This is a genomic window from Streptomyces sp. NPDC001890, assembly GCF_042891445.1.
Classification (GTDB): Bacteria; Actinomycetota; Actinomycetes; order Streptomycetales; family Streptomycetaceae; genus Streptomyces.
The window spans coordinates 1,122,170-1,179,090 of sequence record NZ_JBIATE010000001.1 but is presented as its reverse complement, the minus strand read 5'-3'; the positions used below and the strand labels follow the sequence as shown (position 1 = coordinate 1,179,090).

Below are 56,921 nucleotides of genomic sequence, written 5' to 3'. Positions count from 1 at the left end.
TGAACCGAACAGACCCCGGCGCGGCGCCGCCTGCCAGCCGAGCCCCATCCGCACCGCGGTCAGGGTCCCCCCGTCGCTCTTCTGCAGGCTGATGGCCTGACCCTTGGTCATATTGACCGTCACGCGCTGTCCCCTCTCCGCTTTCCCCGCAACCATCCGTGCGCGGTTTCCCAGCACCCTACGCAGTTGCGCCGGTGGCGCGACCGCTCAGGGCCGTTTTGTGTCGGTCCTGCAACACACCAGGTACTGCGGGCTCAGGCGAGGCCCGCTTCCCGCATCTGGCGCAGCTCCTTCTTCAGCTCCCCGACCTCGTCACGCAGTCGCGCGGCCACTTCGAACTGGAGGTCGGCGGCAGCCGCCCGCATCCGTTCGGTCATCTCCTCGATGATCCCGGCGAGTTCGGTGGCGGGCCGGTCGGTGACCGTTTCACCGCCGCCCTTGGCCTTCTTGGAGCCGGTCGTCTTGACGCCCAGCGCGGGCACGGGGGCCTTGGCGCCCTTCGCCTGGCGATAGCCGGTGCCGAGCAGCTGCTCGGTGTCGACCTCCTCGCGGGCGATCGTCGCGACGATGTCGTTGATCTTCTTCCGCAGCGGCTGCGGGTCGAGACCGCGCTCGGTGTTGTAGGCGATCTGCTTCTCGCGGCGGCGGTTGGTCTCGTCGATGGCCTGCGCCATCGCCGGGGTGATCTTGTCCGCGTACATATGGACCTGTCCCGAGACGTTTCGGGCGGCGCGCCCGATGGTCTGGATCAGGGACGTCCCCGAGCGGAGGAAGCCCTGCTTGTCCGCGTCGAGGATGGCGACGAGCGACACCTCGGGCAGGTCGAGGCCCTCACGCAGGAGGTTGATGCCGACCAGTACGTCGTACTCGCCGGAGCGCAGCTCGCGCAGCAGCTCGATGCGGCGCAGCGTGTCGACGTCGCTGTGCAGATAGCGGACCTGGATGCCGAGCTCAAGGAAGTAGTCGGTGAGGTCCTCGGCCATCTTCTTGGTGAGGGTGGTGACCAGGACCCGCTCGTCCTTCTCGGCGCGCGTGCGGATCTCGTGCACCAGGTCGTCGATCTGGCCCTCGGTGGGCTTGACGACCACTTCCGGGTCGACGAGGCCGGTGGGGCGGATGATCTGCTCCACGAAGCCCTTGCCCCGGGACAGCTCGTACTTCCCGGGGGTGGCGGAGAGATAGACGGTCTGGTCGATCCGGCTCAGGAACTCCTCCCACTTCAGCGGGCGGTTGTCGAGCGCGGAGGGGAGCCGGAAGCCGTGGTCGACGAGGGTGCGCTTGCGGGAGGCGTCGCCCTCGTACATCGCGCCGATCTGCGGCACGGTGACATGCGACTCGTCGAGGACGAGGAGGAAGTCCTCGGGGAAGTAGTCGAGGAGGGTGTTGGGGGCGGTACCGGGCGAGCGGCCGTCGAAGTGCATCGAGTAGTTCTCGACGCCGGAGCAGGTGCCGATCTGCCGGAGCATCTCGATGTCGTACGTGGTGCGCATCCGCAGCCGCTGGGCCTCCAGCATCTTGCCCTGCTTCTCCAGCTCGGCGAGGCGCTGCTCCAGCTCCTGCTCGATGCCGTTGACCGCCTTCTCCATGCGCTCGGGGCCCGCGACGTAGTGGCTGGCGGGGAAGACGTGGAGGGACTGGTCCTCGCTGATCACCTCGCCGGTGAGCGGGTGGAGGGTGGAGAGCGCCTCGATCTCGTCGCCGAACATCTCGATGCGGACGGCGAGCTCCTCGTAGACCGGGAAGATCTCGATGGTGTCGCCGCGGACCCGGAAGGTGCCCCGGGTGAAGGCGAGGTCGTTGCGGGTGTACTGGATCTCGACGAAGCGGCGCAGCAGCTGGTCCCGGTCGATCTCGTCACCGACCTTGAGCTGGACCATCCGGTCCACGTACTCCTGGGGCGTACCGAGGCCGTAGATGCAGGACACGGAGGCGACCACGACGACATCGCGCCGGGTGAGCAGCGAATTCGTCGCGGAGTGGCGCAGCCGCTCGACCTCCTCGTTGATCGAGGAGTCCTTCTCGATGTAGGTGTCCGACTGCGGTACGTACGCCTCGGGCTGGTAGTAGTCGTAGTACGAGACGAAGTACTCGACGGCGTTGTTGGGCAGCAGCTCGCGGAATTCGTTCGCCAGCTGTGCGGCAAGCGTCTTGTTCGGTGCCATCACGAGTGTGGGGCGCTGCAGCTTCTCGATCATCCACGCGGTGGTCGCCGATTTGCCGGTGCCGGTCGCGCCGAGCAGGACGACGTCCTTCTCGTCCGCGCGGATGCGCCGCTCCAGCTCGGCGATGGCCGCGGGCTGGTCGCCGCTGGGCTGGTAGGGACTGACGACCTCGAAAGGCGCCACCGAACGTTCGATCTTCGAAACGGGCCGCATGGAACCACCGTACGACCCGCCACTGACAACCGGGCCGGGTCAGCCGGTACGCGGGGCCGGTCTCACCATTCTCCCGGTGGCGCGGGGTCGCGCGGCCGGGAGTGGAAGGACGCCGGGTCGGCGTGCGTACCGAACCGCGGCACCTGCCGCTGGGCCGGGATGCCGGGCTTCCGGGCGGCCCCGCCCGGCCCTCCGGGGTCGTTCCAGTCCGGGGTGCCCATCACCACCAGCGGATCGAACATCACGACCACGGCGGCCAGGATCAGGAAGCAGGCGGGTCCGATCAGCAGCGGCACGAGCGGTGCGCTCGACCCGTTGCCCGCGACGGCGTCGGGGTGCAGATGGACGCTGAGCGCGGCCATGCCCGTGTAGTGCATGCCGCTCACCGCGACGCCCATGACGACGCTGGCGCCGAGGCTGGGCAGGAATCCGTGGACGGAGACGGCCGCCCAGAGCGCGGTCGTCGCGGCCACCACGGCGATGACGACGGAGAGGGCCACCGTGACCGTGTCGTACTCGAACTGTCCGTCGAGACGCATTCCGGCCATGCCCAGGTAGTGCATGGTGGCCACGCCCAGTCCGGTGATCGTGCCGCCCGTCACCAGGGCCATTCCGGTGGCGCCCCGGTAGCCGACGATGAAGATGCCGACGCCGACCATGCCGACGGCGACCGCGAGGCTGGCGAAGGTGATCGGCATGTCGTAGCCGATGGCCACCCCTTCCACGGAGAAGCCCATCATCGCGATGAAGTGCATCGTCCAGATGCCGGAGCCTATGGAGGTCGCGCCGAGGGCCAGCCAGCCGGCCTTGAAGGAGCGCTCGGTACGCAGCGAGCGGTTCGTGCAGCGCAGACCGAGGGCCGCACCGAGGCAGGCCATGAGGAAGGCCGCGACGGGCGTCACCGCTCCGTAGCTGAAACCGTCGATCGTGCCCTGCATGCTCGTACGCCCTTCGCGGAAGCCCGGGTTCGGGGTGACCCTAAGGCGCGAGTCCCGGCAGACAAACAGAAGAGCTGCATTTTATCGAGGGGGAATCCGGCCCGTTACCCGGCATCGTCGGCCGCGTTCACGTTGTGGCCATCCTTCGCCTGTCCCCCGTTGGGGCGCGGCTGTCACTCTCGGCCCGTCCGCAACTTCTGACGCAAGGAGTACACGTGTACGCACGCACCGCAACCGCCGCCCTCGCCGCCACCGCCCTGATGGGCGCCGGCGCGTACCTGATGTCGACCGCCGACCCGCAGACCACCGCCAGGACCACCGCGGCCGGGCACACGACCGCGATCGCCGGCGTCACCGAAGTCAGCACCGTGAGCGCCCGGACCGGGGGCGCGAAGGGGGTCGGTGATGCGGAGCGGACCGGGGACGCGAAGCGGACCGCGCCCGTCGTCCTCGCCCACCGGGGCGCCTCGGCCTACGCGCCGGAGAACACCCTGGCCGCCGTCGACAAGGCCGACGCCCTCGGCTTCGACTGGGTGGAGAACGACGTCCAGTTCACCAAGGACGGCGTGCTGGTGGTCGTGCACGACACCGACCTCAGGCGGACCACCGACGTCGAGGAGGTCTTCCCGGGCCGGACCTCGTGGGCGGTCAAGGACTTCACGGCGGCGGAGATCGCGCGGCTGGACGCGGGCAGCTGGTTCGGCCCGCAGTTCGCCGGAACCCGGGTGCCCACGCTCAAGCAGTACCTGGACCGGGTCGAGCGCAACCGGCAGAAGCTGCTCCTGGAGATCAAGAGCCCCGAGATCTACCCGGGCATCGAGAAGGAGACCCTGGAGGTGCTGCGCCAGAAGGGGTGGCTCGACCGTTCGCACGTGAAGAGCAGGCTCGTCATCCAGAGCTTCGGCGCGGACAGCGTGAAGAAGGTGCACCAGCTGCGCCCGGACGTCACGACGGGCTTCCTCGGCACTCCCGCCGTGGCCGACCTGCCCTCGTACGCGGCCTTCACCGACCAGATCAACCCCTCCCACACATCGGTTTCGGCCGACTACGTGGACGCGGTGCACGCGCTGAAGGGCGCGCACGGCAAGAAGCTCCGGGTCAACACCTGGACGGTCAACGACGCGGCGACCGCCGCGAAGGTGGCGGGCCTCGGCGTGGACGGGATCATCACCAACAACCCCGATGTGGTGCGCGAAGCCACGAGCTGACCCGGCGGACGGGTCCGCCGTCCGCCCGGCCGTACGGGCCTGTTGTCAGTGGCCGGCCGTACGGTGGTTCACATGAACAGCAACGGGGTTGTCGAGTGGGCCGTCGTCGGGAGCGACATCGGCCCGCTGCTGCTCGCCGCGACCGGCACGGGGCTGGTGAACGTGGTCTTCCACGCCCGTCCCGGGGTGCGGGAGAAGGCGGTCGGGCAGCTGCGGACGCGACTGGGCGCGGAGCCGGTGGAAAGTCCCGGCTCCGCCCGGCTCGCCGAGCCGATACGTCAGCTCGCGGCGTATTTCGCGGGCTCGTCGCGGGAGTTCTCGCTGGACCTCGACTGGTCGCTGACCTCCGGCTTCAACCGCCAGGTGCTCCGCGAGCTGGCCACGGGGGTGCCGTACGGGGCGGTCGTCGGGTACGGGGATCTCGCCGGACGGGTGGGGCAGCCGGGCGCCGCGCAGGCGGTCGGGGCGGCCATGGGGTCCAATCCGCTGCCGGTGGTGGTGCCGTGCCATCGGGTGGTGGAGAGCGACGGTGGACTCGGCGGGTTCGGCGGCGGCCTCGAAACCAAGCGGCAACTGCTGGCTCTGGAGGGCGTGCTGCCCCAGCCGCTGTTCTGAGCCGGACGCCGGACACCGGACACCGGACGCCGGACACCGGGGCCTTGAGCCCTCGCCCGGCCCTGTGCCCTCGCACCACGGCCCGCTGCCCGTACCCCCGCACCGGGGACTGCGCCCGTGCCTTCGCACCCGGGCCCGCTGTCCGTGCCCGGCCCGAACCCCTGTTCCGTACCCATGCACGGGCTGGCACACTGCGTCAGTGACCAACACCCTCGATGCACCTGACACCCCCGCCGGACCCGGCGGGTCCGGCGCCCCGGTCTCGGCTGCCGAGCTGCCCGGGCTGCGGCGCCGAACGTCCGCGGTGCTCATAGTCAGCCAGATACTCGGCGGCCTCGGCGTGCCCATCGGTATCGCCCTGGCCCCCGTGCTGGCCACGGAGGTGAGCGGCTCCGAGGCACTGTCCGGTCTGGCCCCGACCGCCTCGGTGGCCGGAACCGCTCTGCTCTCGCTGCCGCTGGCCGCACTGATGACCTCGCGCGGCCGGCGCCCCGGTCTGGTAGCGGCGTATCTGATCGGTGTACTCGGTGCGGGGCTCGTGGTCCTGTCCACCCTCGTGGACAGCTTCCCCCTGCTCCTGCTCGGCATGGCCGGGTTCGGTGCGGGTTCCTCGGCCAATCTGCAGGCCCGGTTCGCCGCCGCGGACCTGGCCGAGCCCGACCGGCGCGGCCGGGCGATCTCCACCGTCATCTGGGCCACCACGATCGGTTCCGTGCTCGGGCCGAACATCGCCGCCCCGGTGGGCCGCCTCTTCCGGGGCTCCGCGATATCCGAGCACGCGGGCCCGTTCGTCTTCGCGGGCGGGATCTTCCTGCTGGCCGCCGTGGTGGTCGGGGCACTGCTGCGGCCGGACCCGCTGCTCACGGCGCGGGCGCTGGCGCCGCAGGGCGACGGGTCTCCGGCCGGCCGTTCGCTGCGCGCCGGGATCGCGGCGGTCCGGGCCTCGCCGATGGCACGGCTGGCGCTGGTGACGGTGGCCGTCTCGCACACGGCGATGGTCTCGATCATGGTGATGACCCCGGTCGACCTGGGCCACCACGGCGCCGGGCTCCAGCTGATCGGCCTGGTCATCAGCGGCCACATCGCGGGGATGTACGCGTTCTCCCCGGTGATGGGCTGGCTCTCGGACCGTTTCGGCCGGCTCGCCGTGATCGGTCTGGCGGTCGGGCTGCTCTCCTGCGCCGCGCTGCTGGCCGGAACCGCGGGCCCCAATCACGGGCAGACCGCGGCCGGTCTCTTCACACTCGGTCTCGGCTGGTCGGCGGGGCTGGTCGCCGGTTCGGCGCTGCTCACCGACTCCGTGCCGCAGCCCGCCCGCGCCGCCGTGCAGGGGCTGTCGGATCTGACCATGAACACGGCGGCGGGCATCGGCGGAGCGGTCGCCGGGGTCATCGTCGCCCGGGCGAGCTACGGCTGGCTGAACGTGATCGGAGCATGTCTGCTGCTGCCGATGGCCGCGCTGGCGCTGCGCCGGGCACTCGCCGCCCGGCCCGGCGCTTCCGGCACGGCTTCCTGAGGGAAGCTCCGCAGGGGCTTCAGAGGCTGATGTGGTACGCCTTGCGCAGTGTCTCGTGCACCGTCCACGTCGTACGGTCGCCCTCACGCAGCACACAGGCGTCCCCCGGCCCGATCTCCAGCGTCGCACCGCCCTCGACCACCACGGTCGCGCGCCCGCTGACGACCACGAAGAGTTCGTTGGCCTCGGTGTCGGTGACCACGCCGGGCGTGATCTGCCAGATGCCGCGCACCTGCTTCCCGTCGGGCGACTCCCAGAGCACCTTGCCGGTCACCACGGGCTCGCCCGAGACGATCTGCGTGGGATCCAGCGGTTCCGGTTCGAGTTCGGCGTCCGGAATGTGCACGGTGAACGAGGCAGGGGCTTGATCAAATGTGGTCATGGCCGGTCACCTTAGCGACCCCCGGGAGGCGACTCGGCAGCAGGATGCGCCAGAACGGCAGGAGGGACAACAGGCGGCACGGCAGGAGGGACAACAGCCGGCACGGCAGGTGGAACGGCAGACGGAAACCGGCCGGTCCGGGCCGTCCGCACAGGCCCGCCGCCCCGGCCGCACGTTTGAGGCGACCGCGCCCGCGACAGGGATGTGAACATGTCATCCAACGCCTCGCACCGCGCACACCCCTGCGCCCCCGCCCTCTCCGACGAGGTACGCGCGGCCCTCGCCGCGCACCACCCCGTCGTGGCCCTGGAGTCGACGATCATCGCCCACGGCCTGCCGCGCCCCCGCAATCTGCGGGTCGCCGAGGAGCTCGAAGGGCTCGTACGGTCCGCCGGCGCGGTACCCGCGACGATCGCCGTACTCGACGGAAGGGCCCGCATCGGCCTGGACAAAGCCCAGTTGGAGCGGGTGGCCACGGACCCCGCGCTGCGGAAGCTGGGGCACCGGGACCTCGCACCGGCCCTGGCGACGGGCGCGAGCGGGGCGACGACCGTGTCCGCGACCGCGTTCCTGGCCGCCCGCGCCGGCCTGCGCGTCTTCGCGACCGGCGGCCTCGGCGGCGTACACCGGGAATGGACGCGGACCCAGGACGAGTCCGCCGACCTCCGGCTCCTGGCGCGGACCGGCATCACCGTGGTGTGCGCGGGGGTGAAGTCGATCCTGGACGTCCCGGCGACGCTGCAGCGCCTGGAGACGCTGGGTGTCACGGTGCTCGGTTACGGCACCGACCGCTTCCCCGGCTTCTATCTGACCAGCTCGGGCGAGCCGGTCGACTGGACGGTGCGCACGCCCGAGGAGGTCGCGGAGGTGATGCGGGCACAGGACGTGCTCGGCGGCCCCGGGGCCGCGCTCGTGGTCGCCAACCCCGTGTCCGAGGCGGACCAGTTGGATCCCGCGCTCCACGACCGTGTGCTGGCCGAGGCCCTGGCGGAGTGCCGGGAGCGGGGCATCACCGGCCAGGCCGTCACACCGTTCCTGCTGGACCGGCTGATGCGGGGAACCGGCGGCGCCTCGCTGGAGGCCAATCTCGCGGCCGTACGCGCGAACGTGTCGCTCGCCGCGCGGATCTCCGGCGCCTGGGCCGCCACGCCCCAGGTTTCGGAGGCCGGACGATGACGGACGGCCGGGCAGCGTCCGGCGGCGGCCTGCTCGTCATCGGGGACGTGGTCACGGATGTGGTGGCCCGGCACGGAACAGCGCTGGTGCACGGCACGGACACCCCGGCCCGTATCCGCACCCTCCCCGGCGGCGCGGGAGCCAACGTCGCCTGCTGGGCGGCCCGTTCGGGGTGTACCGAGGTGCGGCTGCTGGCCAGGGTCGGCGCGGACAGCGCGGGCTGGCACCGGGAGGCACTGCGGCGGGCGGGGGTGCGCTGCCTGCTGGCCGTGGACGAGGACGCCCCGACCGCCACCGTCGTCGCGCTCGTCGATTCCGCCACCGAGCGCACCTTCCTCACCGACAGCGGCGCCGTGCTCCGCCTCTCCCCCGACGACTGGTCGCCGTCGATGCTGGACGGCATCGCCCATCTCCATCTCTCCGGCTATCTCCTCTTCGCCGCGACGAGCCGTGCGACGGCCCTGCTCGCCCTGCGGGAAGCCCGGCGGCGGCGGATCCCGGTGAGCGTGGATCCGGCCTCGTCCGGCTTCCTCGCCGAGCTGGGCGCCGACCGGTTCCTGACCGCCGTGGAGGGCACCGATCTGCTGCTGCCCAACGCGGACGAGGCCCGGCTGCTCACCGGCCTGCCCGAACCGGCCGATGCCGCGGCCAAGTTGAGCCTCCAGGTGGGCCGGGTGGTCGTCACGCTCGGAGAGCGCGGAGCACTGCTCGCCGCCGGCGGTACGGTGACCGGGCGCGTCCCGGCGGTCCGGGTGCGTGGTGCGGTGGACTCGACGGGGGCGGGCGACGCGTTCACCGGTGGCTTCCTCGCGGCGTACCTGGCGGGGGCGGACGACGCCTCGGCCGTGGCGGCGGGATGCCGGGCGGGCGCGGAGGCCGTCACCACCGTGGGTGGCCGTCCGGGGCCGTGAACACGGCCGGAGGCGGCCGTCCGGGGCCGTGAACGAGGCCCGGGGCCACCGCCCCGGGCCGTGGCATCACGCCGTCGCCCCGCGCCATCCGGTCCAGGCCGGGTGGAGCGGGTCGTCGGCGCGCACGACCGCGTCCGCGTGGTCGCCCGGCGTCGCCTCGTCCTCGTACCGCGCGAAAGCGGGCAGCGTCCAGCGCTCGGCCTCCCCGGTACGCCGCCGGAGCGCACCCGGCGACAGCCGCAGATGGACACTCAGGTCGAACGGGAACCAGTGCCCCAGCAGCAACGGCCCGTGGACCACCAGCACCCCGCCCTCGGGCAGCGGCCGGTACGGGCTCCGCGTGGCACGGTCGGTCGCCGGATCCCAGAGATCGGGCAGCACCCGCCCGCTCCCGCCGGCCTCCAGCGGCCCGAAGACCTCACGCCACAGCGCGCCCGTGTCGAACCAGCTGTCGTAGTACGAGTCGGGATCCTCCTTGCCGTACTCGTACCGCAGGCTCGCCGGCCGCAGGAACCCCTCGGTGGACACGACCAGCACCGCCCGGCCCCGGACCCGCAGAGCCTGTGCCACGCGCTCGGCCAGCTCCCCGGTACGGGCCGCCGGAGCGCCGTCGACGGCGACCTTCGGCCAGGGGCCGCCGTCGGCGGGCTCCAGGGTGTCGGCGCGTACGGCGAAGGCTTCGGCCAGCCGCTCCCAGGTGATCGCTTCGAATCGCACCCGCCCATCATCGCCCCGGGGCCGGTGATCGGTGCCGGACGTCCCACCAGCGAGGGGCGTCCTCGTCGGGTTCGTCGGGGCTCGCGAAGCGGAACGGGATGCCGAGCCGCGCCGCCAGTTCCCGGCCCGTCCGCGCCGCCTCGCCGGTCCCCGCCGCGCCGATCCGGAAGCCGGCCAGGGCAACGCTCTCCCACGGCTCGGCCAGGACGGCGGTCAGCACCACGATCCAGCCCCGGGTGTCGCCGTCCCAGACCGCCTCGACGGCCACGGGATCGCGGGACAGGGCGCCGACGGCCCCGGCCAGGGTGCCCACGTCCCGCGGGGCCGGGGGCGGCAGGCGGTCGGCGAGCTCGCGTTGGCGCCCGTCGAGCACCTCTGCGCATTCGTGCAGCTCGGGACGGGGGTCGATGCCGCTCTCCCGCATCGCCTGGACGGCCTGGATGTTCCGACCCGCCAGGACCAGTTCGTCGACCCGCTCGCGTACGGCCGCGGGAAGCGTCCGCCACAGGAGTTGTGCCCGGTGGCTGTCGGTGAGGCGCAGCACGCGGTCGGCGAGCGGGCGCAGGCCCGGTTCGCGGCGGGCCGCGGTTTCGGCGAGCCTGCGGATGTCGGCGAACCACCGTCCGGATACGCCGTCCGGCGCGTCGATGCGCCGGAAGCCGCGCTCCAGCAGCCCCTGGGCGTTCTGCGGCTGCCCGCGCAGTACGGCCTTCGTCGCGGCGACCGCGTTGGCCAGCGCGCTCGCCGGGCCCGACCAGTCGTCACCGCACGAGGCGGGACGGCTCTCGCCCGGTGCGGGCGGTGACGACACGACCTCCAGGTCCACGCGCCAGAAGAGCGGAAGCCCGCGGAAGGCGGCGAAGAGCAGCCGCCGCTCGCGGGAGTTGCGCGCATCGGGGTCCGTGCGCAGGGATTCCAGGGGCGCGACCGATTCGAGTACGTCGCGGACAGCGGCGAGGCAGGGGGCGAACCGGCCGCCGGGCACGGTCCAGACGATGTCGATGTCGCTGTACGCGTCCGCTGTTCCGCGGGCGAGCGAGCCCCGCAGCTTTGCCCGCGAGCCGGGGCAGTGCGCGGTGAGCGCCCGCAGCAGATCCTGTGCGAACGCGGCGCGCCGCGCCGGGTCGAGTCCGCCCTCGCCCGCCCCGTCCCGCGGATTCTCCCCGCTGATGGCCGCACTCTCCCCGTTCATGATTGCCGTTCTCTCTGCTTCGTGGCCGCCTACGATCTTCCCCATGGACCTCGAATTCGCCCGCACGTTCGCCGCCGAGTGGCTGGACGGCTGGAACTCCCATGATCTGGACCGCATTCTGACGCACTATCACGAGGACGTGACGTTCAGTTCGCCGGTCATCGCGCAGATGACCGGCGACGCCTCGGGCACGGTGCACGGCAAGGAGGCCCTGCGCGCCTACTGGGCGACGGGCCTGGAGCGCATCCCCGAGCTGAAGTTCGAGCTGGTGGACGTCCGGGTGAGCGTCCACGCCCTGGTGATCGACTACCGCAACCAGATCGGCGGCCGGGTCAGCGAGGTGCTGACCTTCCGCGACGGCCTGGTGATCTCCGGTTTCGGAGCGTACGGCGAGACGCTCGCCAACTGACGACCGACCGCGGCGACCGACAGCGGCGACCGACAGCGGCGGCAGGCCCGGAACCCGCCGGCGGCCGCCGCTTCCGGTGGACGAGCGGCGCGCGCTACTTCCTCGCGCCGCAGTCCACCGCCTCGGCGTCGTCGGAGAGTTCGCTGCCCTCGGGCAGCAGATAGGTCACCCAGAGCACGACGGGTTCGGTCCCCGTATTGCGTCCGATGTGCCGGTGGTCGGTCCCGGACTGCTCGATGAGCGTCGAGCCCGCGGGCGTCACCTCGACCGAGCAGTCGTCCAGGACACGCGTCAGCGTCCCGGACTTGACGACGGCGATCAGCTGACCGGGGTGGGTGTGCCAGCCGGTGGAGCCGCCCGGCTCGATCGTGATGGTCCGGAAGGTCACATCGGTGCGGCCGTTGGGCGTCCGCACGTTCAGCTTTCCCGTCGATGTGCCCTTCGCGAGCACGGTGCCGCTCACCCCGCTGCCCGGTGTGGCCACGGCCGCCGACGGCACGAGGCCGAGCGCGGCCACGCAGCCGGCCAGGACCAGGGCCTTGCCGGACCGTCCCCGGCCCGCCCACCGCTTCTTCTCGTCCCTTCGCCGTGCATCACCGTTGCGCACACCCGACTCCTCTGCGTCTGCGTCTGCGTCCGGTGATCGCCTGATCACCCCGGACCGGCCGACACCCATGATCCATGCGGGAGTCGGGACAGGGAACCACCGCCCCGTCAGTCGCCGCGCAGCGCAGCGGCGAGCGGTCCGTCGCCCGACACCTCGACGCGTCCGTCCTCGACGGCCTCGGCGAGGGTCAGCCCGCCCTGCGCCAGCTCCAGGCAGACCTCGACGTCGAGTGCGATGCGGGCGTCGGCACGGTCGGCGGGGCCGTCCCCGTACACCGCCGCTCCGTCCTCCGTACCACCGGCGCGCACATGGAACTCGCCCTCGTCCAGGTGCACTTCGACGACTCCCTCGTAGGCCGGCCCGTCCAGCGCACGCAGCAGCGGAAGCGCGAACCAGTGGGCCCGCACCGCATCGGTCGGCCGCCGTTCGGCGAGCGCGGGCGCGCCCCACTCGGCGAGCGCGGCGAGCACCGGCATCAGTCCGTGGCCGCGCTCGGTCAGCTCGTAGACCGAGGCGGCGGCGGGCGGCGGGAGCCGGCGGCGGGTGGCGAGGCCGTTCTGCTCCATGTCCCTGAGCCGGGAGGCGAGCACGTCCGTGCTGACGCCGGGAAGGTCGGCGTGGAGATCGGTGTAGCGGCGGGGGCCCGCCAGCAGTTCACGGACGATCAGCAGCGTCCACCGGTCGCCCACGGCATCGAGGGCGCGTGCGGTGGCGCAGAACTGGTCGTAACTCCGGCGGCGGACCGGGCGCGTTGCGGGCTGTGGCTGACGTGGCATGCGACGCAGTCTAGACATGTTGTTGGACTTTCCAAGCCCGAGCTTGGTAAAACCAAGTATCGCAATCGGGTCGGGGAGGCACCGCATGGAATTCCGGCAGTCCAGCAAGCTCAACGAGGTCTGTTACGAGATCCGGGGCCCGGTCATCGAGCACGCCAACGCCCTGGAGGAGGCGGGCCACAGCGTGCTCCGGCTCAACACGGGCAACCCCGCGCTCTTCGGTTTCGAGGCGCCGGAGGAGGTCGTCCAGGACATGATCCGGATGCTTCCGCAGGCCCATGGCTACACGGATTCGCGCGGCATCCTGTCCGCCCGCCGGGCGGTGGCGCAGCGCTACCAGGCGATGGGGCTGGCGGACGTCGGGGTCGACGACATCTTCCTCGGCAACGGCGTCTCCGAGCTGATCTCGATGGCCGTCCAGGCGCTGCTGGAGGACGGCGACGAGGTGCTCGTACCGTCCCCCGACTACCCGCTGTGGACCGCGGTGGTGACCCTCGCGGGCGGCAAGCCCGTGCACTACATCTGTGACGAGGCGTCGGACTGGAACCCCGACCTCGCCGACATGGCCTCGAAGATCACCGACCGCACCAAGGCCGTCGTGATCATCAACCCGAACAATCCGACCGGTGCCGTCTACCCGCGCGAGATCCTCGAAGGCATCCTCGATCTGGCGCGCAGGCACGGCCTGATGGTGTTCGCCGACGAGATCTACGACCAGATCCTGTACGACGACGCCGAGCACCACGGCGTGGCGGCCCTCGCCCCCGACCTGGTCTGCCTCACCTTCAGCGGCCTGTCGAAGACGTACCGCGTGGCGGGATTCCGCTCCGGCTGGATGGTGGTCTCCGGCCCGCAGCAGCACGCCCGCAGCTATCTGGAGGGGCTGACCACGCTCGCCTCCATGCGCCTGTGTCCCAACGCGCCCGCGCAGTACGCCATTCAGGCCGCGCTCGGTGGCCGGCAGTCGATCCGGGAGCTGGTCGCGCCGGGCGGCAGGCTGTACGAGCAGCGCAACCGGGCCTGGGAGAAGCTGAACGAGATCCCGGGGGTGTCGTGCGTGAAGCCGAAAGGCGCGCTGTACGCGTTCCCGCGCCTCGACCCGAAGGTGCACCGCATCGTCGACGACGAGAAGTTCGTGCTGGATCTGCTGCTGCGGGAGAAGATCCAGGTCGTGCAGGGAACCGGCTTCAACTGGCCGCGACCCGACCATTTCCGGATCCTCACGCTCCCGTACGCTGACGATCTCGACGCGGCGATCAGCCGCATCGGCCGCTTCCTGACCGGATACCGCCAGTGATCGGACGCCCTCGGTGACCTGTTCCACCTGCAGCTTTCCCGTCCACACCCAGTTCGCCTCGTTCGGGCTGGTCGGCCCGATCGTGGAGGACGGGCTCGATCCGGCCACCGACCCGGCCTGGGCGGATTCGGGCGCGGCGTCACCGGCCGAGTACGCGCGCTGGTCAGGCCATCTGTGCGGTATGACCTGCCTGCGCATGGCCCTCGGCGCCGGGGCCCCGTCCCTGTTCGCGCTGCGCGACGGGGCGCTCGGATACGGCGCGTACACCGAGGACGCGCAGGGGGAGATCCGCGGGCTGATCTACGCCCCCTTCGCCGAGTACGCACGCGAGGTACACGGCGTGGACGCCACGGTGCACCGCCATCTCTCGCCCGAGGAGATCCTCGGCCTGCTGGACGGCGGCCGTACGGTCATGGCCTCGGTGCACTACGGCATCCGGTACCCGGAGCGGCCCGCTCCGGGGCGGGGCGGGCATCTGGTGCTGCTGACGTCCCGTACCGCCGACGGCGGGGGCGTCCACTTCCACAACCCGTCGGGGACGACGGCGAAGACCCGGACCGCGGAGCTCGCGCTGCCCGACTTCGAGCGCTTCTTCGCCGGGCGCGGGGTGTCGCTGCCCGCGAGCGCGTGAGCGGAGCGCCGTCCGGAGACAGGAGCGGGCCCGGGGGTGTAGCCGACCCCCGAGCCCTGGTGTGCCACCCGTTCGGCACGCCGACACTTTTAAGGACCCGTGTCAGGTTTATGTCGCCGCGTCCTGCCTTTAGACGACCGCAGATCGAAGCTCCGCGGGCCGGAGTCGAACCGGCATCTCGACGCACATGGGCACGGGCCCGTTTGATTCGGCGTTGGGTGGCGAATGCTGAGTCTGGAGCAAGAGTCTGAGATTGATCGCGGTCTGCCTCTACCATTTGGGCCACCCCGGCCCGTTGGTGCGCCGGGGCGCACGGAGTGCCGGGGGGAGGACTCGAACCTCCACTGGAACCGCGTCGTCACGACAAGCTTCAGTTTCAGCTTGCGCTCCTGGCGCACCCCGGCCGAAATGAGTCGGCCGGGGAATCAATGGTCGGTCACCCGAAGAGGTAACCGAATACCGCATCACCCACCCGCTGGTCGGTGACGTCCGCGCCGTTGGCTTCCTCGCGGGCGTACTTCACGGCCTGCTGGAGCTTCTCCACCCGGTCCAGCAGCTCGTTGACGCGCCGCGCGGGAAGGGCGCCGGAGAACTTCACCGTCGTCCAGTACCCGATCGGGACGTCCTCGTAGTACACCTCGACCTGCGCCGGGTGCTTGTCGGTGGCCTCCGCCTTCACGTGGTTGCGGGGCACCTTCTTGGTGCGGAGGGTCCGTACCGGCTCGGTCTTCCAGGAGTCCGTCGACGGGTCCTGGGTCCAGGCCTCCGCGGCGTCGAGGACCGGCAGCTTGCGGACAAAGGTGTTGAGGTCCGTCAACTGCTTCTCCAGGAAGAGCAGATACGAGACCGGCACGTCGCTCACGAGCACCCGCCCGTCGACCTTCACGTCCGCGCGGGCCGTGCAGTTGGCCCAGTCCTTCGTGGCGGTCACATCGAAGAGCCGGGTCAGGGTCGCCGCGGTCTCCCGCAGCACGTCCTCGGCCTTGATCTGCACCAGCGTCGACTCGGGCGGCAGCTGCTCGCCCTCCTCGTCCTTCGGCTGGTACGTCCGGGAGATACCGGCCAGCAGGCCGGTCTTCTGGAGGCCGTGATGGGCCGCCGTCAGGTCCTGGTGAGCCTTGGACTTGACGCCCTTCTCCACTGCGATGATCTGATTGAGTTTCGCCACATCGGGGACGCTAGCAGCGCCGACTCGGCCGGACCAAACGCTTTTCATACGGCCCGATCTGCGGACCGGTTCAGGCGGGAAGCGCCACGGTGAGGTCGCCCTCGCCCCGGACCGACCCGTACGAGTGGTTTCCGCCGGGCGCCCATGTCCTTGCCGCTGTCCGGCGGGGGCCGCTTGTCACAGTGAGGCCCGCGTGTCCGCGCCGCCCGGCTCGCGGGCTCTCCGCCGGCATCCCCATACGGACACCACCCGTGTGCGGACACCAGCCGTGCGGACAGCAGCCACGTGCGGACAACAGGCACGTACGGACACCAGCCGTGTGCGGACGCCACCCGTGTATGGACACCACCCGCGTATGGACACCACCCGTCACCGCCTCCACCAGGCGCCGAACGAAGGGCCCCGCCTTGTCCCGTATCCCCCGCTTCCCCGTCGCCAAGGGCCGCACCGGCCCGAAGCGGCGCCCCGCGCTGACCACGACGGCCGTCACGCTGGCCGTACTGGCCGTGGGCACACCCGTCGCGTCCGCCACGCTCGGCGACGAAGCCCCCGCGGCCTCGCGGTCCAAGGCGTCGGCCCTTGCCGCGCGCGGAAGTGCGTACATCGAGACCCGGCTCCTCTTCGGCACCGAACGCCCCGATGGAGGACCTGCTGTGACGGATCGCCAGTTCCTGGCATTCATCGACGACGAGGTGACGCCGCGCTTCCCGGACGGGCTGACCATCCAGGACGGCCGGGGGCAGTGGCGGGACTCCAACGGTGTCATCGAACGGGAGCGCAGCTACGAACTGACCCTGCTCTACCCCGCGTCCGAGGCCCGCGTGCGCGATGCCCGGATCGAGCGGATCCGTGACGCCTACGAGAAGGCCTACGCCCAGGACTCGGTGGCCCGGCTCGAAGAGCGCACGACCGCCGACTTCTGAATCCGGGCGCTCGCCCGGTCGGGGTAGTGTGCCCCGGCCGGGTACGGGACCGTACTCACGCGCCGAACGGGGGACGATCCACATGGGCACGCCAGTACGCCACTTCACGGCCACGACACCGGACGGTCAGGTGTTCACGGTCAATATCGAGCGGGACTTCCGGTACGACCCGTACCGCGACTTCCTCGTCTGCACCCACTGCGACTGGTCGCCGTCGCTGCTGACCATGAAGAAGATCGTCGACATGGCCGGGGAGCATCTGGCATCGGTGCACGGTGCCGACCAGGGCCTGTCCCAGCAGGACAACGAGGGGTTCCGCAAGGCGCGGCTGATCATGCTGCCGATCGTCGCCGTGCTGCTGATCGCTCTCTTCGTCTATCTGCAGAACTCCTGAGAGCGGGGCGGTACCGGTGCCGGCCGGATTCAGGCCCCGCCGAGCTCCATGAGCGCGCTCACCGGATCGGTGTCCGGAGTGGCACGGGGCCACCAGTCGTCCTCGCCCGGCTCGGATTCGTAGCCGTACCAGCGGCCGTCGTGTCCGAAGCGGAGCTGAAGTGTGCCACCGGGGTGGGTGAGGTGGTTGCGCCAGGGCTGGAAGCGGGGGAAACCGGCGGCCGCGAGCGCGGGACGGGCCCGGTCGAAGGGACCGGCCGGGGGGTCCCAGGGGGTTTCCAGGACGGCCAGTCCTCCGGCACCGCCCTGGCGCCAGGCCGCGACGGCACGGGCCAGGTCGGTGGTGGTGCGGCCGGTGGCGTAGGCCAGCTCGCGGTAGAGGGCGCGGGTGGTGGCGGTGAGCCCGGCGGTGGGACGGGACGCTGCCAGCCGTACCGCGTCCTGCCAGGGGGTGAGGCCGGCGAGCGGGTCGAGGCCGGTGGTGAGGAGCGCGTGCGCGCGGGCCGCCGCGTCCGTGGCGAGGTGGTCCAGGGCCAGCGGGTCCCGTGCGCCGGGCAGGCTCGGGTACGAGGGCGGCTGCGCGGGGTGCGGCAGCACCGGAAGCGGGGCGGGGAGCGGTGGGAAATAGCGGTCGGCGAGGGCCTCGCGGGCCGGCACGGAGGGGGTGGCGGGGGCCGCGGGGCGTTCCCGCGCAGAGTGGGCGGCGTTGCGGCGGCCCAGCTCTTCGAGGAGTTCCCGTTCGCCCCGGCCGCGCAGCAGCAGGAGGACGAACGGGTCGCTGTCCAGGAGTCGCGCCATCTGGTAACAGAGCGCGGCCACGTGCTTGCAGGGCCAGCCGTGGTCGGGGCAGGAGCAGCCGGGGTCGAGGTCCCCCGCTGCGGGCAGCAGTGCTATGCCGGCCTCGGCCGCCGTGTCGGCCAGCGAGTGCGGCATCTCCTTGGTGAGCAGCGCGGCAAGGTGGCCGGGCCGGGCCGCGACCGCGTCGAGGAAGGTGTCCCAGTCCGGATCGGCGAGGGTCCGCAGCCGCAGTTCGCAGCGGTAGGGGCGGGGCCGGCTGCCGTGGACGTAGGCGACGACCCGGCCGGGGGTGACGGTGATCGCGGCGACCTTGCCGCTGTCGGCGTACGTGCGGCCTCGGGAGAGCCGGGCCTCGTCCATCGAGAGGGATTCCAGGGCGGCCACCCAGGCACGGCCCCACCAGCTGTCCGCGAAGGGTTCGTCGCCGTCCCCCGTGCGGGGCGGTACGGCCTCGAAGGTGCGCCGCAGATCGTCGGGGCCGGGGCGCGGGCGGGCGACGGGACGGGGATCGTGGCCGGTGTGCGGGCGGGGGCTCATGCCGGCCTCCGGAGCGAGACGAGATCGGCCAGGTCGCGGTCGCTGAGCTCGGTCAGCGCGGCCTCGCCGGTCCCGAGGACGGTGTCGGCCAGGGCCCGCTTGGCCTCCAGCAGCTCGCCGATCCGGTCCTCGACGGTGCCTTCCGCGATCAGCCGGTGCACCTGAACGGGCTGTGTCTGGCCGATGCGGTACGCCCGGTCCGTGGCCTGTTCCTCGACGGCCGGGTTCCACCAGCGGTCGTAGTGGATGACGTGGGCGGCCCTGGTGAGATTGAGCCCGGTGCCCGCCGCCTTGAGGGAGAGCAGGAAGACCGGGACCTCGCCGGACTGGAAGCGGTCCACCATCCGTTCCCGCTCGGCGACCGGTGTGCCGCCGTGCAGGAGCTGGGAGGGGACGCCGCGCGAGGCGAGGTGGGCGGCGAGCAGCCTGGCCATGGTCACGTACTGGGTGAAAATCAAGACGGAGCCGTCCTCGGCGAGGATCGTGTCGAGGAGTTCGTCGAGCAGGGCGAGCTTGCCGGAACGGCCGACGAGGCGGGTCGGCTCCTCCTTCAGATACTGCGCGGGGTGGTTGCAGATCTGCTTGAGCGAGGCCAGCAGCTTCATGATCAGGCCGCGGCGGGCGATGCCTTCCGATGCCTCGATGAACGCCATCGTCTCGCGGACCGCCGCCTCGTAGAGCGTGACCTGCTCGCGGGTGAGGAAGACGGGGTGGTCGGTCTCCGTCTTGGGTGGCAGCTCGGGGGCGATGCCCGGGTCGGACTTCTTGCGGCGCAGGAGGAAGGGCCGGACCAGGCGGGAGAGCCGTTCGACCGCTTCGTCGTTGGCGAGCCCGGCGGCCGTGCCGGTGTTCTCGACGATGCGGGCGTGCCGGGCCCGGAACGCCTTGAGGGGGCCGAGCAGCCCGGGGGTGGTCCAGTCGAGCAGGGCCCACAGCTCGGAGAGGTTGTTCTCCACCGGGGTGCCGGTGAGAGCGACCCGGGCCGGGGCCGGGATGGTGCGCAGGGCCTTCGCCGTGGAGGACTGGGGGTTCTTCACGTGCTGGGCCTCGTCGGCGACGATCAGGCCCCAGCCGTGGCCCGCCAGTTGCGCGGCACTGGAACGCATCGTGCCGTACGTGGTGAGGACGAAGCCGCCGGCGGTCCCGGCCAGGGTGCGGTCGGTGCCGTGGAAGCGGCGCACGGGGACACCGGGAGCGAAGCGGCTGATCTCCCGGTGCCAGTTGCCCAGCAGGGAGGCGGGGCAGATCACGAGGGTGGGCTCGGGGCGGGCGCGGTGCAGATGGAGGGCGATCAGCGTGATCGTCTTGCCCAGGCCCATGTCGTCGGCGAGGCAGCCGCCGAGGCCGAGCGAGGTCATCCGGTCCAGCCAGGCCAGGCCGCGCAGCTGGTAGTCGCGGAGGGTGGCGTCCAGGCCGGGCGGCGGGGCGATGGTGGTGTGGTCGGCGGTGATGCGCTCGCGGAGCGCGGCCAGCGCTCCCACGGGCACCGCTTCGACCTGTTCGCCGTCCACCTCGGCGGTGCCGGTCAGGGCGACGGCGAGGGCGTCGACCGGATCGAGCAGGCCGAGCTCCCGCTTGCGTGCCTTGCGTACGAGCGCGGGGTCGACGACGACCCACTGGTCGCGCAGGCGCACCACCGGGCGGTGGGCCTCCGCGAGGATGTCCATCTCCGCCTCGGTGAGCCGCTCGTCGCCCAGCGACAACTGCCAGTTGAAGGCGAAGAGCTGCTCGGCGTCGAAGAACGAGGTGCCGTCGGTGGCCGCGCCGGGCGCGGGCCGCACGACGGCTGAGGCGGTGAGCGAACGGGCCAGCTCCCTGGGCCAGTGCACGCTCACCCCGGCCGCCGCCAGCCGGGCTCCGGCATCGCCGAGGAGTTCGTACAGCTCGTCCTCCGCGAGGGCGAGCACATCGGGCACCGGCTGGTCGAGCAGTCTTTCCAGCGGTGCCCAGACACGGGCGGCCCGGCGCAGGGCGAGGACGGCGTCGATCCTGGCACGCGGGCCGAACGGCTCGCCCGCCCCGCCGTTCCACAGCGCGGCGGCGTCGGTGACGTAGGTCGGGTCGGCGAGGCTGTGCACCTGGGTGACGGCCGCGGCGGCGTGCCGCGCGGCGCCGGGGCGGCCGGGGCCGGAGGTATCGGAGGCGTCGGCCCCGCCGGGAGCGGTGGCGTCGGAGGTGTCGTACGTATCGGCCGTGTCGAAGAGCTCGTACGCCGACAGGTCCAGGCGCAGCGACACCCGTACACCCGCGTCGAGACCGGACGCGACCTCGACCGCCCAGTCACGGGCTCCGGGCAGGTGCTGGGCCTCGCGGGCCGCGAAGGGCGCGCCCATCGCGTATGCCGCCGCGGGCGTACGGGGCAGGGTGTCGGCGACCGCGTCGAGGAAGGATCCGAGCAGCCACCGGGGGTCGGGGAGCCGGAGCGGGGTGGAATCCGGCAGCGGTACCGCATGCCCCTCGGCCGGCATGGCGGCGGCGATCGCCCGGAGATGGGCGATGTCCTCCGCGTCGCGCGGCCCGGCCCGCCAGGCGTCGTGGTCGTCGCCCGTCAGACCGGGGAGCAGTCTGCCGCGTGCCGCCAGGTTGAGCGCCTGGAGCGCGGCGGCGCCCCAGCAGCGCGTGGCGGGGTGGGCGGACTCCTGGTGCCGGGCCCGCACCAGCAGCGGCAGCGCGTCGGCGACGGGCAGCAGCACCGCGGGCACCGTGCGCCGGCGGACGCCGTCGCCCTGCCCGTGCCTGCGGACGACAATGATCTCCGCCGAGCGCGCACCGGGTGCCGGGCTCCCGGGGTCCGCGGGGTGTGCGCGGAGATCGCCCGGCTCCGGGAGGGGACCGCCGTCGGGATCCCAGAAGGCGACGCTCCCGTCCCTCGGCAGCGGTGCGGGCAGGAACACGGCGGCACAGCGCAGAAGACGGACGGTGGAGGCGTCCTGCTGCTGCTGTGCCGTGGTCATCGCTCCCCCTCCGCTCCCGCGCCGATCCTCTTGATCGCCTCGGCCTTCATGACTCCTGCGAGTCTAGGCGGGGGGTCTGACAACCGGTCCTCAGTGCTTGGCCAGCGGCTTCGGAGGTGAGGGCCGGGCGGGAACAGCGGCCGGGGGCGGCGGTGCGGACATGGGCGCGGACGCCGCGGCCGACGGCTGCTGGGGTCGCGGCTGCGCCTGGGCCGGGCGCCTGGCCTGGGCGGGGCGCTGCGGCAGGGCGGGGCGGGGTGCCTGCGCATGGCGCTGCGACTGCCGCTGCGGCTGCGGCTGGGCGGCGGCGCCCTGCGGGGGCGGCGGCTGTTGCTGCCTTGGCGCGAGCTGCTGCTGTCCGGGCGCCGACTGTTGCTGCGCGGGCGCGAGCTGCTGCTGCCCGGGCTGCTGTGCCCGCTCCAGGAAGCGGAGCAGCTCCACCGGGAACGGCAGCACCAGAGTGGAGTTCTTCTCCGCCGCGACCGCCACCACTGTCTGCAACAGGCGCAGCTGGAGCGCGGCCGGCTGGGCGGACATCTCCCCCGCCGCTTCCGCGAGCTTCTTCGACGCCTGGAGCTCGGCGTCCGCGTTGATGACCCGGGCCCGCCGCTCACGGTCGGCCTCGGCCTGGCGGGCCATGGAGCGCTTCATGGTCTCCGGCAGCGAGACATCCTTGATCTCCACCCGGTCGATCTGCACGCCCCATCCGACCGCGGGGCTGTCGATCATCAGCTCCAGGCCCTGATTCAGCTTCTCGCGGTTGGACAGCAGATCGTCCAGATCGCTCTTGCCGATGATCGACCGCAGCGAGGTCTGTGCCATCTGCGACACCGCGAACCGGTAGTCCTCGACCTGGATCACGGCGCTCGCCGCGTCGACGACCTTGAAGTAGATGACCGCGTCCACCCGCACCGTCACGTTGTCCCGGGTGATCCCGTCCTGCGCCGGCACCGGCATCGTCACGATCTGCATGTTGACCTTGCGCAGCCGCTCGATGCCGGGGATCACCATGGTGAACCCGGGTCCTCGTACATCGTCACGGAGCCTGCCGAGCCTCAGCACGACGCCCCGCTCGTACTGCTTGACGACCTTGGCCGCCGCGGCCAGGTACAGCGTGCCCACCGAGGCCGCCGCCACTACCGCGATCACGAGATCCTGGACCATGTCGGCCCCCTGACAGCCGAAAACTGACCGAATGCGACCGAATCAAACGAATTCCGTCAATCGCGCAAATCGTATGAATCAGCCGCTACTACCACGGTATGCCCAGTCTCAATCAATAGGAACACGGACGGGCCCCCGCCGTGCGCGGCCCTCCCCCGCCCGGCCGCGCACCGGATGCCGGGGCACCGGCGAGGGGGCAGGGTTTGCGGCGTCAGCACGTACTCCGTAGACGAGGACCCGCCCATGCCCGTGATCGCCCACCGACGCCGCCGCCTCGGCATCGCAGCCGGGACCGTGCTCCTGACCCTCACCGTCGCAGGCTGCTCCGGCCTCGGCCGGACCGCGGTCGGGCCGATCACCTACACGACGGAGCGGGGCGCCGTGATCATGGTCAACAGCCCGTCCGTGAAGGGGTGCCACCGCCTCGCCCCCTCGGGCGCCAGGGCCGTGAACAACAGCACCCTGGTCGACATCATCCTGTACCGCACACGCGACTGCACCGGCCCGGGGACGACGTACCTCGCGACGATGCTCAGCGATGTCAATGGGCTCTCCGCGCTGCCGTGGCGCAGCTACAGCACGGTCCACTGACCGGACAGACCGTGTTCAGCACCGGTCCGGCGGCTACGCGGGCACCGCGCGCACCCATATTCCGTCGTCCGTGAGATACCGGTCGACGGTCAGGCCCGCCGCCGCCAGATGTCCTTCGAACTGTTCCTTCGACAGCTCCCGCGACCGGAACGTCTGGGTCCATCGCGCGTCGTCGAAGACGTACTCGGCGTGCACCGAGTCCACCCCGTCCCCCACGGGCTCCGCCGAGACGATCCGTACGGTGTACCCGCCCGGGTATCCGTCCGGATAGGTCCGCTCCCTCGGCAGGTTCGTGTGGTAGTCGGCGCCCTCGCGCTGGAAGAGCACGACACCGCCTTCCTTGACGTGCTTGCGGCAGGTCCGCAGCAGCCCGTCACGCACCCGGTCCTCGCTCGTGTGCACCAGGAACGACGCCAGCATCACCACGTCGAACCGCTCCTCGCCGAGGTCCAGCGACTCGATGGGGCTCCGCACGGTGCGGGCACCCCGGATGTGCTCCAGCATCTGTGCCGACTCGTCCACGGCGGTGACCTCGAAGCCGCGCTCGATCAGCGGATGAGTCACCCGGCCCACGCCGCAGCCCAGTTCCAGAATGCTCGCTCCGGCGGGCACCGCCGCCGCGATCACATCCGGTTCGTCGCGGACGGGCAGCCGTCTGTACAGCTCGACCGCGCAGCCGTCCGGCGTGATCGCACCGGGCCCTGTTCCTGAATATCCCTCACGCACGAGTTGTCCGCTCATGTATGGACGAACGTACGGTCGTTGACGATGGTTCCGGCCACGGACACCGCCCTCCTCCCGTTCACAGCGAGCGGCGCGCGACCAGTGCCGCGCTGATGTGCTGGAGGTCGGCCGGGCGGGCCGGGGAGAGGCCGGTCAGCCGGTCGATGCGGCGGATGCGGTAGTCGACGGTGTTGGGGTGGATGTGCAGGGCGGCCGCGGTGGCCCGCCGGTCCAGGCCCAGTTCGAGATACGTCTCCAGTGTGCGCAGCAGCTCCGGCTTCGCCTCCAGCGGCCGCAGCAGCTGCGCGAGCCCGCGCAGGGCCTCGCTGGGCCGGCTGAGCTGGTATTCGAGCAGGACATCGGCCAGCCGGTACAGGCCGGGCGGGCGGCCGGTGCGGGCGATCAGGTCGACGATCTCGGTGTTGCGCGCCACGGCGGCCGGCACCTCCTCCGGTCCGGCGGTCTCCGCGGCAGCGGTGATGGGGACACCGGCGGCCCGGGTCGCCTCCTCGATCAGCTCGCACAGACCGCCGGGTCCGTGCCACGGCGGCGGCTCGGCGACGGGCAGCAGCACCGTGCCGCCGGAGGCGTCGAGGGCGGTGAGCGCCGGCGTACCGGCGAAGTGGTCGAGGGCCGTGCGGACCCGGCGGATCTTGCGCCGGGCCGCGACGCCCGCGCCCGGCCCCGGCAACTGGTTCAGCTCGTCGGGGTGCGGGCCGAGCACGAGCGTCATCGTGAGGTAGCGGGCGGCCGGGCGCAGCCCGGCGCGGTGGGCGAAGCGGTCCAGGGGTTCCCCGGTCAGCAGGGCGGCCATCAGGGCGTGCCGGCCCCCGTGTTCCTGGCTGTCGAGGATCTGCCGGGCCTCCAGGTACGCGCTGCTGACGGCGGAGGTCAGCTGCTGCTGGAGGACCATGATGCGGTCCATGATCTCCAGAATGGTGGCGAGATCGCCGGGCAGCGCCCCCTTCGCGGTCTCCTGCCAGCACATCGCCGTGCCGACCTGGTAGGCGGTGAGGATCGCGTCCAGCGGCACGCCCTCCTCGGCGCGCTGGGCCGCCGAGTCCCGCTGCTGGGCGAGTTCGGCGTCCGTGGCGGGGCGGCGGTGCTCGACCACGTCGGCGAAGAGCCGCAGATTGTGCTGGACGATGTCGGCGATGTCGCCGGAGATCTCCTCGTGCGGCAGATCGGCGTAGACCGGAAGATCGGCCAGCAGCCGGGCGACGACACGGCCGGTCAGGGCCGGGACCCGGGCGCGCAGCTGCGCGGCCACCGGACGCCCGGCGATGGACAGCGGCCGGCCCCGTGGCCCGCCCGGGACACCGTGCTCCCCCGCGATCACGAGCGGCCGATTGTCACGCGTCACAAGTTCCCCCGCAGAAGTCTGCGTTACCCACCAGTTAAACGACGGCAGTCGAGTCTGCATGATGACCGGCGTCACACGCCATGCCACGTTCCGCCCCCCACCGCCGGAGGATTCCGTGAACATGCCGCAGAACAAAGGCATCTGTCGTTCCGTCAGAACCATCATGGGCACGCTCGCCCTGGCCGGTCTGGCCGTGGGGACCGGTGCGGTCCCGGCCTCCGCGGCCGGTACGGACGACACCACGTCCTATGTCGCGCTCGGCGACTCCATGGCCTCGGGACCGCTCATCCCGGACATCACGGGGCCGGTGGCCTGCGGCCGTTCCACGCACAACTACCCCCACGAACTGGCCGCGCGCCTCGGTGCGTCGCTGACCGACGTCACGTGCAGCGGCGCCTCCTCCAAGCACATGACCGAGAAGCAGTCGCTGTCGCTGCTCGACATCCCGATGGGCTCGGCCCCGCCCCAGTTCGACGCGCTGCGCGCGGACACCGACCTGGTGACGCTGACCATCGGCGGCAACGACGCCGGTCTGGTCGGCATCGCGCAGAAGTGCACCACCCTCGACCCGAACGCCACCCCGTGCAAGGAGAAGTACAACGAGGGCGGCGTGGACCAGGTGGGGCAGCGCATCGCGGAGTTCGCGCCGAAGCTGGGCGCCGTACTGGACGCGATCCACCAGCGTTCGCCGCAGGCCCGGGTGGTCGTCACGGGGTACGGCCTGTACATCAAGCCCGGCGGCTGCTGGCCGCTGCAGCCGGTCCTCCCGGTGGACGCGGACTTCCTCCAGGGCAGCGTCGACCGGATGAACGCGGTGATCGCCCAGCAGAGCGCCGCGCACGGGGCCGAGTACATCGATCTGGCCACGCCCAGCAAGGGCCACGACTCCTGCCAGGCCCCGTCGGACAAGTGGGTCGAGGGCTACGTGCCGACCGCGGCCGCCGCCCCGCTGCACCCCAATCGCAACGGTGAGGCGAACTACGCCGCCATCATCGGCGCGCGCCTCCAGGGGAGCTGACCGAAGTTGCTCCATCGCCTGCTGCGCGGGCTGCTGGCGGCGGCGCTCGGCGCCGCCGCCCTGCTCGTCCCGGACGCCTCCGCGGCACCGGCCGCCGGGGCGTCCGGGCCCGGCTGCGACCCGCTGGCGCCCGTCGAATGCCTGCTGCCGTTCCCGAACGACTGGTACACCCGGCCCGACCCGGCCACCGACACCGGCCGCCGCGTGTCCTTCGGCGCCACCACGCTGCCGCGCGCCGCGGCCGGCCGGACCGTCGACCCGACGGCCTGGAACCGGTCCGACGGCTTCTCCCCCGGCTCGACGCTGATCGCGCACGTCCCCGGCCTCGACCTGGCGGCGACCGGCGCGGCCCCGATCACCGACATCGGCCGCTCCCTGGCCCCGGACGCCCCCGTCGTACTGCTGGACACCCGGACCGGCGAGCGGTGGCCGTACTGGGCGGAGCCGGACTCCAACGCCACCGACCCCGCGCGCCGGGCCCTGCTGATCCGTCCCGCGCGCAACTTCCGCGACGGTCACCACTACGCCGTGGCCCTGCGGAACCTCAAGGACGGGGCGGGGCGGACCGTCCCTGCCGCCGAACCGTTCGCCGCCGTCGCCGGGAGGCCGCTGCCCGCCGGGCATCCGCTGCACGCCCGGCAGCGTCAGCTCCGTCCGGCCCTGAAGGCGCTGCGCGGGGCCGGGGTCCGGTCCGAAGGGCTGTATCTGGCCTGGGACTTCACCGTCGCGAGCACCCGGAGTCTCACCGGCGACCTCTTCACCATCCGTGACGACGCGTTCCGCCGGCTCGGGGGCCGCTCCCCCGCGTTCACCGTCACCGGGGTCACCGACTTCACAGCCGAGCAGGACCCCCGGATCGCCCGCGAGGTGACCGGCCGGATCGAAGTGCCCAGCTATCTGAACCTGCCCGGCGGCCCGCCCGGCTCCGTACTGCACCGAGGCCGCGACGGCCTGCCGAGGCGGCTCCCGTCGAACACCCGGCCCGCCACGTTCCGCTGCGAGATACCGCGCGCCGCCTTCCGCACCCCCTCGCACCCCGCCCTCTACGGGCACGGCCTCCTCGGCCGCCGCTCCGAGGTCGGCGCGGGCAACGTCAAGGCGATGGCGGCGGAGCACGACTTCACGTTCTGCGCGACGGACTGGATCGGGATGGCCGAGGAGGACATACCCGTGGTGCTCGGCGCGCTCGCCGACCCGAACCTCTTCCCCGCCGTCCCCGAACGCAGCGAACAGGGCATGCTGAACGCCCTCTTCCTCGCCCGCGCCCTGATCCACAGCGACGGCCTGACCACCGACGCGGCCTTCCGCGACACCGACGGCCGCCCGCTCGTCGACATCCGGCACGGCATCGGGTACGACGGGAACAGCCAGGGCGGAATCCTGGGCGGCGCACTGGTGGCCGCCTCGCCCGACATCCGGCGCGGGGTCCTCGGCGTCACCGGCATGAACTACGGCCTGCTCCTCAACCGCAGCGCCGACTTCGCCCCGTTCCAGCAGGTCCTGGACCTGTCCTACCCGGACAAGCTGCGCCAGCAGATCGTCCTCCAGCTGTTCCAGATGGTGTGGGACCGGGGAGAGACGAACGGGTACGCGAACCACCTCACCGACCGCCATCGGGTACTGATGCACATCGCGTACGGGGACCACCAGGTCGCCAACGCGGCGGCCGACGTGGAGGCGCGCACCATCGGCGCCCGGCTGATCGCCCCCGCGCTGACACCGGGCCGCAGCCCGGACACCGTCCCGTACTGGGGCATCGGGACCGTCACCCGCGACCAACTGCCCCTCCGGGGCTCCGCGATGACGGTGTGGGACAGCGGCACACCCAGTCCGCCGCCCACCAACACCCCGCCCACCGGGGCGAGTCACGGCCACGACCCGCACTCGGACCCCCGCAACTCGTCGGCCGCCCGTCAGCAGAAGGCCACCTTCCTGACCACCGGCCGTGTCATCAATGTCTGCGGCAACACGCCGTGCACCGCCGTCCCCGCCTCCTGACACCCCCCACCCCTCCCCCCGACAGGGATGCAGACAAGGAGCACCATGCGTACGCACCGCATCACCCAGGCAGCCGTCGCGGCCGCCCTGCTCGCCGGCACGGTCCTCGTACCGCCCGCCCTCGCCGCCACACCGGCCGGCGCACCCGCGGCGAGCGCCGAGGCCGGCACGCGGGCCGCCGCCGTCCCGTTCACCGCGGCCACCGCCAGGCGCGCCGCCGACGGCGGCTACACCCTCTCCTGGTCCTCCGCCGCCCGGTCGGTGACCGTCACCGCCGTCACCTCCCCCGACGCCACCACCGGCACCCCGGTGGGCACCGCGCCCGGCACCGGTTCGCTGACCGTCCCCGCCGCAGCCCTCGCCGAGGCAGGACGCTGGTACTTCCGCCTGGTACCGGACAGCGGTTCCCCGCTCGTCGTCGCCGACCGTTCGCTCGGGATCGAGTCCGCCCGCAACTTCCGGGACATCGGCGGCTACCGCACCACCGACGGCCGCTGGGTGCGCCCGGGTCTGGTCTACCGCTCCAACAAGATCAACAGCCTCACCGACGCCGAGCAGCAGCGCCTGCTCTCCCAGCGCCTCACCCTCGATGTGGACCTGCGCAACGCGGTGGAGCGGCACGACGACCCGGACCGGCTGCCCGCCGGTGTGAAGTACCAGGTCGCCGATGTGGTGTCGCTCAGCCACGGCATCCGCTTCCACGACTCGGCCCTGATGACCCTGGCCGAGGCCATCGCGGCCGGGCTGTTCTCCGGCTCGTCCGACCTCGGCCAGTCCATCGGCTACCCGTTCATGGTCAACTTCGTCGGCGCCGACTACGCCTTCCACGACCTGCTCACGGCCGTCGCCACGAACGATTCCGGCGCGACGCTCTACCACTGCAGCTCGGGCAAGGACCGCACCGGCTGGAGCACCGCCGTCCTGCTCACCCTGCTCGGCGTCCCGCGCGAGACCGTCGAGGCGGACTTCCTCGCCAGCAACGACTACCTGGGCAACCCGAAGGCCGTCGAACTGAGCTGGCTGCGCGCGGCGTTCGACGAGGTGGACGACCTGTACGGCGACTTCGGCACCTACGTACGCGAGGGTCTGAAGATCGACGACGCGACGGTGGCCGCGCTGCGCACCAAGCTGCTCACCGACTGACGCACCGTCGCGACCCGGTGTGCCGACGGGCGGTGTCCCCGCCGGCCGGCCGGCGGCGGACGGCCGCCCGTCGGCACACCGGGTGCCGCCCGCCCGTCAGCACATCGGGTACCGGCCCTCCGGCCAGGCGACCGCGTGCCCGGACGCCAGGCACAAGTCGTCGGCCACCTCGGTGATCACCGCGCGGCCCTCGGTCGCCACCAGCCAGGACGGCGGAAGGTGTACGTCCCCGTGGCGTGCGCCGAGCAGGTTGCCGCAGACCGCTCCCGTGGAGTCGCTGTCGCCCGAGTGGTTGACCGAGAGCAGCAGCGCCCCGGCCACCTGATCGGCGCCGGGCAGCACCAGAGCGCAGTACACGGCGATGGCGAGGGCCTCCTCGGCGACCCAGCCCGCCCCCAGGGTCTCCACCTTCTCGCTGGTCGGCGCACCCTCAGCGGCCAGGTCGACGGCGGCCCGCAGCGCCTTCGCCGTCTCCTCGTGCCCCGGGTGGCGGCGCAGCAGCTCCATCGCCCTCAGCACGGCGCCCGCCATCGAGTCGCCCTCCAGGAGGTGCGCGACGATCGCGGCGAGGGCCCCGGCCGCGTACGCGCCGGTCGGATGGCCGTGGGTAATCTGCGCGCACCAGTACGCGAGCCGGAAGCTCTCCTCGGCGTCCTGGCCCACCAGCCCGAAGGGGGCGGACCGCATCACCGTGCCGCACCCCTTCGACCCGGTGTTGACGGGGCCGGGCTCGCCGAGCCGGTGCGTCGGCTCGGGGACGTGGCCGGTGGCGAGCCCGGTCAGGCAGGCGTTGCCCGGGGCCCGGCGCGCGTACAGCCAGGGCTGCTGCCGGAGCCAGCCGGTCCGGATCGGGTTGTCACCGCCCGCGGCGGGCGGCGCGGGATGGTTCTGGGTGTCCAGCCAGCGCAGGTAGGCGTTGCGTACGAGTGCGGTCTCGGCCCCGCCGATCCCCTTCGACGCCGCGCGGGCGTGGGCCCTGATCAGCGCTTCGGCCGTGAACAGGGTCATCTGCGTATCGTCCGTGACCCGTCCGGCGACCCCTTCCTCGTCCGGGACGAGCCCGTGTACGCCGTGCTCACCGTGCGCGCGACGGATGCCGGCCAGGGACAGGAACTCCACCGGGTTTCCCAGCGCGTCCCCGATCGCCCCGCCCAGCAGGCAGCCCCGCACCCTCGAACTGCGGCCGGTGCGGTCCTCCCACGATGTGCCGTTCACGCGCGATCTCCTCAGTCCGACGTCGACATGTCCCAAAACACCGTCGCGGGTCCATCCTGGTAGGAGAGGCGATCGCCATGCGTACCGGCAATGAACCGACGACTGCCCGCAGTCCACTGCGGCTGCGGCTCTGGCTGAGTCTATGGGGGCTGGCCTGGGCCGTCTTCGGCCTGGCGGCCTTCACGCTGACCGACCGGCCGGGCTGGGCCGCCGCCTGCGGACTGCTGCTCCTGCTGGTCCTGGTGGATCTGACGGTGATCGTGCACCACATCCACCAGGGCCCGCACTACCAGCCCGGCCGCGACATCCCGCCGTACGAACCCGACCACGGCGGGCGTGGCAGGTACGGGCACTGAACCGGGCCGGGCGGGCGCGTACCCGCCCGGCACCGTCGTCTCAGTCCTGGGCCGGGAAGCGGGCCGCCTTCAGGTACTCCGGGTTCGGGTCGAGCGCGGCGGCCAGCCGGAAGTGGCGGGCGGCCCGGTCGGTGCGGCCGGCGCGCTCGAAGGTGCGGGCCAGCGCGAAGTGCGCGAAGGCGTTGTCCGGTTCGCGCTCCAGGACGAGTTCGAATTCGAGCTCGGCGGGGCGCAGCTGGGCAGCGGCGAAGAACGCGCGGGCGCGCAGCAGCCGGGCCGCGGTGTTCTCCGGATGGGCCGCGATCACCGCGTCGAGCAGTTTCACCGCACCACGGGGGTCGCGCGCGGCCAGCAGTTGTTCGGCCGCGCGGAAATCGATGACGTCGGTCTCCGGGGTCCTCTCGGGCACGTTCTCGTCCTTCCCTTCGTCACCGGGTCCTCGACTCGTCACCAGGTCCGCGACTCGTCACCGGGTCCGCGACTCGTCACCGGGTCCTCAACGTCCGGGCGCGGTCCGCTATTCCGGTCCTGGCCGGTGCCGCGGCCAGTGCCGTGGCCGGGCCGCGGGCACCCACTCGGTCCGCCGGTGCCGGGGTCAGCCGGACCCGGCGGCCCGCCCGGTCAGCTCCGACCAGACCTTGCGGACCTGCGGCTCCAGGTTCTCCAGCGGTCCGTCGTTGTCGATGATCAGATCCGCCACGGCCCGCCGCTGCTCCCGGGTGGCCTGGGCGGTCATCCGGGCGCGGGCCTCGGCCTCGGTCATGCCGCGCAGCCGTACGAGCCGGTCGAGCTGGGTGTCGGGGCTCGCGTCCACGACGACGACCAGGTCGTAGAGCGGCGCCAGGCCGTTCTCGGTAAGGAGCGGGACGTCGTGGACGACGACCGAGTCGGCGCCCGCGGCCCGCTCCAGTTCGGCGGAGCGGGCGCCGACCAGGGGGTGGACGATCGCGTTGAGGGTGGCGAGCCGGTCCGCGTCGGAGAAGACGATCGAGCCGAGCTTCGGCCGGTCCAGGGCGCCGTCGGCGGTGAGGATGCCGTCGCCGAACGCGTCGACGACGGCCGCGAGCCCGGGTGTCCCCGGCTCGACGACCTCACGGGCGATCCGGTCCGCGTCGATCAGCACGGCTCCATATCCGACGAGCAGCCGTGACACTTCACTCTTGCCGGCGCCGATCCCACCGGTCAGGCCCACTTTCAGCATGCCCTGCAGCCTAGGGCCTGTCCGGCGGCGGCGGTCAGGCGTCCCCCTCGCGCTCTGCGAGGAACCGCTCGAATTCGAGGCCGATCTCGTCGGCGGACGGCAGGTCCACCGGCTCGGCGACCAGGTTGCCCCGGGTCTCGGATCCGGCGACCGCGTCGTACTGGTGCTCAAGGCCCTCGACGAGCGAGACGAGCTCCTCGTCGCCCTGGTCGATCTGGCGGTCGATCTCGGTCTGGGTGCGGTGCGCCTCGGTGCGCAGCGCATGGGCGACGCTCGGCAGGACCAGGCCGGTCGCGGCGGTGATCGCCTCCAGGGCGGTGAGGGCCGCGTCCGGGTACGCGGAGCGGGCGACGTAGTGCGGCACATGGGCGGCGACACCGAGGACGTCGTGTCCGGCCTCCATGAGCCGGTACTCCACCAGGGCCTCGGCGGAGCCGGGCACCTGTGCCTCGTCGAAGGGGCTGCGGTGGCCGGGCATGAGGTCCGTGCGGTTGCCGTGCGGGGTGATGCCGACGGGGCGGGTGTGCGGAACGCCCATCGGGATCCCGTGGAAGTTCACCGCGAGGCGGACGCCGAGGCGCTCGACGATCTGCTCGACGGCGCCGGCGAAGCGCTCCCACTCCACGTCGGGCTCGGGCCCGGACAGCAGCAGGAAGGGTGCCCCGGTGGCGTCCTGCACGACCCTGACGTCGAGCGTCGGGGTCTCGTAGGCGGCCCAGCGGTCACGCCGGAAGGTCAGCAGCGGACGCCGCGCCCGGTAGTCGACGAGACGGTCGTGGTCGAAACTGGCCACGACCTGGTGCGGCAGCGTTTCGAGCAGGCCGTCCACGATCTGCTCGCCGGTCTCGCCCGCGTCGATGTATCCGTCGAAGTGGTAGAGCATGACCAGGCCGGCCGACTCCTGCGCGAGCGCCATGTCGACGACGGCCAGGCCCTTCGGCTCCCATTCGTACAAACTCTGCGGATCAGGCACGGTTACCGCTCCTCCTCGTGTTCCTGGAGAAGAACGTCCGGCAGGGCACATGCATTCCCGGACTGTGCCCCTTCACCGGCCGGTTCATGCCGGATCCGACGCGAGAACCCGGGCGCGGCTCCCGAGGCGGATACCCGTGACGGGCGTCCGCCTTCCCCTGGAGACACAGGCGTTGGAGTTCATGTCGATGAACACCGCGACGAGAAAGCCGAGTTCACGACCGGTCCGGGGCCGCCGGACCCACGCGCGGGCAGGGCATGGACCGTCAGTTTCCCGTGCGCCACACAGGCGTTCCCCTGTTCACCCGGCCTCATCGGCCCGCCGCGTGAAGCATTGGTCCAGACATTGACACCGTCGCACCCCGTCCCTACCGTCACTGGGCAGAGCGTTCAGAGACTCGCCCCACATTCATGTACGAGAACCTGAATCCTGCGACGGGAAGGCACCCCCATGCGCATGCGCACCCGCACCCTCCTCCCGGCCCTGCTGGCCACCGCGCTCGCCGCCGGCGGCCTCGCCCTCGCCTCCGCCACCACGGCCGGCGCGGCAACGGTCATCGACGTGAGCACCACCGCCCAGCTCAAGTCCGCCCTCACCGCCGCCGCCCCCGGCGACACCATCCGGCTCGCCGACGGCACGTACACCGGCAACTTCAAGGCGACCGTACCCGGCACCGCCTCCGCCCGGATCACCCTCACGGGCTCGGCCGAGGCGGTCCTCACGGCAGGCGGGGGCTACGGCCTGCACCTCGACGGGGCCTCCTACTGGACCGTCGAGGGCATCACCGTCACCGGCGGCCAGAAGGGCATCATGGCCGACACCGCCACGGGGGTCGTCATCGACTCGGTGACCGTGCACGACCTGGACATGGAGGGCGTCCACTTCCGCAGGTCCAGCAGGAACGGCGTCATCAAGAACTCGCGGATCCACGACACCGGGCACGACGGCCGCGGCATGGGCGAGGGCGTCTACGTCGGCACGGCCGGCGATCTCTCCGACCGGAGCGACGGGGTGCAGATCCTGAACAACACGATCGGCCCGGGGGTCGGCGGCGAGAACGTCGACATCAAGGAGGGCACCACCGGGGCGAGGATCATCGGCAACACCTTCGACGGCAGCGGGCTGACCGGCGCCAACTACGACGACTCCTGGGTCGACGTGAAGGGCAATGACGTACTCGTCGAGGGCAACAGGGGTTCCCGTACGACCAACAACGGCTACGAGACCCACACCCAGCAGAGCGGCTGGGGCTGCGGCACCGTCTTCCGCGACAACACCTCGGACCTGACCGGCGCCAAGGGGGACAAGCAGCTCGCGATCAACGTCACCAACTACGGCACGGGCTGCCCGACCACCGTCCACAGCAGCAACACGGTGACCGGCGGCAAGGGACTGACCAACATCGCCGTCACTCCGTAACGCCGGGAAAACGAGAACCGCCTTCGGAAACGAGTGAGGCCCGCTCCCCCCGGGGGGAGCGGGCCTCACTTTTCAGCTACTGCGGTCGATCATCGACCGGAGGGGGTGCAGAGCGTCAGCTCTGGCCGCCCGCCAGCTTCTCGCGCAGGGCAGCCAGGGCCTCGTCCGACGCCAGGGCGCCGGAGTTGTCCGCGGACTCCGAGGAGTACGAGCCGCCACCGCTGCCGCCGGAGGCAGCCGGGGCGCCACCGGCCGGGGCGGCAGCGCCCTCGGCAGCAGCGGCCTCGTCGGCCTCGCGGGACTTGATGACCTGGGCCTGGTGCTGCTCGAAGCGCTGCTGCGCCTCGGCGTACTGCGTCTCCCACGCCTCGCGCTGGGTCTCGTAGCCCTCGAGCCAGTCGTTGGTCTCGGGGTCGAAGCCCTCGGGGTAGATGTAGTTGCCCTGGTCGTCGTAGGACGCGGCCATGCCGTACAGGGTCGGGTCGAACTCGACCGAGGCCGGGTCGGCGCCGAAGGACTCGTTGGCCTGCTTCAGCGAGAGGCTGATGCGACGGCGCTCCAGGTCGATGTCGATGACCTTGACGAAGATCTCGTCGTTGACCTGGACGACCTGCTCCGGGATCTCCACGTGGCGCTCGGCCAGCTCGGAGATGTGGACCAGGCCCTCGATGCCCTCGTCGACGCGCACGAACGCACCGAACGGAACGAGCTTGGTGACCTTACCGGGAACGACCTGCCCGATCTGGTGCGTGCGGGCGAACTGCTGCCACGGGTCTTCCTGCGTCGCCTTGAGCGACAGGGAGACGCGCTCGCGGTCCATGTCGACGTCGAGAACCTCGACGGTGACTTCCTGGCCGACCTCGACAACCTCGGAGGGGTGGTCGATGTGCTTCCAGGACAGCTCGGAGACGTGCACGAGACCGTCGACGCCGCCGAGGTCCACGAACGCACCGAAGTTGACGATCGAGGAGACGACGCCGGAGCGGACCTGGCCCTTCTGCAGGGTCGTGAGGAACGTCTGGCGAACCTCGGACTGGGTCTGCTCCAGCCAGGCACGGCGGGACAGGACCACGTTGTTGCGGTTCTTGTCCAGCTCGATGATCTTGGCCTCGAGCTCCTTGCCCACGTAGGGCTGGAGGTCGCGGACACGGCGCATCTCGACGAGGGAGGCCGGCAGGAAGCCACGGAGGCCGATGTCGAGGATGAGACCACCCTTGACGACCTCGATGACGGTACCGGTGACGATGCCGTCCTCTTCCTTGATCTTCTCGATCGTGCCCCAGGCACGCTCGTACTGAGCGCGCTTCTTGGACAGGATGAGGCGGCCTTCCTTGTCCTCCTTCTGGAGAACCAGGGCCTCGATCTCGTCGCCGACCTTGACGACCTCGTTCGGGTCGACGTCGTGCTTGATCGAAAGCTCGCGGGAGGGGATGACGCCTTCGGTCTTGTAACCGATGTCGAGCAGGACCTCGTCCCGGTCGACCTTCACGATGACGCCGTCGACGATGTCGCCGTCGTTGAAGTACTTGATCGTCTCGTCGATCGCGGCGAGGAAGGCTTCCTCGTTACCGATGTCGTTGACCGCTACCTGCGGGGTGGTGGCGGTGGTCTCGGTGCTGCTCGTCATGTGGGAAAGGGCTCCGGTACGGACAGTGAGTCGTAGGTACTGCTACGCCGGGAGCCCGTATCACCTCTGCAGAAGCCGGACAGCTCGGGAAGCACCGAACCCGCTGGACGGGAGGCGCCTCGTGAACCGAGGGGACATACAACAGATGCGAGCGCGGCCTGCTAGGTCTGAGGCGCGCAGGCTCGCAGCGCAACTTGTAGCATACGGGGGCAGCCGGGCACGGTCAATGCGCGAAGGCGCACACCGGGGGCGCAACGGCTCATATCCGGCACAACTCATGTTCCCCGAGGCCAGATCGGCCCCGGAGACATTCCATGGGCACGGGAGCCGTACCCACAGATACCCCCAGGTACGTACCGCGTGCGGCGGGGTGAAGGCAAACTACAACGACGGACACGATGAGCCAAGAGATCTACCCGGCCGAACCCGAGGCGACGCGCCGCGACGCCTCACAGGCCGAGAGCAGCCGGGCCAGTCGCGGCTGGTGGGACCGGAACGCCGACGAGTACCAGAGCGACCACGGCGCCTTCCTCGGCGACGACCGGTTCGTCTGGGGTCCGGAGGGGCTCGACGAGGCGGAGGCCGCTCTGCTGGGCCCCGCCGGGTCGCTGCGCGGCCTGAGGGTCCTGGAGATCGGCGCGGGCGCCGCGCAGTGCTCCCGCTGGCTCGCCGCCCAGGGCGCCCGCCCGGTGGCGCTGGACCTCTCGCACCGGCAGTTGCAGCACGCACTGCGGATCGGCGGTGAGGTGCCCCTGGTGGAGGCGGACGCCGGGGCGCTGCCGTTCCGGGACGGCTCCTTCGACCTGGCGTGCTCCGCCTACGGCGCGGTGCCCTTCGTCGCCGACCCCGTGCAGGTCTTCCGCGAGGTGCGCCGGGTGCTGCGCCCCGGGGGCCGCTGGGTCTTCTCGGTGACGCACCCGGTCCGCTGGGCGTTCCCGGACGAGCCGGGACCCGAGGGCCTCTCCGTCGCCGCCTCCTACTTCGACCGCACTCCCTACGTGGAGCAGGACGAGCGGGGCGAGGCCGTGTACGTCGAGCACCACCGGACGCTGGGCGACCGGGTGCGGGACGTGGTGGCCGGGGGCTTCCGGCTGGTCGACCTCGTCGAACCCGAGTGGCCCGCCTGGAACCACCAGGAGTGGGGCGGCTGGTCCCCGCTGCGCGGAAACCTCATCCCCGGCACGGCGATCTTCGTCTGCGAACGGGACTGACCGGTACCCGTACCGGGGTACGGGCAGGGGGACGGGCCGTACGAGACTGGGGGGCGTGATCCGTACCGACGCCCTGGACCAGTTGCCCGTACGCACCGCTGTGCCCGCCCTGGAGCGGGCGCTCGACGACCGCGGCGTCGCGGTGCTGTGCGCACCGCCCGGCACCGGCAAGACGACCCTCGTACCACTGGTCCTGGCCGGTCTGGCCGGCGGCGGTCCGGTGCGCCGGGTGGTGGTCGCGGAGCCGCGGCGGATCGCGGCACGGGCGGCGGCGCGGCGGATGGCGTGGCTCATCGGGGAGCGGGCCGGCGGCCGGGTGGGGTTCACGGTCCGCGGGGAGCGGGTGGTGGGGCGCGACACGGTGGTGGAGGTGGTGACCACCGGTGTGCTGCTCCAGCGGCTCCAGCGCGACCAGGAGCTGGCCGGGGTCGACGCGGTGATCATCGACGAGTGCCATGAGCGCCATCTGGACGCGGACACGGTCGCCGCGTTCCTGCTCGACGTACGGGAGGCGATCCGGCCCGATCTGCGGCTGGTCGCCGCGTCCGCGACGACGGACGCGCAGGGCTGGGCACGGCTGCTGGGCGATGCCCCGGTGGTCGAGGCGCAGGGGGTCTCGCATCCGGTGGAGGTGGTCTGGGCGCCGCCCGCCGCTCCGGTGCGTCCGCCGCACGGGACGAGGGTCGATCCGGCGCTGCTGACGCATGTGGCCGCGACGGTGCGCCGGGCGCTCGCCGAGCGGGACGGCGACGTGCTGTGCTTCCTGCCGGGCGTCGGTGAGATCGGCCGGGTCGCGGGGCAGCTGGCCGGGGTGGCCGCCGAGGTGTTCCAGGTGCACGGGCGGGCTCCGGCGGCGGTGCAGGACGCGGTGCTGGCCGGGTCGTCCGGCGGGACGCGGCGGGTGGTGCTGGCGACCTCGGTGGCGGAATCGTCCCTCACGGTGCCGGGGGTGCGGGTCGTGGTCGACTCGGGACTGGCCAGGGAACCGCGCACCGATCACGCCCGGGGGCTGAGCGCGCTGACGACGGTACGGGCCTCGCAGGCGGCCGGACGACAGCGGGCGGGCCGGGCCGGACGGGAGGCGCCCGGGGCGGTGTACCGGTGCTGGGCGCAGGCGGAGGACGGGCGGCTCGCCCGGTTCCCGTCCCCGGAGATCAAGGTCGCGGACCTGGCGGCGTTCGCGTTGCAGGCGGCGTGCTGGGGCGATCCGGACGCCTCCGGTCTGGCGCTGCTCGACCCGCCGCCCGCAGGTGCGATGGGCGCGGCGCGCGAGGTGCTGACGGCGGTCGGCGCGGTGGACGCGGAGGGCCGGGTGACCGGCCGGGGCGTACGGATGTCCCGTCTCGGCCTGCATCCGCGGCTGGCGCGGGCGCTGCTGGACGGCGCAGCCGAGGTCGGCGGGCGACGGGCTGCCGAGGTCGTGGCGCTGCTGAGCGAGGAACCGCCGAGGGAGTACGGGGACGATCTGGCGGCCGCGCTGCGTGCCGCCCGGCGGGGCGGGGACGGGTACGCGGCGCGCTGGCGGCAGGAGGTGCGGCGGCTGTCCTCCTTCGTCGAGGGCAGAGACGAAGGTTCCGGGCCGGACGACGCGGCCGTGGGCCTGGTGGCCGCGCTGGCGTTCCCGGAGCGGGTGGCGCGGGCCCGGGGCGAGGGGGCGTTCCTGATGGTGTCGGGGACGGGCGCGCAGCTGCGGGACGGTTCGGGGCTGCGCAGCGCGCCGTGGCTGGCGGTCGCGGTCGCCGACCGGCCCGCGCACTCGGCGTCCGCGCGGGTGCGGCTCGCGGCCGTCGTCGACGAGGACACGGCACGGGTGGCCGCCGGGCATCTGCGGTTCGCGGGCGAGGAGGTCCACTGGGCGGGCGGCGACGTGGTGGCCCGCCGGGTGGAGCGGCTGGGCGCCGTCGAGCTGTCGGTGCGCCCGCTGAAGCAGCCGGCACCGGAGCTGGTGCGGGGGGCGCTGGTCGAGGGGCTGCGGCGGGAGGGGCTGGGGCTGCTGCGCTGGACGCGGGAGAGCGAGCAGTTGCGGGAGCGGCTCGCGTTCCTCCACCGTGAGCTGGGCGAACCCTGGCCGGACGTGTCGCGGGACGCGCTGCTGGAACGTACCGGCCAGTGGCTGGAGCCCGAGCTGTCGCGGGCCCGGCGGCGCTCCGATCTGGCGCGCATCGACGCGGGGCAGTCGTTGCGGCGGCTGCTGCCGTGGGCGACCGGCGAGGCGGTGCGGCTGGACGAGTTGGCGCCGGAGCGGATCGAGGTGCCGAGCGGTTCCCGTATCAGGGTGGAGTACGGCGGGGCGCAGCCGGTGCTCGCGGTGAAGCTCCAGGAGCTGTTCGGCCTGCGGGAGACCCCGCGGGTGGCCGGGGTGCCGGTCCTGGTCCATCTCCTCTCCCCGGCCGGCCGGCCCGCCGCCGTCACCGCCGATCTGGCGTCGTTCTGGCGGGACGGCTACCGGGCCGTACGGGCGGAGCTGCGCGGCCGCTATCCGAAGCACCCGTGGCCGGAGGACCCCACGACGGTGGAGGCGACCCGGTTCACGAAGAGGGCCCGGCAGTAGGCGGCGCGGGCGACGCCGCGAAGCCTGCCGACGGGCCGTCCGCAGCCCGGCTCAGGCGGGGGCAGGAGTAGGGGCGGGGTCCGGTGTCGGGTCCGGGCGGCGGGAGCGGGCCTCCAGCCACAGGGAGAGGGCGAGCAGTGCGGCGCCGAGGACCAGGAAGCCCCAGGGCAGGTACGAGGTGAGGAGCAGGACCAGCAGGCGCTGGGACTTGACCAGGTCGACGATCGATTCGACGTAGTCCGGGCGCATCTTCACGTGCCCGGCGAACACGGTCATGGTGTCCTGCGGCATCCCCATCTTCCTGGCGTTGCGCAGCTCCTCCTTGTGGATCTCCTCGCCGTTGACCGGCGCTCCGGTGACCGGGTCGATCCAGAACATCCGCTTGGTGGTGTACCAGCGGGTCATGCCCGTCTTCGCGATCTGTTCCGGGGTGACGCCCTTGATCGGCATCTTCTTCGGCATCGGGACCTTGGTCCACGGGATGGTCTGCTCGAAGTAGTAGACGTCCATGCCGTGGAAGGTGCGGGTGCCCTTGTAGTGGATGGGCGAGCTGGTGCGGGTCTGGGCGTCGAAGTACTCGTAGTCGCGCTTCTCGGTGAGGAAGGGCCACTTGAACTCGATGCCCTCGCGCCGGACCGGGTCGCCGTCGACGGATTCGCCGGTGGCGTGGACGGGGGCCTGGCTGTGGGCGTCGAAGATGTAGCGCTCGGGGATCTGGGAGACCATCTTGCCGTCCGGGCCGGCCACGAAGCTGAGGGCGTCCCAGACGACGACGTCGCGTCCGGCGCTGCGCTCGATCCTCTCGGACTCCTCGACGTTGCCCTTGAGGGTCTGCACGATGGTGACCTTGGGGACCGTCTTCACCTTCATGTTGTCGTTGTAGTCGAGGAGGGTGGCGGGCTTCGCCTCCAGCACCGTCTCCTGGTACTGGCTGGGCGGGATCTTCGCCAGCCTGGGAAAGGCGTACCAGCGCATCAGTGGCGACATGGCGGCGAAGAAGACGGCGAATGCCAGGAGTACGAGGCTGGCTCGGCGGCGCATGTGGGTGCCCTCCCTCGGCTTCGGTTGCTTCCGGTGGTCAGTGCCGGTGAGGGGCACTAGTTCTTGGGGCCCGGGATGGTGGTCAGCAGGGGTTCGGGCGAGGTCTCTCCGGGTGGGGCGCCGATCGCCGAGATGGTGAAGACGAGCGCGAGGGCTGCGGCCAGCCCGATGGCGGCGGCGACGAGAGCACGCATGCCGGTCCTCCCGGAGAACATGGATCTGATGGGTCGTCAGGGTTCGGGCACCGTAGCAACGCGGGCGCGAGATGAGAACACGTAGAACAGCCCCTCTGCCGGGTGGTGGCGGAGGGGCTGCTGCGACGTGCGGAGGAACCGGGTCAGGCGGCGGGCGTCCCGGACGGTTCGGGCGTCTGGGAGGCGTCGGGCGTCCCGGAGGGGTCGGGCGTCGCCGAGGGCTCGGACGCCTCGACCTTCAGCTCGACGACGACCGTGGCGCCACCCTCGGTGGTGAGGCGCAGCTTGTAGGTGCCCGCGGTGCCGTCGGCGTAGATCCTGGGCAGCTTCAGGGTGCCGTCGGCGCCGGTCCTCAGCCCCGTGAGGGTACGGACCGTCTTGCCGTCGGCGTCCTTGAAGTAGGGGCCCTTGTCGTTCTCGGCCGGCTTCTCGGCGTCGGTGATCATGGTGGCGGTGACGGTGACCCCGGACGCGATCTCGCCCTTGTAGGTGGCCTTGACCTCGACGGTGTCGGCGAACTCGGCACCGGGCGCCGCGGTCAGCGCCTTGTCCTCGGTCCTGGCGATCGCGTCGGCCTGGCGGGCGGTGACGGTCGCGGCGTAGGTGACGGGGGGCAGCGAGCGGCCGGTGGCGGTGGCCCGCACCGTGAACTTCCCGGCCTTCTCGCCCGCCTTCAGCACCGGGGCGGTGACCGTTCCGTCGGCGCCGGTCCGCAGGGTGACCGCCTTGTTCCCGCCGTCGAAGGCGGCGTCGGTGTCACCGGCGACGGTGAAGGTCACGGACACCTTGGCGAGCGGGCCGCCGAGGCTGTTCTTGGCCCGTACCTTGATCCGCTCGGTGAAGGCGTCGCCCGCGGTGGCCGCGAGTGTGCCCGTACCGGCGTTCTCCACGGCCGCGAGGGTCTCGGACGGTGTGGGCTCCGGGGTCGGGTCGGGCGATCCGCCGCCACCCGGCTTCGAGGGGCCGGGGCTCGGCGTCGGCTTTCCGCCGCCGGACGGCGAGGGCGACGGGCTCGGGCTGCCGGTGTCGCGGTCCGCACCCGAGCCGAGACCGGGCGGCACGGCGCCGGTTCCGTCGGGGATCTCGTGGGTGCCGCGCTTGTAGTAGTCGAACCACGAGCGGACGGTACGCAGATACGCGTCCGAGTGGTTGTAGCTCAGGACCGCCCGGTCGAGGTCCGCGGCGAGGGACAGATCGCGGGAGCCGGCGCAGAGGTATCGTCCGGCGGCGAGCGCCGCATCGTAGATGTTGTTGGGGTCCTTGCGGCCGTCGCCGTTGCCGTCCTGGCCCCAGGTCGCCCAGGTGGACGGGATGAACTGCATCGGGCCGACGGCACGGTCGTGGGTCGAGTCCCCGTCGTACGCCCCGTTGTCGGTGTCCTTGATCATGGCGAAGCCCCGGCCGTCGAGGACCGGGCCGAGGATCGGCGAGAACGTGGTGCCGTTCGCGTCGACCCGGCCGCCGCGGGCCTGGCCGGACTCGACCTTGCCGATCGCGGCGAGCAGCTGCCAGGGCAGCCGGCAGGCGGCATCGCTGCCGGCGACGGTCTGCTCGGCCTTCTTGTACGCGGCCAGGATCGAGGCCGGGATGCCGGATTCGGCGCTGCCGGTGACGGGCAGATTCGTGGACGTGCCGGGCTTGTTGGGGGTGTTCAGCGGGGGCAGGTCCGTGTAGTACGGCGAGTTGCCGGTGGCCGCGCTGTCGTCGGGCGGAGGTGTCGACCCGGTGGTCTGCGGGTCGTCGCTCCCGGTGACCAGCGTGGCGCCCGGGGCTCCCGAGGCGGAGAGCGCCGCCACGGCGACGGCGGCCACAGCGGTGGTGGTCGCCCCCTTGCGAAGCCGGCGACCGAATTGCGCTGCCATACCTCAGGCCCCTCCCCTTCGAGAAAGTCCCCGCTCCCCAGCGACAGGACTCAGGCGACCCTACGGCAACTTGTGCCACCGGGACACTGTGCACTGACCGGTTCTTACCTGTTTTTCACGTTCCCGACAGCAAGTTGTACGGCGGCGGACGGCCGGGGCACGACAGGTCTCGGCGCACGGGCCGGGGCGCAGCGGCCCTCGGGCGGACGCTCGGAGCACGACAGGCCACGGCGGACGCTCCGGGCACGGCAGGCCACCGTGGCTCGCGCATACTTGCCGCCATGCCGTTCACACTGAGTCATGCCGCCGCCGTGCTGCCCGGGATGCGGCGGGACGGGACGGCGCGTGGGCCGCTGTTCGCCTCGGCCCTCGTCGCGGGTTCGTTCGCCCCCGACATGACGTACTACGCGGACACCGCGATCCCCGGCGCCATGGAGTTCGGCCAGGTCACCCACTCCGTGGGAGGCGTGTTCACCGTCGATGTGCTGATCACCGCGGCGGTGGTGGCGTTGTGGCTGCTGCTGCGCGAACCGCTGGTGGCGCTGCTGCCCGGCAGTTGGCAGGGGCGCGTCCACGCGTTCGTACGGGGACGGCCCGCGACCCCGGGGGTCCGGGCGGCCGCGGGGTTCGTGGTGTCGGCGGTGATCGGGGCCGCCACCCATGTCGTCTGGGACGCCTTCACCCATCACGACCGGTGGGGTGTGCGCCTGGTGCCGGTGCTCGACGGGAGCGTCGGCGGATTCCCGGTGTTCCAGCTGGTGCAGTACGGCAGTTCGGCGGTGGCCCTGGCGGTGCTCGCCCGGTTCACGGCTTCGGGGCTGCGCGGGACCGGGGCCCGCCCGGCGCCGCCGTCGGTGCCGGTGCTGGACCGGCGGGGCCGGTGGGCGGCGGGGGTGCTGCTGAGCGTCTGCCTGCTGCTCGGCGTCGTCCACCGGTGCGCGCGCTGGTACGCGTACTTCGGGCACATCGACACCCCGCTGGACATCATCCCGACCGCCTGCTTCGGCGCCGGGGCGGGGCTGGCGGTGGGTCTGGTGCTGTACGGGGCATGGATGCGGCTGCGGATACGGCGACCGCGCCGGGCCGAACCCGCGGTCGCCGGACGGACCTGACCCGGACACCGGACGGGCGGGGGCAGCGTGGCCACCCGCCCGTCCGGCGCCCTCGGAGGGTCAGTGCGCCGCGGACTCCCAGTCCGTACCGACGCCCACCGAGACATCCAGCGGGGCGCGCAACTGCACGGCCGTGGACATCTCGTGGCGCAGGATCTCCTCCACCCGCGCCCGCTCGCCCCCGGCGATCTCCAGCACGATTTCGTCATGGACCTGGAGCAGCATCCGGGACTTCAGCTTCGCCTCGGTCAGCGCCCGGTCGACCTGGAGCATGGCGACCTTGACGATGTCCGCGGCCGTGCCCTGGATCGGTGCGTTGAGCGCCATCCGCTCGGCCATCTCGCGACGCTGGCGGTTGTCGCTGTTGAGGTCGGGGAGGTAACGGCGGCGGCCGAAGACCGTCTCCGTGTATCCCGTGGCCCTGGCCTCCTCCACCACCCGGTGCAGATAGTCACGCACTCCGCCGAACCGCTCGAAGTAGGTGTCCATCAGGCCGCGCGCCTCGCCCGCCTCGATGTTCAGCTGCTGGGAGAGGCCGAACGCGGAGAGCCCGTACGCCAGTCCGTAGCTCATGGCCTTGATCTTGCGGCGCATCTCCGGGTCGACGGCCGACTTGTCGACGTCGAAGACCTGCGAGGCGACCGTGGTGTGCAGGTCCTCGCCGGAGGTGAACGCCTCGATCAGGCCGGCGTCCTCGGAGAGGTGGGCCATCACCCGCAGCTCGATCTGGCTGTAGTCGGCCGTCATCAGCGTCTCGAAGCCCTCGCCGACGACGAAACCGCGGCGGATGGCCCGGCCCTCGTCCGTACGGACCGGGATGTTCTGCAGGTTGGGGTCGGTGGAGGAGAGCCGGCCCGTCGCCGCCACCGTCTGGTTGAACGTGGTGTGGATACGGCCGTCCGCCGCGATCGTCTTGATCAGGCCCTCGACCGTGACCCGCAGCTTGGCCTGCTCACGGTGGCGCAGCATGATCACCGGCAGCTCGTGCTCGGTCTGCGCGGCGAGCCAGGCCAGCGCGTCGGCGTCCGTGGTGTACCCGGTCTTCGTCTTCTTCGTCTTCGGCAGGCCCAGCTCACCGAAGAGGACCTCCTGGAGCTGCTTGGGCGAGCCGAGGTTGAACTCACGGCCGACCGCGGCATGAGCCTCCTTCACCGCCTGCTGCACCGCACCGGCGAACTGCTGCTCCATGCCTTCCAGATGGGCCCGGTCCGCGGCGATGCCGTGCCGCTCCAGACGGGCCAGCAGCGCGGACGTCGGCAGCTCCATGTCGTGCAGCAGCCCGGCCGCGCCGACCTCCGCGAGCCGTGCGGTGAACGCGTCGCCCAGGTCCAGGACCGCGCGGGCCTGCGCCATCAGGGACTCGGCCTCGGCCTGGTCGTCCGCGCCGAAGGCCAGCTGCCCGTCGGACGCCGCCGCGGGAGCCAGCTCACGGCCCAGGTACTCCACCGCCAGCGCGTCCAGCGCGAAGGAACGACGACCGGGCTTGACCAGATAGGCGGCCAGCGCGGTGTCCATCGTGACGCCCTCGACCTGCCAGCCGTGCTCCGGGAAGACCCGCATCGCGCTCTTCGCGTTGTGCATGACCTTGGGCCGGTCCGCGTCACCGATCCACGCGGCGAACGCCCGCTCGTCGGCCTCGTCGAGCGCGGTCGGGTCGAACCAGGCCGCCGCCCCGCCCGCCGCCGCCAGCGCGACCTCGGTGACCGCGCCACTGCCCACCGCCCAGGTGTCGACCGTGGCCACACCCAGCGGCTGCCCGCCGTGCTCCGCGAGCCACGGCGCGAGCTCGCCCGCGCCCAGCACCGCACCGTCCAGCTCGACGCCCGCGGCAGGCGCCGGCGCCTCGTCCTCGGCCGCGCCCGGGTCGACGGCCAGCAGCCGCTCGCGCAGGCTCGGATTACGGATCTCCAGGACGTCCAGCACACCCGTGACCGCCGTGCGGTCGTACGGGGCACGCTCCAGGTCCTGCGGGGTCTTCGGCAACTCCACGTCACGGACCATCTCGGTCAGCCTGCGGTTCAGCCGCACCGCGTCCAGGTGGTCCCGGAAATTCTGCCCGGCCTTGCCCTTGACCTCCTCGGCCCGCTCGACCAGCTCGGCGAACGAACCGAACTGGTTGATCCACTTCGCGGCGGTCTTCTCCCCCACGCCGGGAATGCCCGGGAGGTTGTCCGACGGGTCACCGCGCAGCGCCGCGAAGTCCGGATACTGCTGCGGCGTGAGCCCGTACTTCTCCTCGACCTTCGCCGGGGTGAACCGCGTCAGCTCCGAGACGCCCTTCGTCGGGTACAGCACCGTGATGTTGTCCGTGATCAGCTGGAACGAATCCCGGTCACCGGTGACGATCAGCACCTCGAAGCCGGCCGCCTCGGCCTGCGTGGCCAGCGTGGCGATGACGTCGTCCGCCTCGAAGCCGTCGACCGCGAAACGGTCCGCGTGCATCGCGTCCAGCAGCTCGCCGATCAGCTCGACCTGCCCCCTGAACTCGTCCGGCGTCTTCGAACGGTTCGCCTTGTACTCGGGGAACTCCTGCGAGCGCCAGGTCTTGCGGGAGACGTCGAACGCCACCGCGAAATGCGTCGGCGCCTCGTCACGCAACGTGTTCGCGAGCATCGACGCGAAGCCGTACACCGCGTTCGTCGGCTGCCCCGACCCTGTCGTGAAATTCTCCGCAGGCAGCGCAAAGAACGCCCGGTACGCCAGGGAGTGCCCGTCCATCAGGAGCAGGCGCGGTCGGTTGTCTGCCGTCTTCTTCGATGCCGTCTCAGCCACGCCCCCGATCCTGCCACGGACCACTGACATTCCCGACCGACCCGGCACGCCCGCTCCCCGTCGGAGCCACGTGTCAGTGCCGCGTGACAGGATCGGAAAAGGAACACCGGCAGCTCAAAGGGGAGCACGCAATGGCCACCAAGCCGCCCACAGGAGATCCGGTCCAGGACGCGCCGCGGGTCGAGCCGGCCCAGCACGCCGCCGCCGGGCTGCCCGCCGTCGCCCACAGCCTGCTCGTCGCACAACAGCAGATGGGCGTGCGGCGCACCGCGCAGACCCTCCTCAAGGTCAACCAGAAGAACGGCTTCGACTGCCCCGGCTGCGCCTGGCCCGAAGGCGACGAACGGCACACGGCGGAATTCTGCGAGAACGGCGCCAAGGCCGTCGCCGAGGAAGCGACCCTGCGCCGGGTGACCCCCGACTTCTTCGCCACGCACCCCGTCGCCGACCTCGCCACCCGCAGCGGATACTGGCTGGGCCAGCAGGGCCGGATCACCCAGCCCATGTACCTCCCCGAGGGCGCCGACCGGTACGAGGCGGTGACCTGGGAACGCGCCTTCGACATCATCGCCGAGGAGCTGCGCGCGCTCGGCTCCCCCGACGAGGCCCTCTTCTACACCTCGGGCCGCACCAGCAACGAGGCCGCGTTCCTGCTCCAGCTGTTCGCCCGCGAATTCGGCACCAACAACCTCCCCGACTGCTCCAACATGTGCCACGAGTCCTCCGGCTCCGCACTGACGGAGACCATAGGCATCGGCAAGGGCAGCGTCTCCCTGGCAGACCTCCACCAGGCGGACCTGATCATCGTCGCCGGACAGAACCCCGGCACGAACCACCCCCGGATGCTCTCCGCCCTGGAGAAGGCCAAATCGGCCGGAGCGAAGATCATCTCGGTGAACCCGCTCCCCGAAGCCGGCCTGGAGCGGTTCAAGAACCCGCAGACCCCGCTCGGCATGATCAAGGGCGCCGCGCTCAACGACCTCTTCCTCCAGATCCGGATAGGCGGCGACCAGGCCCTCTTCCGGCTCCTCAACAAAATGATCCTGGACACCGACGGCGCCGTCGACGAGACCTTCGTCCGGGAGCACACCCACGGTTACGAGGAGTTCGCCGCCGCCGCCCGCGAGGCCGGCTGGGAAGAGACCCTCACCGCCACCGGCCTCGACCGCCCGGCCATCGAAGAGGCCCTGGCCATGGTCCTCGCCTCGAAGCGCACCATCGTCTGCTGGGCCATGGGCCTCACCCAGCACAAGCACTCCGTGCCGACCATCCGCGAGGTCGTCAACTTCCTGCTCCTGAGGGGCAACATCGGCCGCCCCGGCGCCGGGGTCTGCCCGGTCCGCGGCCACTCCAACGTGCAGGGCGACCGCACCATGGGCATCTTCGAACGCCCCGCCCCCGCCTTCCTCGACGCCCTCGACGCGGAATTCCAGATCACCTCGCCGCGCCACCACGGCTACGACGTCGTCCGCTCCATCCAGGCCCTGCGCGACGGCGACGCCAAGGTCTTCTTCGCCATGGGCGGCAACTTCGTCGCGGCCACCCCCGACACCGACGTCACCGAGGCCGCGATGCGCCGCGCCCGCCTCACCGTCCACGTCTCCACCAAGCTCAACCGCTCGCACGCCGTCACCGGCACCCGCGCCCTGATCCTGCCGACGCTCGGCCGCACCGACAAGGACGTCCAGGCGAGCGGCAAGCAGTTCGTCACCGTCGAGGACTCCATGAGCATGGTCCACGCCTCACGCGGCAACCTCACCCCCGCCAGTCCCCACCTGCTCTCCGAACCCGCCATCGTCGCCCGCCTCGCACGCGCCGTCCTCGGCCCCGGATCCCGCACCCCCTGGGAAGAGTTCGAGAAGGACTACGCGACGATCCGCGACCGCATCTCCCGCGTCGTCCCCGGCTTCGAGGACTTCAACACCCGCGTCGCGCACCCCGGCGGCTTCACCCTCCCGCACGCCCCCCGCGACGAGCGCCGCTTCCCCACCGCCACCGGCAAGGCCAACTTCACCGCCGCCCCCGTCGAATACCCCGAACTCCCCCAAGGCAGGCTGCTGCTGCAGACCCTGCGCTCCCACGACCAGTACAACACCACCGTCTACGGCCTCGACGACCGCTACCGCGGCATCAAGGGCGGCCGCCGCGTCGTCCTGGTCAACCCCCACGACGCCCACACCCTCGGCCTGCCCGACGGCGCGTACACCGACCTCGTCAGCGAGTGGAAGGACGGCGTGGAACGCCGGGCCCCCGGCTTCCGCGTCGTGCACTACCCCACCGCCCGGGGCTGCGCCGCCGCCTACTACCCCGAGACCAATGTGCTGGTCCCCCTCGGTTCCACCGCCGACACCAGCAACACCCCGGCCAGCAAGTCCGTCGTCGTCCGCTTCGAGAACACCACCGCGTGACCGAACCCGAGTGACCGACCACACAGCCCCTAAGCGTCCGCTCAGTCGTCTGATAAGAACGGTGCACACAGCAATGAAGCAGTGAACCATCGCAGACGATCGGAGCCGGACCCATGGGCGAGCACACCGCACCCAAGTTCCCCCAGGAGATCATCGACGAGTACGCCGCCCTCGGCGTCGACCTGCCCGCGCTCTTCTCCGCCGGCCACCTCGGCGAACGCATGGGCGTCACCATCGTCGAAGCCTCCGCGGACCGCGTCGTGGGCACCATGCCCGTCGAGGGCAACACCCAGCCCTACGGACTGCTGCACGGCGGCGCCTCCGCCGTACTCGCCGAGACCCTCGGCTCCGTCGGCTCCATGCTCCACGGCGGCGCCGGCAAAGTCGCCGTCGGCGTCGACCTGAACTGCACCCACCACCGCGGCGTACGCAGCGGACTCGTCACCGGCGTCGCCACCCCCGTGCACCGCGGCCGCTCCACCGCCACCTACGAGATCGTCATCACCGACGAACAGGACAAGCGGGTCTGCACCGCACGCCTGACCTGCCTGCTCCGCGACACCCCCCGCCCCGACGCCGCCTGACAGGCCGGAACACACCGCACAACACCCCACGACACCACTGCCCGGCCGGAACACAATCCGGCCGGGCAGTGCCATACCCACCCACAACCACCGCCACAACAAACCCAGTTGGCGACCGAACACGCCAACACCCTTGACCGGCACCCGCGTTGTGTGGCCCACTCAGCACCCCACATACACCACACCGCGTCGATCACATCACCGCCGATGTGACACTGCGTAATCACCGCCCGGTCCACGGACCCCCCGACGCGACCCCGCACACCCGGCCGCACAGCCGCCGGGCACCTCGCCATGCCCGCGCGCACCACACCCCTCCCCACCTCGCGCGACAGCAGCAAGATCGCCTCAAGCCCCTTAGCAGAGCTGCGCGTTCTCAGCATGCGGTCACTTCACCGTCCGGTAAAAAGCCGTACATGTCCGCACAGCCACCTCAAGCCTTCCTCAACGGCATAACAAGACAGTCACATCCTGCGGCGGACCCATCCCGGACCCCCACACCTGCGCCTAGAGTCACCGCCAGTCACCGCGCCGCCGGGCACGTCTGCAGCACGGCCCTCTACCACCCAGTACGGCCCGGCGAACGTCACGGCACCTCAAGCAGAGGAGGCCGCGCCAGGGAAAGGACCTTTCGTGCGACACCGTTCTTTGCTCATACTCACCACCGTGCTCACGACCGGAGCACTCACCCTCACCGCCTGCGGATCGCGCGACGACAGCAAGAAGAGCAGCGGCGACGGCGACACCCAGACCGTCGTCATCGGCGTCGACGCCCCGATCACCGGTGACCTGTCCGCCCTCGGCCTCGGCATCAAGAACTCCGCCGACCTCGCCGCCAAGACGGCCAACAAGGAAAACACCGTCCCGGGCATCAAATTCGAGGTCAAGCCGCTCGACGACCAGGCGCAGCCCTCCGTGGGCCAGCAGAACGCCCAGAAGTTCATCGACGACGAAACCGTCGTCGGCGTCGTCGGCCCGCTGAACTCCGGCGTCTCCCAGTCGATGCAGAAGCCGCTCAACGACGCCAACCTCACCCAGGTCTCCCCCGCCAACACCGGCACCGAGCTCACCCAGGGCGAGAACTGGAAGACCGGCGACAAGAAGCGCCCCTACAAGACCTACTTCCGCACCGCCACCACGGACCAGATCCAGGGCGCCTTCGCCGCGAAGTACCTCTTCAACAACGCGAAGGTCAAGAAGGTCTACCTCATCGACGACCAGAAGCCCTACGGCGCCGGTCTCGCCGCATCCTTCAAGAACACCTTCACCACCCTCGGCGGCAAGATCGTCGGCTCCGACCACGTCAACCCCGACGACCGCGACTTCAACGCCGTCGTCACCCAGGTCAAGAAGTCCGGCGCCAAGGCCGTCTACTACGGCGGCGAATACCCCGCCGGCGCACCCCTGAGCCAGCAGCTCAAGGACAGCGTCCAGATCCCCCTCATGGGCGGCGACGGCATGTACAGCGCCGACTTCATCAAGCTGAACAAGAAGGCCCAGGGCGACATCGCCACCTCCGTCGGCAAGCCCGTCGAGGAGCTCGACTCGGCCAAGAAGTTCATCGCCGACTACAAGAACGCCGGATACAAGGACGCCTACGAGGCCTACGGCGGCGGCACCTACGACGCCACCTGGTCGATCATCGAAGCCGTCAAGATCGCCGTCGCCGACAACGGCGGCAAGCTCCCCACCGGCGACGACACCCGCACCAAGGTCCTCGCGGCCATGGCCAAGGTCAAGTTCGACGGCGTCACCGGCCCCGTCTCCTTCGACGAATACGGCGACACCACCAACACCATGATGACCGCCTACCAGGTCGACGGCGGCAAGTGGACCTCCAAGCTCAGCGAGGCCTACAAGCCGTAACAAGCTCCCCGGGCCACGCCTGACCCACCCCAGACCGCGCGGGAGCGCCACCAGCGCCCCCGCGCGGTGCCATATCCGAACCACTCCACGGAGGCCCTGCGGTGAACGAACTGCCGCAACAGCTGGCCAATGGACTCATCCTCGGCGCGATGTACGGACTCATCGCGATCGGCTACACGATGGTCTACGGAATCATCCAGCTCATCAACTTCGCCCACGGCGAGATCTTCATGATCGGAGGCTTCGGAGCTCTCACCGTGTACCTCTGGATGCCGGCCGGCGTCTCCCTCCTCGCGATCATCCCCCTCATGATCATCGGCGGCGTCATATGCTCCGTCGCCGTCAGCGCAGCCGCCGAACGCTTCGCCTACCGGCCCCTGCGCACCGCCCCACGACTGGCCCCGCTCATCACCGCGATCGGACTCTCCCTCGCACTCCAGCAGGCCATCTGGAAGTGGTACCCCGACGCCAAGAAGGACCGCTCCTTCCCCCAGTTCAAGGGCGAAGCGATCGACATCTTCGGCGCCCACATCCAGCGCGGCGACCTCTTCGTCCTCATCACGGCACCCATCTGCATGCTCGCCCTCGGGCTCTTCGTCTCCAAGACCCGCTCCGGCCGCGGCATGCAGGCCACCAGCCAGGACCCCGACACCGCCAAGCTCATGGGCATCAACACCGACCGCATCATCGTCATGGCCTTCGCCATCGGTGCCGCGTTCGCCGCCGTCGCCGCCGTCGCCTACGGGCTCAAGAACGGCCAGATCGGCTTCAAAATGGGCTTCATCATGGGCCTCAAAGCCTTCACCGCAGCCGTACTCGGCGGCATCGGCAACATCTACGGCGCCATGCTCGGCGGCGTCGTACTCGGCATCGCCGAATCCCTCGCCACCGGCTACATGAGCAACGTCCCCGGCATGGAACTCTTCGGCGGCGGCGCCTGGAAGGACGTATGGGCCTTCGTCCTCCTCATCATCGTCCTGCTGCTCCGCCCCCAGGGCCTGCTCGGCGAACGCGTCGCGGATCGGGCGTGATACGGATGACCACCAACCACACCACCGCCCCCGGCCCCGCGTTCCTGCCGATCCCCGCCGCCGCGGCCCGCATCGGCACCCTCGCAGGCGCCACCATCGCCCTCGCCGGCACCTTCCTCGCCTGGACCTGGACCGACGAATTCCCCGGCGACCTCACCGTCACCGGCTACCCCGGCGGCCTCCAGGTCCTCACCCTCATCAGCGCCGCACTCACCCTGCTCCTCGCACTGTCCGGGTACGGCATCCGGGGCCTGCGCTGGCTCACCCCCGGCGGCACCAACAGCCCAGTCCGCCTCCTGGCCCTCGGCACCCTCGGCACCACCGGCTACACCATGGGCGCCATCGCCTACGACCTCGGCGGCGTCGTCAACTTCGAACCCGGCGCCTGGGTCAGCGGCATCGGCGCGCTCATCGCCGCCGTCACCGCACTCGGCCTCCCCGGCGACCAGCCGCTCGACGGGGCCGGCGCCACCGCCTGGCAGCGCTTCCGCAACAGCCTCGGCGCACCCCAGGCCCCCCGCCCCAAGGCCCTCCCCTCCTGGGCCGAAATCCTCATCATCGTCGCCGCGTTCGGCATCGGCCTCTACGTCTTCGCCTACGGCATCGACACCGACTACACCGAACTCTTCATCGGCTTCCTCATCACCGTCGGCTTCGCCTTCACCGCACTCCACCGGGCCGGACTCGTCTCCCGCCTCACCGCACTGACCGCGAAGCACCGCAACATCACACTCGCCGCCGCCCTCGTCGCAGCCGTCTGCTTCCCCTTCACCCAGCAGAAAGAGGAATACGCGCTCATCGGCGCCAACATCCTCATCTTCGGCACCGTCGCACTCGGCCTCAACGTCGTCGTCGGCCTCGCCGGCCTCCTCGACCTCGGATACGTCGCCTTCCTCGGCGTCGGCGCCTACGCCGCCGCCCTGGTCTCCGGCTCCACCATGTCGGCCATCGGCGTCGAATTCCCCTTCTGGGCCGCCGTACTCACCGGCGCCGGAGCATCACTCGTCTTCGGCGTACTCATCGGCGCACCCACCCTGCGACTACGCGGCGACTACCTCGCCATCGTCACCCTCGGCTTCGGTGAAATCTTCCGCCTCACCGTGAACAACCTCAACGGCAACAGCGGACCCGACCTCACCAACGGCTCCCAGGGCATCCCCAGCATCCCCGACCTCAACTTCTTCGGATTCGACTTCGGCCTCAAGCACAACATCCTCGGCTTCGACCTCGGCAGGTCCGCCAACTACTACCTGCTGATGCTCGTCTTCACCGCCGTCGTCGTGCTCGTCTTCCGCCGCTCCGGAGAATCCCGCATCGGCCGCGCCTGGGTCGCCATCCGCGAAGACGAAACCGCAGCCACCGCCATGGGCATCAACGCCTTCCGGCTCAAACTGCTCGCCTTCGCCCTCGGCGCCACCCTCGCCGGACTCGCCGGAACCGTCCAGGCCCACGTCAACTACACCGTGACGCCCGAGCAGTACCAGTTCGCCGGCTCCGTACCCCCCAACTCCGCCTTCCTCCTCGCCGCCGTCATCCTCGGCGGCATGGGAACCCTCAGCGGACCCCTCGTCGGCGCCGCACTGCTCTACCTCATCCCGGCCAAACTCCAGTTCATGCAGGACTACCAGCTCTTCCTCTTCGGCATCGCACTCATCCTCCTGATGCGCCTGCGCCCCGAAGGACTGGTCGCCGACCGCCGGAAGCAGCTCGAATTCCACGAGAACGACCAGCCCGACGTACCCGAACCGCGACAGTCCGAAGAGACCGCCGCCGGCATCGCCAAGGCGGGGGCGTGACCACCATGACCACCACGAAGACCGCCACCACCGTCCTCGACGCCAACGGCGTCACCATGCGCTTCGGCGGCCTCACCGCCGTACGCAACGTCGACCTCACCGTCAACGCGGGCGAGATCGTCGGCCTCATCGGCCCCAACGGTGCCGGCAAGACCACCTTCTTCAACTGCCTCACCGGCCTCTACGTCCCCACCGAGGGCAAGGTCAGCTACAAGGGCACCGTCCTGCCGCCCAAGCCCCACCTCGTCACCCAGGCAGGCATCGCCCGCACCTTCCAGAACATCCGGCTCTTCGCCAACATGACCGTCCTGGAAAACGTCCTCGTCGGACGCCACACCAGGACCAAGGAAGGCCTCTGGTCCGCCCTCCTGCGCCTCCCCGGCTTCACCAAGGCCGAGAACGCCAGCCGCGAACGCGCCATGGAACTCCTGGAGTTCATCGGCCTCGCCGACAAGGCCGACCACCTCGCGCGCAACCTCCCCTACGGAGACCAGCGCAAGCTGGAAATCGCCCGCGCGCTGGCCAGCGACCCCGGACTCCTCCTCCTCGACGAGCCCACCGCCGGCATGAACCCGCAGGAAACCCGCGTCACCGAAGAGCTCATCTTCGCCATCCGCGACCAGGGCATCGCCGTCCTCGTCATCGAGCACGACATGCGGTTCATCTTCAACCTCTGCGACCGCGTCGCCTGCCTCGTCCAGGGCGAAAAGCTCGTCGAAGGCTCCCCGACCGAAGTCCAGAGCGACGAACGCGTCGTCGCCGCCTACCTCGGCACCCCCTTCGAAGGCGCCCCCGGCGCCGAAGAAGCCGCCGAGGTCGAAGCCGCCGAAGCCGCAGCCGACGCCGAGGCCGAAGCCGACGCCGACGCCGACGCCGCGAAGGACTCCGCGAAAACAGCCACCACCAGCACCAGCACCGAGGAGGAGGACACCCGATGACCGCACTTCTGGAGGTCGAGGACCTCCGCGTCGCCTACGGCAAGATCGAAGCCGTCAAGGGCATCTCCTTCACCGTCGAAGCCGGCCAGGTCGTCACCCTCATCGGCACCAACGGCGCCGGCAAGACCACCACCCTGCGCACCCTCTCCGGCCTCCTCAAACCGGCCGGCGGCCGCATCGTCTTCGACGGCAAACCGCTCAACGACGTACCCGCACACAAGGTCGTCTCCCTGGGCCTGGCCCACTCCCCCGAGGGACGCCACATCTTCCCCCGGCTCACCATCACCGAGAACCTCCAGCTCGGCGCCTACCTCCGCAACGACAAGGCAGGCATCGAGAAGGACATCCAGCGCGCCTACGACCTCTTCCCCATCCTCGGGGAACGCCGGAAGCAGGCCGCCGGAACCCTCTCGGGCGGCGAACAGCAGATGCTCGCCATGGGCAGGGCCCTCATGTGCCAGCCCAAACTCCTGATGCTCGACGAACCCTCCATGGGCCTCTCCCCGATCATGATGCAGAAGATCATGGAGACCATCGTCGAACTCAAGGCCCAGGGCACCACCATCCTGCTCGTCGAGCAGAACGCCCAGGCCGCGCTCTCCCTCGCGGACCACGGCCACGTCATGGAGGTCGGCAAGATCGTCCTCTCCGGCACCGGCGCGGACCTCCTCCACGACGAGTCCGTCCGCAAGGCCTACCTCGGCGAGGACTGACGCCCACGGAAAAGGCCCGCGCCCCGGAAATCCGGGACGCGGGCCTTCTTCGTACCCGCTCGCGTACGGCCTACTCGGCCGCCTTCTTCTTCTCCTCGGCGTCCTCGATCAACGCCTCCGCCAGCTGCTGCATCGACAGCCGCCGGTCCATCGACGTCTTCTGGATCCACCGGAACGCAGCCGGCTCGGAGAGCCCGTAATCCGTCTGCAGAATGCTCTTCGCCCGGTCCACCAGCTTCCGCGTCTCCAGCCGCTGCGCGAGGTCCGCGACCTCGCTCTCCAGCGCCTTCAGCTCCGCGAACCGCGACACCGCCATCTCGATGGCCGGCACCACGTCGCTCTTGCTGAACGGCTTCACCAGATACGCCATCGCCCCGGCGTCCCGAGCCCGCTCGACGAGATCGCGCTGCGAGAACGCGGTGAGCATCAGGACCGGCGCGATGGACTCCTCGGCGATCTTCTCCGCGGCGGAGATCCCGTCGAGAACCGGCATCTTCACATCGAGGATCACCAGATCCGGCCGGTGCT

The 56,921-nt window shown here is 71.3% G+C and carries 50 protein-coding genes and 1 tRNA gene (2 of these 51 running past the window's edge); 26 read left to right on the top strand and 25 right to left on the bottom strand.

Annotation, left to right across the window (positions count from 1 at the left end; all coding sequences use genetic code 11):
- The 3 genes from ACFYY1_RS05185 to ACFYY1_RS05175 form a co-directional block, all read right to left on the bottom strand.
- On the bottom strand, positions 1-123 hold the start of the coding sequence (locus ACFYY1_RS05185; RefSeq protein WP_073747806.1) for a TerD family protein. 456 nt of this gene lie to the left of the window's left edge; the window shows 123 of its 579 coding nt (coding positions 1-123); its start codon is at positions 121-123; the stop codon falls past the left edge of the window.
- A gap of 131 nt (positions 124-254) precedes the next feature.
- Positions 255-2,375 carry an excinuclease ABC subunit UvrB gene (uvrB, locus tag ACFYY1_RS05180; protein WP_388580989.1) on the bottom strand — a complete coding sequence of 707 codons (2,121 nt, stop codon included), beginning with the start codon at positions 2,373-2,375 and terminating at the stop codon, positions 255-257.
- Between the two features lie 62 nt (positions 2,376-2,437).
- The gene (locus tag ACFYY1_RS05175; RefSeq protein WP_388580987.1) at positions 2,438-3,313 is read right to left on the bottom strand and encodes an MHYT domain-containing protein; all 876 of its coding nucleotides are present in this window, start codon (positions 3,311-3,313) and stop codon (positions 2,438-2,440) included.
- A 215-nt stretch (positions 3,314-3,528) separates the two neighbouring features.
- Between ACFYY1_RS05175 and ACFYY1_RS05170 the strand changes: the two genes are divergently transcribed.
- From ACFYY1_RS05170 to ACFYY1_RS05160, 3 genes are all read left to right on the top strand, one after another.
- Complete coding sequence (locus tag ACFYY1_RS05170; protein WP_388580984.1) at positions 3,529-4,521, top strand: glycerophosphodiester phosphodiesterase; 993 nt, start codon at positions 3,529-3,531, stop codon at positions 4,519-4,521.
- Positions 4,522-4,593: 72 nt separating this feature from the next.
- A complete protein-coding gene (locus ACFYY1_RS05165) occupies positions 4,594-5,136 on the top strand; it encodes a methylated-DNA--[protein]-cysteine S-methyltransferase (RefSeq protein WP_388580981.1) in 543 nt (180 codons plus the stop codon).
- Positions 5,137-5,335: 199 nt separating this feature from the next.
- Entirely contained in the window at positions 5,336-6,652 is a 1,317-nt protein-coding gene (locus ACFYY1_RS05160) for an MFS transporter (protein WP_388580978.1), read from the top strand.
- 19 nt (positions 6,653-6,671) lie between these two features.
- Here ACFYY1_RS05160 and ACFYY1_RS05155 read toward each other — a convergent pair whose 3' ends face one another.
- Positions 6,672-7,034 (bottom strand): cupin domain-containing protein, encoded by a 363-nt coding sequence (locus ACFYY1_RS05155; protein WP_388580975.1) that lies wholly within the window; start codon positions 7,032-7,034, stop codon positions 6,672-6,674.
- A gap of 210 nt (positions 7,035-7,244) precedes the next feature.
- Between ACFYY1_RS05155 and ACFYY1_RS05150 the strand changes: the two genes are divergently transcribed.
- Positions 7,245-8,210, top strand: a complete 966-nt coding sequence (locus ACFYY1_RS05150; protein WP_388580972.1) for a pseudouridine-5'-phosphate glycosidase — start codon at positions 7,245-7,247, stop codon at positions 8,208-8,210.
- Positions 8,207-9,121 carry a carbohydrate kinase family protein gene (locus tag ACFYY1_RS05145; protein ID WP_388580969.1) on the top strand — a complete coding sequence of 305 codons (915 nt, stop codon included), beginning with the start codon at positions 8,207-8,209 and terminating at the stop codon, positions 9,119-9,121. The genes ACFYY1_RS05150 and ACFYY1_RS05145 overlap by 4 nt, the downstream gene beginning before the upstream one ends.
- Positions 9,122-9,187: 66 nt before the next feature.
- Here ACFYY1_RS05145 and ACFYY1_RS05140 read toward each other — a convergent pair whose 3' ends face one another.
- Positions 9,188-9,838, bottom strand: coding sequence for a uridine kinase (locus ACFYY1_RS05140; RefSeq protein ID WP_388580966.1), 651 nt, complete (start codon positions 9,836-9,838; stop codon positions 9,188-9,190).
- Positions 9,839-9,845: 7 nt separating this feature from the next.
- On the bottom strand, positions 9,846-11,030 hold the full coding sequence (locus ACFYY1_RS05135; protein ID WP_388580963.1) for a hypothetical protein: 1,185 nt from the start codon (positions 11,028-11,030) through the stop codon (positions 9,846-9,848).
- 43 nt (positions 11,031-11,073) lie between these two features.
- Here ACFYY1_RS05135 and ACFYY1_RS05130 point away from each other — a divergent pair, with 43 nt between their 5' ends.
- The gene (locus ACFYY1_RS05130; RefSeq protein ID WP_388580960.1) at positions 11,074-11,439 is read left to right on the top strand and encodes a nuclear transport factor 2 family protein; all 366 of its coding nucleotides are present in this window, start codon (positions 11,074-11,076) and stop codon (positions 11,437-11,439) included.
- 94 nt (positions 11,440-11,533) lie between these two features.
- Here the strand turns inward: ACFYY1_RS05130 and ACFYY1_RS05125 are convergent, their stop codons facing one another.
- A complete protein-coding gene (locus tag ACFYY1_RS05125) occupies positions 11,534-12,046 on the bottom strand; it encodes a cupin domain-containing protein (RefSeq protein ID WP_388580959.1) in 513 nt (170 codons plus the stop codon).
- Positions 12,047-12,153: 107 nt separating this feature from the next.
- On the bottom strand, positions 12,154-12,822 hold the full coding sequence (locus ACFYY1_RS05120; protein ID WP_388580956.1) for a winged helix-turn-helix transcriptional regulator: 669 nt from the start codon (positions 12,820-12,822) through the stop codon (positions 12,154-12,156).
- Between the two features lie 85 nt (positions 12,823-12,907).
- On the opposite strand from ACFYY1_RS05120, the gene ACFYY1_RS05115 reads away from it, so the two are divergent.
- Together ACFYY1_RS05115 and ACFYY1_RS05110 are read left to right on the top strand one after the other, a co-directional pair.
- Positions 12,908-14,119: a pyridoxal phosphate-dependent aminotransferase gene (locus ACFYY1_RS05115; protein WP_388580953.1), complete on the top strand. Its 1,212-nt coding sequence runs from the start codon at positions 12,908-12,910 to the stop codon at positions 14,117-14,119.
- Between the two features lie 13 nt (positions 14,120-14,132).
- Entirely contained in the window at positions 14,133-14,750 is a 618-nt protein-coding gene (locus ACFYY1_RS05110; protein WP_388580950.1) for a peptidase, read from the top strand.
- A 318-nt stretch (positions 14,751-15,068) separates the two neighbouring features.
- Here the strand turns inward: ACFYY1_RS05110 and ACFYY1_RS05105 are convergent.
- Positions 15,069-15,154, bottom strand: a tRNA-OTHER gene (locus tag ACFYY1_RS05105).
- A gap of 32 nt (positions 15,155-15,186) precedes the next feature.
- Positions 15,187-15,918, bottom strand: a complete 732-nt coding sequence (locus ACFYY1_RS05100; RefSeq protein ID WP_072483100.1) for a hypothetical protein — start codon at positions 15,916-15,918, stop codon at positions 15,187-15,189.
- Between the two features lie 407 nt (positions 15,919-16,325).
- Between ACFYY1_RS05100 and ACFYY1_RS05095 the strand changes: the two genes are divergently transcribed.
- Positions 16,326-16,841, top strand: a complete 516-nt coding sequence (locus tag ACFYY1_RS05095; protein WP_388580947.1) for a DUF3574 domain-containing protein — start codon at positions 16,326-16,328, stop codon at positions 16,839-16,841.
- 82 nt (positions 16,842-16,923) lie between these two features.
- On the top strand, positions 16,924-17,235 hold the full coding sequence (locus ACFYY1_RS05090; RefSeq protein ID WP_388580945.1) for a hypothetical protein: 312 nt from the start codon (positions 16,924-16,926) through the stop codon (positions 17,233-17,235).
- Positions 17,236-17,264: 29 nt separating this feature from the next.
- Here the strand turns inward: ACFYY1_RS05090 and ACFYY1_RS05085 are convergent, their stop codons facing one another.
- The 3 genes from ACFYY1_RS05085 to ACFYY1_RS05075 all read right to left on the bottom strand — a co-directional run bounded on the left by ACFYY1_RS05085 (position 17,265) and on the right by ACFYY1_RS05075 (position 22,687).
- Positions 17,265-18,569 (bottom strand): SWIM zinc finger family protein, encoded by a 1,305-nt coding sequence (locus ACFYY1_RS05085; protein ID WP_388580941.1) that lies wholly within the window; start codon positions 18,567-18,569, stop codon positions 17,265-17,267.
- Positions 18,566-21,523 (bottom strand): DEAD/DEAH box helicase, encoded by a 2,958-nt coding sequence (locus ACFYY1_RS05080; protein ID WP_388580938.1) that lies wholly within the window; start codon positions 21,521-21,523, stop codon positions 18,566-18,568. Before ACFYY1_RS05080 ends, ACFYY1_RS05085 begins: the two co-directional genes overlap by 4 nt.
- Before the next feature lie 90 nt (positions 21,524-21,613).
- Positions 21,614-22,687 carry a slipin family protein gene (locus tag ACFYY1_RS05075; protein ID WP_388580936.1) on the bottom strand — a complete coding sequence of 358 codons (1,074 nt, stop codon included), beginning with the start codon at positions 22,685-22,687 and terminating at the stop codon, positions 21,614-21,616.
- Positions 22,688-22,930: 243 nt separating this feature from the next.
- On the opposite strand from ACFYY1_RS05075, the gene ACFYY1_RS05070 reads away from it, so the two are divergent.
- On the top strand, positions 22,931-23,278 hold the full coding sequence (locus ACFYY1_RS05070; protein WP_388580933.1) for a hypothetical protein: 348 nt from the start codon (positions 22,931-22,933) through the stop codon (positions 23,276-23,278).
- Between the two features lie 33 nt (positions 23,279-23,311).
- On the opposite strand, the gene ACFYY1_RS05065 is transcribed toward ACFYY1_RS05070, so the two are convergent.
- Positions 23,312-24,019 (bottom strand): class I SAM-dependent methyltransferase, encoded by a 708-nt coding sequence (locus tag ACFYY1_RS05065; protein WP_388580930.1) that lies wholly within the window; start codon positions 24,017-24,019, stop codon positions 23,312-23,314.
- A 61-nt stretch (positions 24,020-24,080) separates the two neighbouring features.
- Complete coding sequence (locus tag ACFYY1_RS05060; protein ID WP_388581524.1) at positions 24,081-25,292, bottom strand: PucR family transcriptional regulator; 1,212 nt, start codon at positions 25,290-25,292, stop codon at positions 24,081-24,083.
- 193 nt (positions 25,293-25,485) lie between these two features.
- On the opposite strand from ACFYY1_RS05060, the gene ACFYY1_RS05055 reads away from it, so the two are divergent.
- From ACFYY1_RS05055 to ACFYY1_RS05045, 3 genes are read left to right on the top strand one after another with little or no spacing between them, the layout of a single operon-like run.
- A complete protein-coding gene (locus tag ACFYY1_RS05055) occupies positions 25,486-26,382 on the top strand; it encodes an SGNH/GDSL hydrolase family protein (protein WP_388580927.1) in 897 nt (298 codons plus the stop codon).
- 6 nt (positions 26,383-26,388) lie between these two features.
- On the top strand, positions 26,389-28,380 hold the full coding sequence (locus ACFYY1_RS05050; protein ID WP_388580924.1) for a hypothetical protein: 1,992 nt from the start codon (positions 26,389-26,391) through the stop codon (positions 28,378-28,380).
- A 45-nt stretch (positions 28,381-28,425) separates the two neighbouring features.
- On the top strand, positions 28,426-29,523 hold the full coding sequence (locus ACFYY1_RS05045; RefSeq protein ID WP_388580921.1) for a tyrosine-protein phosphatase: 1,098 nt from the start codon (positions 28,426-28,428) through the stop codon (positions 29,521-29,523).
- Between the two features lie 96 nt (positions 29,524-29,619).
- On the opposite strand, the gene ACFYY1_RS05040 is transcribed toward ACFYY1_RS05045, so the two are convergent.
- On the bottom strand, positions 29,620-30,738 hold the full coding sequence (locus ACFYY1_RS05040) for an ADP-ribosylglycohydrolase family protein (RefSeq protein ID WP_388580918.1): 1,119 nt from the start codon (positions 30,736-30,738) through the stop codon (positions 29,620-29,622).
- A gap of 77 nt (positions 30,739-30,815) precedes the next feature.
- Here ACFYY1_RS05040 and ACFYY1_RS05035 point away from each other — a divergent pair, with 77 nt between their 5' ends.
- Positions 30,816-31,094, top strand: coding sequence for a DUF6343 family protein (locus ACFYY1_RS05035; RefSeq protein ID WP_388580916.1), 279 nt, complete (start codon positions 30,816-30,818; stop codon positions 31,092-31,094).
- 40 nt (positions 31,095-31,134) lie between these two features.
- On the opposite strand, the gene ACFYY1_RS05030 is transcribed toward ACFYY1_RS05035, so the two are convergent.
- From ACFYY1_RS05030 to ACFYY1_RS05020, 3 genes are all read right to left on the bottom strand, one after another.
- Positions 31,135-31,503 (bottom strand): tetratricopeptide repeat protein, encoded by a 369-nt coding sequence (locus tag ACFYY1_RS05030; RefSeq protein WP_388580914.1) that lies wholly within the window; start codon positions 31,501-31,503, stop codon positions 31,135-31,137.
- Positions 31,504-31,689: 186 nt separating this feature from the next.
- On the bottom strand, positions 31,690-32,295 hold the full coding sequence (gene coaE / locus ACFYY1_RS05025) for a dephospho-CoA kinase (protein ID WP_388580912.1): 606 nt from the start codon (positions 32,293-32,295) through the stop codon (positions 31,690-31,692).
- A 34-nt stretch (positions 32,296-32,329) separates the two neighbouring features.
- Positions 32,330-33,268 carry a PAC2 family protein gene (locus ACFYY1_RS05020; RefSeq protein WP_388580910.1) on the bottom strand — a complete coding sequence of 313 codons (939 nt, stop codon included), beginning with the start codon at positions 33,266-33,268 and terminating at the stop codon, positions 32,330-32,332.
- Positions 33,269-33,724: 456 nt separating this feature from the next.
- Between ACFYY1_RS05020 and ACFYY1_RS05015 the strand changes: the two genes are divergently transcribed.
- A complete protein-coding gene (locus ACFYY1_RS05015) occupies positions 33,725-34,687 on the top strand; it encodes a right-handed parallel beta-helix repeat-containing protein (RefSeq protein ID WP_388580907.1) in 963 nt (320 codons plus the stop codon).
- A gap of 115 nt (positions 34,688-34,802) precedes the next feature.
- On the opposite strand, the gene rpsA is transcribed toward ACFYY1_RS05015, so the two are convergent.
- The gene (gene rpsA, locus ACFYY1_RS05010; protein ID WP_072483117.1) at positions 34,803-36,314 is read right to left on the bottom strand and encodes a 30S ribosomal protein S1; all 1,512 of its coding nucleotides are present in this window, start codon (positions 36,312-36,314) and stop codon (positions 34,803-34,805) included.
- 398 nt (positions 36,315-36,712) lie between these two features.
- Between rpsA and ACFYY1_RS05005 the strand changes: the two genes are divergently transcribed.
- Both ACFYY1_RS05005 and hrpB read left to right on the top strand, forming a co-directional pair.
- A complete protein-coding gene (locus ACFYY1_RS05005) occupies positions 36,713-37,525 on the top strand; it encodes a class I SAM-dependent methyltransferase (RefSeq protein WP_388580904.1) in 813 nt (270 codons plus the stop codon).
- Between the two features lie 55 nt (positions 37,526-37,580).
- On the top strand, positions 37,581-40,076 hold the full coding sequence (gene hrpB, locus ACFYY1_RS05000; protein WP_388580901.1) for an ATP-dependent helicase HrpB: 2,496 nt from the start codon (positions 37,581-37,583) through the stop codon (positions 40,074-40,076).
- A 51-nt stretch (positions 40,077-40,127) separates the two neighbouring features.
- On the opposite strand, the gene ACFYY1_RS04995 is transcribed toward hrpB, so the two are convergent.
- The 3 genes from ACFYY1_RS04995 to ACFYY1_RS04985 form a co-directional block, all read right to left on the bottom strand.
- The gene (locus ACFYY1_RS04995; RefSeq protein WP_388580898.1) at positions 40,128-41,117 is read right to left on the bottom strand and encodes a DUF3068 domain-containing protein; all 990 of its coding nucleotides are present in this window, start codon (positions 41,115-41,117) and stop codon (positions 40,128-40,130) included.
- Between the two features lie 56 nt (positions 41,118-41,173).
- A complete protein-coding gene (locus ACFYY1_RS04990) occupies positions 41,174-41,311 on the bottom strand; it encodes an SPW_0924 family protein (RefSeq protein ID WP_388580896.1) in 138 nt (45 codons plus the stop codon).
- A 143-nt stretch (positions 41,312-41,454) separates the two neighbouring features.
- The gene (locus ACFYY1_RS04985; RefSeq protein WP_388580893.1) at positions 41,455-43,173 is read right to left on the bottom strand and encodes a lytic murein transglycosylase; all 1,719 of its coding nucleotides are present in this window, start codon (positions 43,171-43,173) and stop codon (positions 41,455-41,457) included.
- Positions 43,174-43,454: 281 nt separating this feature from the next.
- Here ACFYY1_RS04985 and ACFYY1_RS04980 point away from each other — a divergent pair, with 281 nt between their 5' ends.
- On the top strand, positions 43,455-44,285 hold the full coding sequence (locus tag ACFYY1_RS04980; RefSeq protein ID WP_388580890.1) for a DUF4184 family protein: 831 nt from the start codon (positions 43,455-43,457) through the stop codon (positions 44,283-44,285).
- A gap of 60 nt (positions 44,286-44,345) precedes the next feature.
- Here the strand turns inward: ACFYY1_RS04980 and polA are convergent, their stop codons facing one another.
- Positions 44,346-47,057, bottom strand: a complete 2,712-nt coding sequence (gene polA / locus ACFYY1_RS04975) for a DNA polymerase I (protein ID WP_388580888.1) — start codon at positions 47,055-47,057, stop codon at positions 44,346-44,348.
- 131 nt (positions 47,058-47,188) lie between these two features.
- On the opposite strand from polA, the gene ACFYY1_RS04970 reads away from it, so the two are divergent.
- The 7 genes from ACFYY1_RS04970 to ACFYY1_RS04940 all read left to right on the top strand — a co-directional run bounded on the left by ACFYY1_RS04970 (position 47,189) and on the right by ACFYY1_RS04940 (position 56,393).
- Positions 47,189-49,465 carry an FdhF/YdeP family oxidoreductase gene (locus tag ACFYY1_RS04970; RefSeq protein ID WP_388580885.1) on the top strand — a complete coding sequence of 759 codons (2,277 nt, stop codon included), beginning with the start codon at positions 47,189-47,191 and terminating at the stop codon, positions 49,463-49,465.
- Between the two features lie 113 nt (positions 49,466-49,578).
- Positions 49,579-50,049 carry a PaaI family thioesterase gene (locus ACFYY1_RS04965; RefSeq protein WP_388580882.1) on the top strand — a complete coding sequence of 157 codons (471 nt, stop codon included), beginning with the start codon at positions 49,579-49,581 and terminating at the stop codon, positions 50,047-50,049.
- Between the two features lie 648 nt (positions 50,050-50,697).
- The gene (locus tag ACFYY1_RS04960) at positions 50,698-51,915 is read left to right on the top strand and encodes a branched-chain amino acid ABC transporter substrate-binding protein (protein WP_388581521.1); all 1,218 of its coding nucleotides are present in this window, start codon (positions 50,698-50,700) and stop codon (positions 51,913-51,915) included.
- A gap of 101 nt (positions 51,916-52,016) precedes the next feature.
- Complete coding sequence (locus tag ACFYY1_RS04955; RefSeq protein WP_358946747.1) at positions 52,017-52,946, top strand: branched-chain amino acid ABC transporter permease; 930 nt, start codon at positions 52,017-52,019, stop codon at positions 52,944-52,946.
- 5 nt (positions 52,947-52,951) lie between these two features.
- Complete coding sequence (locus ACFYY1_RS04950; RefSeq protein ID WP_388580879.1) at positions 52,952-54,742, top strand: branched-chain amino acid ABC transporter permease; 1,791 nt, start codon at positions 52,952-52,954, stop codon at positions 54,740-54,742.
- The gene (locus tag ACFYY1_RS04945; RefSeq protein WP_388580877.1) at positions 54,739-55,680 is read left to right on the top strand and encodes an ABC transporter ATP-binding protein; all 942 of its coding nucleotides are present in this window, start codon (positions 54,739-54,741) and stop codon (positions 55,678-55,680) included. Before ACFYY1_RS04950 ends, ACFYY1_RS04945 begins: the two co-directional genes overlap by 4 nt.
- A complete protein-coding gene (locus ACFYY1_RS04940) occupies positions 55,677-56,393 on the top strand; it encodes an ABC transporter ATP-binding protein (RefSeq protein WP_351255484.1) in 717 nt (238 codons plus the stop codon). Before ACFYY1_RS04945 ends, ACFYY1_RS04940 begins: the two co-directional genes overlap by 4 nt.
- Positions 56,394-56,463: 70 nt before the next feature.
- On the opposite strand, the gene ACFYY1_RS04935 is transcribed toward ACFYY1_RS04940, so the two are convergent.
- Positions 56,464-56,921, bottom strand: partial view of an ANTAR domain-containing response regulator gene (locus tag ACFYY1_RS04935; protein ID WP_266736593.1) — the 3' portion only. Its footprint extends 190 nt past the window's final position; 458 of the gene's 648 nt are visible here — the last part of the coding sequence; its start codon lies off the right edge, out of view; the stop codon is at positions 56,464-56,466.

Excerpts from the sequence above, each read along its gene's own strand:
- uvrB (WP_388580989.1), bottom strand. The coding sequence starts at position 2,375 with ATGCGGCCCGTTTCGAAGATCGAACGTTCGGTGGCGCCTTTCGAGGTC.
- ACFYY1_RS05175 (WP_388580987.1), bottom strand. The coding sequence starts at position 3,313 with ATGCAGGGCACGATCGACGGTTTCAGCTACGGAGCGGTGACGCCCGTC.
- ACFYY1_RS05165 (WP_388580981.1), top strand. The coding sequence starts at position 4,594 with ATGAACAGCAACGGGGTTGTCGAGTGGGCCGTCGTCGGGAGCGACATC.
- ACFYY1_RS05155 (WP_388580975.1), bottom strand. The coding sequence starts at position 7,034 with ATGACCACATTTGATCAAGCCCCTGCCTCGTTCACCGTGCACATTCCG.
- ACFYY1_RS05150 (WP_388580972.1), top strand. The coding sequence starts at position 7,245 with ATGTCATCCAACGCCTCGCACCGCGCACACCCCTGCGCCCCCGCCCTC.
- ACFYY1_RS05145 (WP_388580969.1), top strand. The coding sequence starts at position 8,207 with ATGACGGACGGCCGGGCAGCGTCCGGCGGCGGCCTGCTCGTCATCGGG.
- ACFYY1_RS05135 (WP_388580963.1), bottom strand. The coding sequence starts at position 11,030 with ATGAACGGGGAGAGTGCGGCCATCAGCGGGGAGAATCCGCGGGACGGG.
- ACFYY1_RS05130 (WP_388580960.1), top strand. The coding sequence starts at position 11,074 with ATGGACCTCGAATTCGCCCGCACGTTCGCCGCCGAGTGGCTGGACGGC.
- ACFYY1_RS05120 (WP_388580956.1), bottom strand. The coding sequence starts at position 12,822 with ATGCCACGTCAGCCACAGCCCGCAACGCGCCCGGTCCGCCGCCGGAGT.
- ACFYY1_RS05115 (WP_388580953.1), top strand. The coding sequence starts at position 12,908 with ATGGAATTCCGGCAGTCCAGCAAGCTCAACGAGGTCTGTTACGAGATC.
- ACFYY1_RS05090 (WP_388580945.1), top strand. The coding sequence starts at position 16,924 with ATGGGCACGCCAGTACGCCACTTCACGGCCACGACACCGGACGGTCAG.
- ACFYY1_RS05085 (WP_388580941.1), bottom strand. The coding sequence starts at position 18,569 with ATGAGCCCCCGCCCGCACACCGGCCACGATCCCCGTCCCGTCGCCCGC.
- ACFYY1_RS05080 (WP_388580938.1), bottom strand. The coding sequence starts at position 21,523 with ATGACCACGGCACAGCAGCAGCAGGACGCCTCCACCGTCCGTCTTCTG.
- ACFYY1_RS05075 (WP_388580936.1), bottom strand. The coding sequence starts at position 22,687 with ATGGTCCAGGATCTCGTGATCGCGGTAGTGGCGGCGGCCTCGGTGGGC.
- ACFYY1_RS05070 (WP_388580933.1), top strand. The coding sequence starts at position 22,931 with ATGCCCGTGATCGCCCACCGACGCCGCCGCCTCGGCATCGCAGCCGGG.
- ACFYY1_RS05065 (WP_388580930.1), bottom strand. The coding sequence starts at position 24,019 with ATGAGCGGACAACTCGTGCGTGAGGGATATTCAGGAACAGGGCCCGGT.
- ACFYY1_RS05055 (WP_388580927.1), top strand. The coding sequence starts at position 25,486 with ATGCCGCAGAACAAAGGCATCTGTCGTTCCGTCAGAACCATCATGGGC.
- ACFYY1_RS05045 (WP_388580921.1), top strand. The coding sequence starts at position 28,426 with ATGCGTACGCACCGCATCACCCAGGCAGCCGTCGCGGCCGCCCTGCTC.
- ACFYY1_RS05035 (WP_388580916.1), top strand. The coding sequence starts at position 30,816 with ATGCGTACCGGCAATGAACCGACGACTGCCCGCAGTCCACTGCGGCTG.
- coaE (WP_388580912.1), bottom strand. The coding sequence starts at position 32,295 with ATGCTGAAAGTGGGCCTGACCGGTGGGATCGGCGCCGGCAAGAGTGAA.
- ACFYY1_RS05015 (WP_388580907.1), top strand. The coding sequence starts at position 33,725 with ATGCGCACCCGCACCCTCCTCCCGGCCCTGCTGGCCACCGCGCTCGCC.
- rpsA (WP_072483117.1), bottom strand. The coding sequence starts at position 36,314 with ATGACGAGCAGCACCGAGACCACCGCCACCACCCCGCAGGTAGCGGTC.
- ACFYY1_RS05005 (WP_388580904.1), top strand. The coding sequence starts at position 36,713 with ATGAGCCAAGAGATCTACCCGGCCGAACCCGAGGCGACGCGCCGCGAC.
- ACFYY1_RS04995 (WP_388580898.1), bottom strand. The coding sequence starts at position 41,117 with ATGCGCCGCCGAGCCAGCCTCGTACTCCTGGCATTCGCCGTCTTCTTC.
- ACFYY1_RS04990 (WP_388580896.1), bottom strand. The coding sequence starts at position 41,311 with ATGCGTGCTCTCGTCGCCGCCGCCATCGGGCTGGCCGCAGCCCTCGCG.
- ACFYY1_RS04985 (WP_388580893.1), bottom strand. The coding sequence starts at position 43,173 with ATGGCAGCGCAATTCGGTCGCCGGCTTCGCAAGGGGGCGACCACCACC.
- ACFYY1_RS04980 (WP_388580890.1), top strand. The coding sequence starts at position 43,455 with ATGCCGTTCACACTGAGTCATGCCGCCGCCGTGCTGCCCGGGATGCGG.
- ACFYY1_RS04970 (WP_388580885.1), top strand. The coding sequence starts at position 47,189 with ATGGCCACCAAGCCGCCCACAGGAGATCCGGTCCAGGACGCGCCGCGG.
- ACFYY1_RS04965 (WP_388580882.1), top strand. The coding sequence starts at position 49,579 with ATGGGCGAGCACACCGCACCCAAGTTCCCCCAGGAGATCATCGACGAG.
- ACFYY1_RS04950 (WP_388580879.1), top strand. The coding sequence starts at position 52,952 with ATGACCACCAACCACACCACCGCCCCCGGCCCCGCGTTCCTGCCGATC.
- ACFYY1_RS04940 (WP_351255484.1), top strand. The coding sequence starts at position 55,677 with ATGACCGCACTTCTGGAGGTCGAGGACCTCCGCGTCGCCTACGGCAAG.